This window comes from Faecalicoccus pleomorphus DSM 20574, from assembly GCF_000420345.1.
GTDB classification, from domain to species: Bacteria; Bacillota_I; Bacilli_A; order Erysipelotrichales; family Erysipelotrichaceae; genus Faecalicoccus; species Faecalicoccus pleomorphus.
In genome coordinates this window covers 1-57,671 of record NZ_ATUT01000009.1, presented here as the reverse complement: position 1 = coordinate 57,671, position 57,671 = coordinate 1, and the positions used below count along the sequence as shown (strand labels likewise).

Below are 57,671 nucleotides of genomic sequence, written 5' to 3'. Positions count from 1 at the left end.
ATGATTTGGATGAAGCGATTGACCGTGTAATGATGGGGCCGGCCAAAAAGAGCAAGAAATATACAGAAAAAGATAAGATGCTGGTATCGTATCATGAAGCCGGACATGCGGTAATCGGCTTGAAGCTGGAAGATGCCGATATGGTACAAAAAGTTACGATCATTCCACGTGGCGAAGCCGGTGGATATAACTTAATGACACCGCGTGAGGAAAAATACTTCCATCGTAAAAGTGAGTTTATCGCGCGTATTACCGGTCTTTTAGGTGGCCGTACAGCCGAAGAGCTAGTCTTTGGTGAAGTGAGCGCCGGTGCTGTGAACGATATTGAGCAGTTGACAAAGATTGCGAAAAACATGGTTCGTGTTTACGGTATGTCTTCTCTGGGGCCGATTCAGTATGCCGATCCACAGGGCAATGTTTTCTTAGGACGTGATTATACGCAGGGAAGCTCTTACTCGGATGGAGTTGCTGATGAAATCGATAAAGAAGTACGTGCCATCGTTGATGAGTGTCATACACAGTGTCGAAAGATCTTAACGGAAAATCGTGATCTTTTAGACCTGATCGCGAAAAACTTGTTTGAACATGAAACATTGACGAATGAAGAAATCAACAATTTGATGAATTATGGTACTCTGGATAATCCGGAAACAAAAACTGAAGCACCGGAAACACCAGAAGAAACAAGCGGGCAGGAAGTTCCGCCATTACCAAAACAGGGAGTCGAACAAAAAGATTTGGATGATGCCCTGAATGAATTGACAAAAAAGAAAAGTTAAGGCGTTTCAGACGTCTTTTCTTTTGGAGGAAAGAAAATGAAAGATACTTTATGTAAAGCTTTAGTTTGTCAGGACCATATTCGCCTTTATATGGTGAGAAGTACCGATTTGGTGCAGGAGGCAAGAGATCGTTTTGATTTGTATCCTTGTGCATGTGCTGCATTGGGAAGAGTTTTGTCTGTAGGTTCTTTAATGGGAAGCATGTTGAAGGATGAAAAAGAGATGTTGACAATTTCAATCAATGGACACGGCCCGATCGGCTCCTTGATTGTGGATGCTTATCATGACGGAAATGTACGTGGCTTTTGTTCCAACCCACATGTAGATACAGAATTCAAGGAAAGTGGAAAGCTGGATGTTGGAGCAGTTGTCGGAAAAGAAGGTACATTAACGGTAACAAAAGATTTAAGTATGCAGGAAAACTTTTCCGGGACCGTTGAACTTGTCAGCGGAGAAATCGGAGAAGACTTTGCGTATTACTTTACGAAAAGTGAACAGACACCTACGGCGGTCAGTGTTGGCGTTCTAGTGGATCCCAGCGGTAATGTTGTCAGTGCCGGTGCCTTGATTTTGCAGGTATTACCGGATGCGACAGATGCAGATATATCCATTTGTGAACATGTTTTAGAAGGCTTAAAACCAATGAGTACATTGATGAAGGAATATGATGATTCCTGTCTGGAGCAATTGGCAAAAGATATGTTTGAAGATGCCCGCGTTTTATCAGTACAGGAAGTTTCTTTTTCCTGCCCATGTTCCAAAGAACGCATGGAAAGAGCACTTTCCACACTGCATGAAAAAGATTTAAAAGCAATGATAGAAGAAGATCATGGAGCAAAAGTGACTTGTAATTTCTGTAATGAGCGTTATGAATTTACCGAACAGGAATTGCAGAGTATTTTGGATAAAAGACATGAAAAAAACGTTTGATATAGGAAAAGTTCACATTGAAAATCCGGTGGTGGTCGCTCCGCTTGCCGGTGTCAGCAATATTGCGTTTCGAAGAATATCAAAACGATTTGGAGCGGGACTTGTATGCAATGAAATGGTCAGTGATAAAGCTTTATACTATGCATCGAAAAAAACTTTTGAAATGTGTCGGTGCGATTCCCATGAACATCCTGTCAGCTTTCAGCTTTTTGGTCATGATATGGATACAGTGGTGTATGCAGCTAAATTTCTGGATACGCAAACCGATTGCGATATCATTGATTTTAATATGGGTTGTCCGGTCAATAAAGTGATCAAAGCTAAGGCCGGAAGTTATTTAATGAAAGATATTGAATACGCAAAAGAATTGATGGCACAAGTTGTACAGAGCGTATCAAAACCAGTGACCGTAAAGATGCGCATTGGTTTTGATAAAGATCATATCAATTGTGTAGAGCTGGCCAGGGCCATGGAGAAAGTCGGCGTTAAAGCCATTGCGGTACATGGTCGAACACGCTCTCAAATGTATGAAGGAAAAGCAGACTGGTCTTATATCAAAGCAGTAAAAGATGCGGTCTCGATTCCGGTCATCGGCAATGGAGATGTACGAAGTGTAGAAGATTTTCATCGCATGCTAAGCGAGACAGGGTGTGATGGTGTCATGATCGGACGAGGCATTATCGGAAATCCTTTCTTGATTCAGGAATGTGTAGATTCTTTAACCGGACAAAAACATGAATTCTCAATCGAAGATCGTATTCAAATTTGTCTGGATCATGCACAAGGACTGGTGGATGCCAAAGGAGAGTCCATTGCGATTCGTGAGATGCGTGGATTGGCCTCCTGGTATTTAAAAGGCTTGCCCAATGCCAGAGAGTTTAAAAACCTTTGTTCCGGTATGCAGGCAATGGAAGATCTCAAACAAATCTTAAATGAATATAAGACAAAAGTAACGGTGTAATGCCGTTATTTTTTGTCCTCTTTTATTCTAGATTTATCATAAATTAGTTAATCCTTACTGTTTCTAAAGGAATTTTTAATAGTTTTCTCTTTTTCATACGTATCTAATAGTGTAGAGAAAAGGAGGAAGCACAAATGGAAGACCAAAAAGAATGGAAAGAGATCATGCGGGAAGCAAAACGATTGTATGATGAACAGTGTAAAAAGATCCTGTCGTATAAACAGATCCTGGCCTATATTTTTAAGGAATGTCTGGAAGAATATAAAGATCTTTCCCTGGAAAAGATACAGGAGCTGCTGGATGAGGAACAAAGTCATGACAAGATGATCAGTAAAAATGTGGAGAATCAAAGTATCAGGGGAAGTATGATCCGCTATGATCTTCTCTATAAGATCAAAAATCCACAAAACAACAATTCTATGTGGATCGATATCGAACCACAGGGAATGGATCCCGGTACCAATGATCTGTTTCATCGAGGCTTTTATTACGCCACAAGAATGGTAGCCCGACAAAGAAACGATCCGGAAGGTTTTGAAGAAGATGACTTTGACAACCTTCAGAAGGTAATCACACTTTGGATCTGTTTGCACCATGCGAGGTATAAGAACAATACGATCAATACATACAGGATCGAAGAAAGAAACATTGTGGGCCATCTTAAACATGCAAAAGAGTTTTATGACCTGATGGAGATCATATTACTGTGTCCCCGGAAACGACAGCGATCATAAGAGCATGGAAGAGATCCTGAGCGATGAAAAAAGTATTATGGAGTATCTGGAGATCTTGTTTCTATCGCAAAGAAGCTATGAACAGAGGATAGAAATCCTAGAGAAGAAGTATGGTATAATGTTCAAAGAAGAAAGTGAGATGAGAAAGATGTGTACATTCAGCGATGCGATCTGGGAAAAAGGAATAGATGAAGGTATGGAAAGAGGTATAAAAGAAGGAAGTCTAATCACTTCGATAAATAATGTACAGAATTTAATCAAAAAACATGTTGTTTCCAATATAGAAGAAGCTATGGACTTATTAGAAGTAGAAGCTTCATTAAGACCGGCTATTTTAAAATCCATACAGATGCATTAAAAAGTTGAAAGCAACCAATTTAAAACAAAAAATGAGACCTCTGTATTTTTAGGCCTCATTTACTATGCTTGGTTTTTATGTTCAATTCGTGGTTATTTGATTTTCTGACAAAATTGAATATAGTTTCTGTGCTTGTCTCTTCATCGAATTCATAGCCACTTTCACGAAACTTTTTCACATCATCTAGTGATTCTATTTGATGTTCTGCCAGAAAACGTACCAATTGGCCTCGTGCCATTTTGACATAAACGCCTTTTTCTACTCTTTTATTGGGTAATTGTTCGTAAAAGTGTACATCGATCAAAGGTTTATAAGGGCGTATGCATTTGGCGTATTCTTCACTGGCTAGATTTAAGATCACATTGTCATCGATGGTATTAGCTAAATCATCTGTCCAATAGTCATATAAAGAATTTGGCAGTTTTGCCTGCATTTCCAAACGATATTTTACAATGCCGTCAAAAGGTTTAAGGATTCCATATAAACCGGACAGGATAAAAAGATGATTATGCAGATAAGAAAGTGATGCATCTTCTAAGATTTGAGGTGCCATGTACTGGTATTGAATTCCTTTATACGTTAATATAGCGGCAGAAGGGTTTTGATCAAATCGGAAGGTTTGATAGTTTTGATAGGCCTCTGCAGCAAGCTTATCGGAGCATTGCAGGATTTCTTTTAACTCTTCATAGCTTTTGGATTGAAGCTGATGTAGAAGATAGGCTGCTTTGTCTAAGAAACGAGGGGTCGAAAGAGGCAAGAGATCATCTTCGCAAATCTTCATTTGTTTGGCAGGGCTAATAATCATTTTCATGGAATAAGTGTATCAGTTTAAAGCAGATTTGTATAGTTTTTGAAAACAATGAAAATAGTATGAAAAAAGTTTCAAAATGTGTGTGAAATGAAAGAATTTTCTGTTATAATAGTCGATATTAGAAAAGAAAGGTGAGAACATGAAACTATCGGGAGCGCAGATCACGATTGAAACGTTGATTGAGCAGGGAACAAAATTTGTGTTTGGTTATCCTGGCGGTCAGGTCATCAATTTATATGATGCGATCTATGAAGCGGATGATCGAATACATCATGTCCTGACAGCTCATGAACAGGGAGCTTCTCATGCGGCGGATGGGTATGCCAGAAGCAGCGGTGGTGTTGGCGTCGTGATTGCGACAAGCGGGCCGGGTGCCACAAATCTTGTGACGGGGATTGCCACGGCCTATTTGGATTCTGTGCCGTTGGTGGCGATTACAGGAAATGTACCGAATTCATTGATTGGAAGAGACAGTTTTCAGGAAGTGGATATTACAGGCATTACGATTCCTGTGACAAAACATAACTTTTTTGTGAAACGAATTGAGGATTTAGCGGATACGATTCGACATGCTTTTCAAATTGCAAAGTCTGGAAGACCGGGACCGGTTTTAATCGATATTCCAAAAGATGTACAGATTGCCGAATATGAATATACGAAGATGCCGGTTGTAGAAAAAGAAGAGCAACGTAAACCTAAAACGCATAAGCTGGAAAAACTTTCCAAGATGATCAAGGAAAGCCAAAGACCATTTATTTATGTAGGTGGCGGTGCTTTAGTAGCTGATGCAACGCAGGAAATTGAGCAGCTTGCCAACGTTATGGATGCACCAATCGGTTCTACCTTGATGGGACTTTCTTCTGTATATCATAACAATCCTCGCTTTTTGGGAATGGTAGGAATGCATGGACATTACGCCAGCTCCAAGTCTTTGAGCGAAGCTGACCTATTGATTGTTATTGGTGCTCGTTTCTCGGATCGTGCTACCGGTGATGTCAATAAATATGGAAACCGAACAAAGATCGTACATATTGATATTGATCGTGCAGAAGTGGATAAAAACATTATTGTGGATTTAGGAATTGGCGGCGATGTCAAAGAAGCCTTACAGGAGCTTTTACCGATGTTGGAAACGAAGTCCAATGTAGAATGGCAGAAGCGAATCGAAGCGCTAAAACAGGAAGAATCCCAACAGTTTGAAAGGACAGTTTCTTTAGATACCTTAAATCCTTATACACTTATTACAGAAGTTCAAAAATATACGACACCGGATATGCCGATTGCGACAGATGTAGGACAACATCAAATGTGGGTCGCTCAGTATTACCAATTCAATAAACCTCGTACATTTATTACCAGCGGTGGTTTGGGTACCATGGGATTTGGTATGGGAGCTGCTATCGGTTCTGCTTTGGCAACGGGGAAGAAAACAGTTTTATTTACCGGAGATGGAAGCTTTGGTATGAATATGAATGAGCTTTCTACTTTGTCTAAATTGCAGGCGCCTGTCGTGATCATCATCATGAACAATGGTGTATTAGGTATGGTACGTCAATGGCAGAATCTGTTCTTTGACAAACATTTTTCCCAGACCAATCTTTCCGGTATGCCAGATTATCAAAAATTGGCGGATGCCTTTGGTATTCCATCGTATCATATTACCAATATGGATGAGCTTCATAAAAATATAGAAAAAGCAATGCATACAAATGGCCCGGTTTTGGTGGATTGTCTAATCGATAAAGATGAAATGGTATTGCCAATGCTGCCACCAGGGGGATCATTTGATGATATCATTACGGAAATGGAGGAGAACTGATGGAAAGTCGTTTTGTGATTGCCCTACTTGTTGATAACAAGTCCGGTGTATTGACACGTATCAGTTCTATGTTCACCCGCCGTGGATTCAATATTGATTCTTTGACGGTTGGACGAACCGAAGATCCTCGCTTTTCTCGTGTTACAATCTGTGCACAGGGTGATGATGCCACACGTAAACAGATCATGAAACAGGCCAGAAAGCTTTATAACGTACATGAAGTAAAGTTAATGCCGGAGGAAGACAGCGTTCGAAGAGAATTGGCGTTGATCAAATTAAGAAACAAGCAGGAGACAAGAAGTGATATTTTGTCGGCCGTGGATATTTTCAGAGGAAAGATCATTGATTTTTCTCCGAATACACTATGTGTAGAAATTACCGGAAACACATCGAAGATCGAAGCGTTTATCACCGTAGTTAAACCATTGGGAATTTTGGAGATGTGTCGGACCGGTATTACCTCTTTGGAAAGAGGTTGTAAGTATTTAAATTCAGAAACGCAAACATTTGAAGACAGTCAAAAATGTAAAGAGTAAAGAAAAGGAGTGTTTACAATGTCTAAAATTTATTATCAGCAGGATTGTGATATCCAGAAACTGGATGGAAAGAAAGTAGCCATTATCGGTTATGGTTCTCAGGGGCATGCGCATGCTCTAAACCTGAAAGATTCCGGTGTGGATGTAGTAGTCGGGTTGTACGAAGGAAGCCGTTCTATTGAAAAGGCGAAAAAACAGGGATTGGAAGTTATGAGCGTTGCGGATGCGACAAAAGTCAGTGATATCATCATGATCCTGATTCCGGATGAAAAACAAAAACAAGTTTATGAAAGTGAAATTGCTCCGAATTTAACGGCTGGAAAGACATTGGCGTTTGCCCATGGTTTCAATATTCATTTTGGATGTATCGTTCCACCTAAGGATGTCAATGTAATTATGATTGCACCAAAAGGGCCGGGACATACTGTACGTAGTGAATATGAAGCAGAAAAAGGGGTTCCTTGTCTGATTGCGGTAGAACAGGATGCCACAGGGGATGCCTGGGATCTTGGTTTAGCTTATGCGGCCGGAATTGGTGGAAGTCGTGCCGGTGTATTGGAAACGACATTTAAAACTGAAACTGAGACAGACTTATTTGGAGAACAGGCAGTTCTTTGCGGTGGTGTCTGTGCTTTGATGCAGGCTGGTTACGAAACGCTTTGTGAAGCCGGCTACGATCCAAAGAATGCTTACTTTGAATGTATTCATGAAATGAAGCTGATCGTTGATTTGATCTATCAGTCTGGTTTTGCGGGAATGCGTTATTCTATTTCCAATACAGCTGAATATGGTGATTACATCACCGGACCAAAGATCATTACTGAAGATACAAAGAAAGCTATGAAGAAGATTTTGACCGATATTCAAGATGGAACATTTGCCAAGGATTTCTTGTTGGAAATGTCACCATATGGAAACCGTGTACACTTCAATGCGCTGCGTAAAAAAGCAGCCGATCATGACTGTGAAAAAGTCGGAGAAGAAGTACGTTCTTTATACAGCTGGTCTGATGAAGACAAGCTGATCAATAACTAGTATTTTTCATTAGACAATCCTCTGGATTGTCTAATGCTTTAATAGGAGGAATTAAACGAGATGTCAAGTAAAGCTATGAAGGAAGGCTTTGATAAAGCCCCGCAGCGCTCTTTGTTGCATGCTCTGGGATTGACCAATGAAGAAATTGAGAAGCCCTTAGTAGGAATTGTCAGCTCATATAATGAAATCGTACCCGGACATATGAACCTGGATAAGATTACCGAAGCAGTAAAAATGGGAGTGGCTATGGCCGGAGGTACACCAATCGTTTTCCCGGCCATTGCGGTTTGTGATGGTATCGCCATGGGACATGCCGGTATGCGTTATTCTCTGGTGACACGTGATTTGATTGCGGATTCAACGGAAGCAATGGCTTTGGCGCATGCTTTTGATGCCCTGGTCATGATTCCTAACTGTGATAAAAACGTGCCTGGTCTTTTGATGGCTGCTGCTCGTATCAACGTACCGACGATCTTTGTTTCCGGTGGACCGATGTTAGCTGGACGAATCGATGGACATAAAACATCTTTATCCAGTATGTTTGAAGCGGTTGGAGCTTATCAGGCCGGAAAGATTGATGGCAAAAAGCTGAAAGAATATGAATTGAACACTTGCCCGACCTGCGGTTCTTGTTCCGGTATGTACACCGCCAATTCACATAACTGTTTAACCGAAGTCTTAGGAATGGGACTGGCCGGCAATGGTACGATTCCAGCGGTTTACTCCAAGCGTATTGAACTGGCAAAACATGCGGGTATGCAGGTGATGGAGTTGTATCGCCAAAACATTCGTCCAAGAGACATCATGACAAAAGAAGCTTTCCATAATGCAGTAACAGCGGATATGGCATTAGGATGTTCAACCAATTCGATGTTGCATCTGCCAGCTATCGCCAATGAATGTGGTATTGAGATTGATTTAAAGAAGGTCAACGAAATCAGTGCCAAGACACCAAATCTTTGTCATTTGGCACCGGCCGGTCCAACGTATATTGAGGAACTGGATGCTGCCGGTGGGGTTTATGCAGTCTTAAATGAGCTGGATAAAAAAGGGTTGCTTTATACGGATGTCATGACTTGTACCGGAAAGACGTTAAAGGAAAATCTGGTTGGTCACATCAACAAAAATCCAGAAGTCATTCGACCTATCGATAAGCCATATTCACAGACAGGCGGTATTGCGGTCTTATATGGAAATTTGGCACCAGATGGCTGTGTTGTCAAGCGCAGTGCAGTGGCTGAAGAAATGTTGGTGCATGAAGGTCCGGCCAAAGTCTATAACAGCGAAGAAGAGGCCATCAAAGGAATTTTTGGAAAAGAAGTTAAAGCCGGCGATGTCGTTGTGATTCGTTATGAGGGCCCAGCCGGTGGACCGGGCATGCGGGAAATGTTGTCACCAACAAGTGCAATTGCCGGTATGGGATTGGATAAAGAAGTGGCATTGATTACAGATGGGCGCTTCTCCGGAGCGACTAGAGGTGCCAGCATTGGTCATGTTTCGCCGGAAGCTGTTTCCGGGGGCACGATTGCCTATGTCAAAGATGGTGATTTAATTGCCATCGATATTCCAAATCATACAATTACCTTAAAGGTCAGCGAAGAAGAACTGGCAAAGCGTAGAGAAGAAATGCCGATTCTGAAAAAAGAAAATGTGACAGGTTACTTAAAACGCTATGCGAAGCTTGTCAGCAGTGCCGATAAAGGAGCTATAATCAACCGATGAGTTTAAAGATCATTAGTGATGTTCAGGCTTTTACCGTATTTAAAGAACTGGAAAAGGATAAAGTAATTCAAAACTTCTATCGTTTATTACGAAAAGAGGACTTGGAGAGTTATGCGACATTTGTGAGTTCTTTATATGAACAAAATACGGATAACTGGACAAGATATCTAGTTTCAAAAGTACTATCTTTAGAGAACTGTCTGGTTTCTATGGCATGTTCCCAAAAAAGTATCCCGTACTCTATTCGTGAAGCGGCTTCTTTTGAATTGGATATTCTGGAAGAAATGTCACGAATGGAACCGGAAGCTTTCAAAATGAAGGGATTTAAGGCCAACTGGAGCGTAGAATCTATTGATTTAAAGACCATTTATCTGGAGCGCTTAGAACATATTGACCAGTTTGGTTTTGGCGAATATGCGCGTTTTATGACATTCCGCTTAGAAGAAACAGAAGAAAAACCGGGCTTCTATTTAAAACCGGTTGCCTATCCGGATCCAATTACTTTTAAAGATTTGATCGGTTATGATCTGCAACGTCAGCAGGTTATCGCCAATACTGAGATTTTACTGCATGGAAATATGGCCAGCAATGTTCTTTTGTACGGTGATGCCGGTACAGGCAAGAGTGCTACGGTCAAAGCCATAGCCAATGAATATGCCTCTAAGGGACTTCGTTTGATCGAGTTAGGTAAAAAAGAACTGCATCTGCTGCCAAAACTATTGGATGTGTTAGCTTTAAATCCTTTAAAATTTATATTGTTTATTGATGATTTGTCATTTCAGGAAAACGATGATGATTTCAGTGCTTTAAAAGCTGTGTTGGAGGGAAGTGTATCGGTACGTTCCAACAATACGGTAATCTATGCGACAAGCAATCGTCGCCATATCGTTCGAGAAACGTTCCAGTCCCGACAGGGAGATGAGATCCACCGCAATGATACGATGCAGGAAACGATTTCTCTTTCAGAACGCTTTGGGATGAAAGTGTATTATGAAAAGCCAAAGAAGGATCTTTATTTGGATATCGTCTATGGCTTGGCAGATCAATATGGTCTTACGATGGATCGTGAAGTCTTGGCTTTAAAGGCAGAGCAGTTTGCTTTGCGAAAAGCCGGACGATCGGCCAGAGCGGCCAGACAGTTGGTGGAACAATTGTCAGCTTTAGAAGAAAAGGAGGATGTCACGTGCTAAGTCTTGATAAAATTTATCATGCCAGTTATGTGCTCAAGGGTGTAGCTCGAAAAACGGACGTTTTGCACGCTCCGAAAATCAATCCGGAAGCCAACGTATATTTAAAAACTGAAAATCTTCAAAATACCGGATCATTTAAGCTTCGTGGTGCTTATTATAAGATTTCACAGCTTTCGGAAGAAGAAAAGAAAAAAGGTGTGATTGCCTGTTCCGCCGGTAATCATGCGCAGGGGGTAGCGTTTGCGGCTACACAAAATGGTATTCCTTCAATTATTTGTCTGCCGGATGGAGCTCCGATTTCCAAAGTGGAAGCAACCAAGGGCTATGGTGCCAAGGTAGAGTTAGTCAAAGGCGTTTATGATGATGCATATAATCGTGCTTTAGAGTTAAGAGATCAGTGTGGTTATACCTTTATTCATCCTTTTGATGATGAAGATGTGATTGCCGGACAGGGAACAATTGGTCTGGAACTGCTGGAACAGCTGCCGAATCTGGATGCGGTTGTCGTACCGGTTGGCGGCGGTGGTCTGATCAGTGGCATTGCCTTTGCAATCAAAAGCTTGAATCCCAATGTGAAGGTGTATGGTGTGCAGGCTGAGGGTGCTGCCAGCATGGTGCAGTCCTTAAAAGAAGAGCAGATCATTCAACTGGAAAGTGTCAATACAATTGCGGATGGTATTCAAGTTAAAGAGCCGGGTACACACACGTTTGATCTTTGTCAGAAATATGTAGATGATATCGTAACTGTCAGTGATGATGAGGTGGCTGGTGCCATTCTTTCTCTAATTGAAAATCAAAAGCTGATCACAGAAGGGGCCGGTGCCGTTTCGGTGGCTGCTGTGATGTTTAATAAAGTGCCGGTCAAAGGAAAGAATGTGGTTTGTATTCTTTCCGGAGGAAATATTGATGTAACGATTCTTTCTAAAGTCATCGAACGAGGCTTGTTGAAATCGGGTCGTAGTGATACCTTAGTCATTCAGCTGGAAGATAAACCGGGTCAGCTGCAGGGCGTATCGGCTACAATTGCGCAATATGGCGCTAACGTCAACAGTGTTTATTATGAAAAAGCCAGCGAAGGCAGCAATATTACTGATTGTGTATTACGTATTAATCTGGAAACACGCAATTTTGAACATATCAAAGCGGTGCGTGAAGGTCTTACCAAAGCAGGCTTTAAGTTATTATAGGAGGATTTCATGAAGAAAATACATACGGAGAAAGCACCGGCTGCGATCGGTCCTTATTCACAGGCTGTCGTGCATAATGGTGTTCTATATACTTCCGGTCAGGTTCCTTTGGATCCTGTTACCGGTGAAATCGTTGGCAGTGATATTCAAAGTCAGGCTAATCAGGTCTTAAAAAATCTGGAACAGATTTTAAAAGAAGCAGGAACCAACTTTTCCAAGGTCATCAAGACAACGTGCTTTTTAGCGGATATGAAAGATTTTGCGGCTTTTAATGAAGCCTATGCATCGTATATCACTGAAAAACCGGCCCGCAGCTGTGTAGCTGTCAAAGAACTGCCTAAACAAGTTCTGGTGGAAGTAGAAGTCATTGCCGCTATTGAAGAATAGGATAAGAAAAAAACAGCCAAACGGCTGTTTTTGTGCTTTATTCAAGAATATGTTCTAACGCAACTTTTAAGACAGAATGTATGTGTTCATCATCTAAAGAATAATAGACGGTTTTTCCTTCTTTACGACTCTTGACCAGTTTATTGCTTTTGAGAGTTTTCAACTGATGGGAAACTGCACTGCGTGTCATCTGGGATACATTGGCTAAATCACTGGCACAAAACTCGCCGGTTTCCAATGCCATCAACAATTTTAAACGTGTCGTATCTCCCATGACCTTATAGAAGTCAGCCAATTGCTCGATTGAAGAGGCATCGGGCATTTTTTTCTGGGCTTCTTCAATGCGCAGGGGATCGCTTGTCTGATATAAATACTCTTTTTCCATGACTGAATTATAGTGGAATGTCTTTTAGATTGTCAAATGGAAAGAAATGCATATAATGAATAAAGTAAAGAAGGAACCAATATGAAATTAAGTGAAGGAAAGTGTAAAAAGGAATACAGGATCTTGCAGCTTCATGTGCCTGCTCAGACAAAAGATCGTCTGCAATCTTTGGGCATGACGGTTCATACTGCGATTACGATCATGCAGAAAAAACATAACGGCACCATGGTCATCGACCTTAGAGGCACAAGATTTGCCCTGGGTGATCAATTAACAAAAGAAATTGAGGTGGAACCATGTCAAAAGAAATAACAGTCGGTTTTATCGGAAATCCCAATTGTGGGAAGACTACTTTATTCAATGCCTATACAGGTGCCAATTTAAAAGTGGCCAACTGGCCGGGTGTTACCGTAGAACGGATGGAAGGCGCCATTCAGGATCATGACATGACGATTCATCTGGTGGATTTGCCGGGAACCTATTCATTGACATCTTATACGATGGAGGAACAAGTATCCAGACAGTTTATTTTAAGTGATCAGGTAGATGTGATTATTGATGTGGTCGATGCTTCCAGCCTGGAAAGAAGTCTATATTTGACGTTGCAGCTTTTGGAGTTGAATAAACCTATGGTTTTGTCTTTGAATATGATGGATATTGTGGCCAAACGTGGTATGGATATTGATTTACATCGTTTAAGTGAAATTCTGGGGGTTCCGGTTATTCCGGTCACGGCTCGAAAAAAACGAGGCATACAAGCCTTGATGCATGCCGCCTGTCATCAGCAGGAAGGGCAGAATACACAGGTCAATCATCGTCCGCAGTCCATACATGGAGAGCAGGTCAAACGTTATGCAATGGAATACGATGCGGATTTGGAGCGTAAGATCTCTTTGATTCAGGAACGATTAGTACGACAAGATCCGCATATTATCAATCCCAGATGGATTGCGATCAAGCTATTGGAAAATGATCTGGAAATTCAAAAGAAATATGCGATCGATCTTTCGGATATTGTAGATCATGAAGAAGACACCCAAATCATCAATCAAAAATACGATTATATCCAAGCAATCATACATGAAGTGTTATTAGGGAAGACATCAAAAGAAGAATTGACAGACAAGATCGATGCGGTTGTCACACATCCGTTATGGGGAATGTTGTTCTTTTTGGTTGTGATGTTGGCCGTTTTTGGATTAACATTTTTATTCGGAGACTTTTTAAAAGGTTATGTAGAAGGCTTTGTTGATTGGCTGATCTTGTTGTGTACGAATCTTTTTGAACAGCTGCATGTATCTAACTGGTTATTAGATCTGGTGACAAACGGAATCATCGGCGGTGTTGGTGGCATCATCACCTTTCTGCCCAATATTGCCATCTTATTTTTGGCACTTGCCTTTTTGGAAGACAGTGGTTATATGGCAAGAGTGGCCTATGTAATGAACGATATCATGGGACGTTTAGGCCTTTCGGGAAGAGCTTTTATTCCCATGGTCTTGGGCTTTGGATGTACGGTACCGGCTATTATGGCCAGCCGTGCTTTGGAATCTAAAAAAGACAGGCATCGAGTCATGCTTGTCACACCGTTTTTTTCCTGCAGTGCCAAACTGCCGGTCTATATCTTATTTAGTGGTATGTTTTTTGTCCGGTATGCAACATTGGCAGCCTACAGTATGTACTTGATTGGAATCATCGTTGCCTTATTTGTTGCCTGGGTATTGCATAAAAAAGATAAAGATTCGACCAAAAATCCATTGTTGATTGAGCTGCCGATCTATAAAATGCCAAGTGCTTATACCGTTTTTATTTATGTCTGGGACAAAGTCAAAGACTTTTTAAGCAAGGCCGGAACTACGATTTTTGTGGCCTCTATCATTGTTTGGATCTTGATGCACTTTGGCCTGCAGGGCTATACACAGGATATATCATTAAGCTTTGCGGCATTGATTGGAGATTTGTTGGTGCCTGTTATGACACCGGCCGGACTTGGATTCTGGCAAATCTGCGTTGCCCTTCTGGCAGGAATCAGCGCCAAAGAAGTGGTTGTTTCCAGTACTGCTGTTTTGTTTGGTATTTCTAATATCAACGGTTTATCCGGCATGCAGGCATTAAGCCTTCAGCTTTCCTCATTAGGCTTTACCGCTTTAAATGCATATTGTCTGATGTTGTTTTGTTTGTTGTATGTGCCCTGCGTTGCCAGTTTGGGAACAATCAAAAAAGAAAGTGGTTCGATTCTATACATGTTTCAGACGATGGTATTTCAAATTGCGGTGGCATGGATTGTCAGCTTTATCGTCTTTCAGGTAGGAAATTTGATTTTGTAAAAGAAAGAGTGTTTTCTTTGACAAAGCGGGCAAGTCATTCTATAATTTTGCCAACAATGATGATAAGGATATGAACGCAGAGCTTTGGATGTAGAGAGGAAAGTGGCTGGTGAAAACTTTCTGACAAAACTGTTGTTTACTCCCTTTGAATTGCCCTTGAAAAAGTGAGCCGTACTCTTGCGTTAAAAGAAAATGAGGTGCACATAGATTTCTATGTGAACAAAGGTGGTACCGCGTGCGACAGACGTCCTTTGGATGACTGTCGCTTTTTATATGGAAAAGGAGATTATGTATGGAATTAGTGAATGTACTGGAAGATGAATATCTTTCCAAATTGAATCACTCTTGTGCGCACATGATGGCACAAGCTGTGAAACGTCTGTATCCACAGGCTAAGTTCTGGGTAGGGCCTGTCATTCAGGATGGATTCTACTACGATATGGATTTAGGGGATGTCAGTTTAAATGATGCCGATCTGGAAAAGATCTCCAAAGAGATGAAAAAGATCGCCAAGGATGGAAAGCGTATTGTGCGTAAAGAAGTATCCAAAGCTGAAGCACAGGAAATGTTCAAAGACGATCCTTATAAAGAAGATTTGATTCAGGATCTAGAAGATGGAACGATTACGGTGTATTCGCAGGGAGAATTTACGGATCTTTGCCGTGGGCCCCATGTCGATAGTGTTAAAGAATGTAAGAACTTTAAGCTGTTGAAGCATTCTGGCGCGTATTGGAAAGGCGATGCCAAAAATAAACAGCTGCAGCGTGTGTATGGAATTTGTTTTCCAACAAAAGAAGAACTGGAAGCGCATTTGGAAGCGTTGGAAGAAGCGAAAAAACGAGATCATAAAAAGTTGGGAAAAGAAATGGGCTTGTTTATGGTATCGGAATATGCGCCAGGTATGCCGATCTTCCTGCCTAACGGTATGATTCTGCGAAATGTGTTGGAACAGTTCTGGTATGAAGAACATGCCAAAGAAAATTATAAATTTATTAAAACGCCGATCATCATGTCGCGTGAGTTGTGGGAAACTTCTGGTCACTGGGATCACTATAAAGACAATATGTACACGACAATGGTTGATGATCGTGAATTTGCAATCAAGCCGATGAACTGCCCGGGTGCTTTATTAGTCTATAACAATGATCTACATTCGTATAAAGATCTGCCGCTTCGTATGGGAGAATTAGGACAGGTACATCGTCATGAAGCCAGTGGGGCTTTGAATGGCTTGTTCCGTGTTCGTACATTTACACAGGATGATGCCCATATCTTTGTGATGCCTGATCAGATCGAAGAAGAAGTTAAAAACGTATTGATGTTGATTGATCGTATGTATGGCGTATTTGGACTTTCTTATGATATTGAGTTATCTACTCGTCCGGAAGAAGGTTATATCGGAAGCGAAAAAATTTGGGAACAGTCCGAAAAAGCGCTTGCCAATGCATGTCGTTATGCCGGTAAGGACTTCAAGGTGAATCCGGGCGATGGTGCATTCTACGGACCGAAGCTGGATATCCATATCAAGGATAGCTTAGGTCGAGTTTGGCAGTGTGGTACCGTACAGTTGGATATGAATCTGCCGGAACGTTTTGGCGCAACGTATGTGGATTCCGAAGGTAAAAAACAAACGCCGATCATGCTGCATCGAGTTGTCTATGGTTCTATCGAACGTTTTATTGGAATTTTGATCGAACACTTTGGCGGACATTTCCCATTGTGGTTGGCTCCACAGCAGTTTGTCGTAATTCCGGTTCATCAGGAAAAACATCTGGACTATGCCAAGAAAGTTGTAGAAGCTTTACAAGCACAGGGTATGCGTGTACAGTTAGATGATCGTAATGAAAAATTAGGCTATCGTGTACGTGAAGCCCAGATGAAAAAGGTGCCTTACCAGATCGTTGTCGGTGATGGAGAAATGGAAAACGAAACGGTAACGATCCGTAAGAGTGGTTCTAAAGAATCCACTACGGTTGCTTTACAGGAAGCATTGGAAAAATTCACTAAAGAGGTAGAAGATAAATGTTTATTCAACAAGTAAAAAAAGGAACTAAACTGGCATTGACCGCTGCACTGGCATTTGCGATGACAGCCTGCTCTTCGTCAACGCCAAAGGAAGAAACAGTAGAACCGGTTTCAATTTTATGTCCGACCGGTGCGCCGGCTTTAAGTATTCAGGGAGCGGCTGATCTGGAAGATGTAAGCATCGAATATGTGGATGGAAGCGATCTTCTGACATCAGAATTGGCAAAGGAAGATGGAGAATACGATATTATCGTAGCGCCAACGAATTTAGGTGCCAAGGTGTACAGTGAAAGTGAAAGCTATAATCTGGATGCGGTACTGACATGGGGAAATCTATATCTGGTAGGACCGGAAGGTATCGATTTAAAAACGGCTTCCATTGCGGCTTTTGGGCAAAATGCCGTACCGGGTCTTGTCTTTAATCAGGTGGAAGAAGAAGGCTTAAATGTTACATGGTATTCTTCGGCTGCCGAAGCACAACAGGCTTTATTGACTGGTCAGCAGCAGGTTGCCTTATTGGCACAGCCAGTTGCACAGGCAACCATTGCCAAAGCGAAAGAAAATGGTAAAGAGTTCAGTGTACTGCAAGATCTGCAGGCATTATGGCAGGAGAAAACAGGCAGTGAGGATGCAGGTTATCCACAGGCTTCCCTGTTTGTCAAAGCCGATGAACAAGAAAAAGTAAGTCGTGTTCTGGAAGGTATTGAAACCTTTATTGCGGATGCCGATGAAGATACATTGACCAGTGCCATCGACAAAGCTGGTGCGGATACTCTAGGTTTGCCAAACACACAAATTGCGGTCAAGACATGGAAACAACAAAACATTCGCTATGTCAAAGGCAAAGATGCCAAAGAAGATATCGAGAACTTCTTAAAGGTATTTAAAATGGAATTGCCAAAAGGCTTGATTGCTGAATAGGTACAGAAGAATTTGATAGTAAGAACTCCTGAGGAAACTTGGGAGTTTTTTTGTAAAAGTTTTTAAAATTCTTTAGCAAACCTATTGCACAAGTGCTAAAAGTGTGTATAATATATTTAGCACATAGATAAAGGGAGTGCTAAAGGAGGAATTAAGCATGTTGAAACCTTTACATGACTATGTATTACTGGAAAAAGAAAAAGTAGAAAAAACAACAAGTTCAGGAATTATCCTGACAAGTGGTAAAGAAAAATCAAAGTTGGCGGTTGTAAAAGCTATCGGTACTGGAGTAGAGAAACCGGAATATAAAGTCGGTGATCGTGTATTATATCGTGAATATGCTGGTACAAATATGAAAGTAGATGATGAAGAATTTATCGTGATCAAAGATGAAGATATCATCGCTTGTGAAGGATAGGAGGAAAGAACATGGCTAAAGAAGTACGTTTTTCTAAAGATGCCCGTGAGGCAATGTTAAAGGGTGTTAATACACTGGCGAATGCTGTTCGTGTTACATTAGGTCCAAAAGGTCGTAATGTAGTATTGGAAAAAGAATATGGTTCACCACTAATTACAAATGATGGTGTAAGTATTGCCAAAGAAATTGAATTGGAAGACAAATTTGAAAATATGGGTGCCAAACTGGTTTATGAAGTAGCTAATAAAACCAATGATACAGCTGGTGATGGTACAACAACAGCTACGATTCTGGCACAGAGCATGATTGAAAATGGTTTGAAATTAGTTGATCGTGGAGCTAATCCGGTTTTGATGCGTGAAGGTATTGAAAAAGCCGCAAAAGAAATTGCTGCTTACATCTTAGATCATGCCAAGAAAGTAGAAAGCACACATGATATTCAAAATGTAGCTGCGATTTCTTCAGGAAGTGAAGAAATTGGTAAGTTAATTGCCAACGCAATGGATAAAGTAGGACGTGACGGTGTGATTTCTACAGATGATTCCAATGGATTTGAAGATGAATTGGAAATCAGTGAAGGTATGCAGTATGACAAGGGATATGTTTCTCCATACATGGTTTCTGATCGTGAAAAGATGGAATGTACAATGGAAAATCCATATGTTATGGTAACCGATCAGAAAATCACAAATATTCAGGAAATCTTGCCGGTATTGGAACAGATCGTTCAAAGCAATCGTGCTTTATTGATCATTGCCGATGATTATGAAAATGAAGTTACTTCTACATTGGCATTGAATAAATTACGTGGAACTTTCAATGTTGTTGCGACAAAAGCACCTGGATTTGGTGATAACCAGAAAGAAATGCTGCAGGATATTGCGACATTGACAGGTGCTACATTCTACTCAAAAGATTTGCAGATGGAATTAAAAGAACTGCAGTTATCTGATTTAGGTACAGTAAAGAAATTGGTTGTGACAAAAGATAACACAACAATGATCGGTGGTGCCGGAGATAAAGATGCCGTAGAAGCTCGTGTACATGAAATTGAAGCACAGATTGAAAATACAAAGAGTGATTATGATAAGAAACGTTTACAGGAACGTTTAGGTAAATTGTCAAATGGTGTTGCCGTAATCAAAGTTGGTGCCATGACTGAAAGTGAATTGAAAGAAAAGAAACTTCGTATTGAAGATGCTTTGAACTCTACACGTGCTGCTGTTGAAGAAGGTATTGTTGTCGGTGGTGGAGCTGCCTTAGTTTCTGCCTACTCTGCTTTAAAGGATAAAGTAAAGAGTGATGTAGTCGATGTACAAAAAGGTATCAAGATCGTATTTGATGCATTGTTAGCTCCAATTGCTCAGATTGCCGATAATGCCGGATACAATGCTGAAGATATCGTTTCTGAACAATTAAAGGCAACCGAAAATCAGGGATTTGATGCCAAGAACGGCGAATGGGTTGATATGATTGAAGCTGGTATCATTGATCCATGTAAAGTAACACGTAATGCGTTATTGAATGCCGCCAGCATTTCCGCACTGTTTATTACAACAGAAGCCGGTGTTGCCAAAATTCCGGAACCCGAAAAAGAAATGCCAATGCCTCAGGGAATGTATTAATAGGTGATCAAGGATGGGAAACCATCCTTTTTTTGTTTATCCTAGAAAACAAATAGTTCTATCGTGAAATATAAGCAAGAGGTACTCGATGGACAATAAGAAAAAAACAAGCGATCTTATATATAATTTCATTTATACTGGGGTATATGATTTATCGCTATGTTTCTTTAAGCATGATCTATAGCTTGTACAATTAAGATTCAGTGGGAAAAGCTTTGGTGTTGTATCTGATCCATGTGGCAGTATTCCTTTATATTTTTAAAAGAATCATTCATATTTCTGTATATCGGCGGAAAAAATATTCTTTCTTTTTTTTATCTTGTTTTGCTCTTTATGGTTTACTTTGATCGTCCGGAGCTTCTCAATCGTAAAATAGAATGGACGCTACTGAATTTGTCAGAGGAAAGTTGGATGATCTATATTTTGAATATATAGATTTTCCTTCCTTTTTGTACTTTGACAAAGTGGACATTTCATCAAGGGAACTTGAAACAAATCACGATTTTCTTTATACTGTTTGCTTTGTTGATCGAGGGGATACAATGGATATCGTTGCGATGCATATGGGATGGATTCGATTTGATCCTCTATACGATTGTTTTTTTATTGGGGATGACTTTGAAAATTTACATTACTTAATGTAAAAAGTTACATTTTGGTGTTGAAATCTTTAAATACTCTTGATATACTTCAACTAAGTTAAAAAATGCGATGACAGGGAGCTGTCAAAAAATGATGTTTTTAAGAGAGCGATTGGCTGGTGAAAAATCGTAAATATCTTTTTGACACACTCACCCTTGAGCAGCTTTACTGAAACAAGTAAGTAAAGACGGAAACTCACCGTTATCAGGAGAAAACAATTCGCATTAGCTGATTGTAATGAGTGGTTACTAGTTTGTGACAATGAGAGTGGTACCGCGGGAAACTATGGTGTTATAGTCCTCGTCTCTCAAGGCATAAGTCCTTGGGGATGAGGACTTTTTATTGGTTAAAGGAGATTGAAAACATGATGGATGCAAGTAAGTATGCCCCAGGTTATTATCCGCCAAAGGAAAATGAATATCGCTGGGTCAAAAAGGATCACATTGAAAAGGCACCGGCCTGGTGTTCAGTTGATCTAAGAGATGGAAACCAGGCATTGATCGTACCGATGTCTTTGGAAGAAAAACTTGAGTTTTATCAGATGTTACTGGAAATCGGGTTTAAGGAAATCGAAGTAGGTTTTCCGGCTGCCAGTCAAACGGAGTATGAATTCTTGCGAACGATCATTGAAAGAAATATGATTCCGGAAGATGTAACAGTACAAGTATTGACACAGTGTCGTGATCATATTATTCGCAAGACATTTGAAGCAGTCAAAGGGGCACCTCGTGCTGTGATTCACTTCTATAATTCAACGAGTGTGGCACAAAGAGAACAAGTTTTCCAAAAATCAAAAGAAGAGATCAAACAAATTGCCGTGGAGGGTGCCAAGTTAGTAAAGAAGCTGTCCGAAGAATATGAAGGAAATTTCCTGTTTGAGTATTCTCCGGAATCTTTTACAGGCACTGAACCAGATTACGCTTTGGAAGTTTGTAACGCGGTTTTGGATGTGATGCAGCCAACAGTGGATCGACCGATGATTATCAATTTACCGGTAACAGTGGAGATGAGCTTGCCGCATGTGTATGCCAATCAGATCGAATATTGTTCAGATCGTTTGAAATATCGTGATGCGGTTATCTTATCGACACATCCGCATAATGATCGCGGAACCGGTGTAGCGGATACCGAACTGGCTTTGTTGGCCGGGGCGCAGCGTGTAGAATGTTGTTTATTTGGTAATGGGGAACGTACCGGAAATGTGGATGCGATCACATTGGCCATGAACATGTATTCGCATGGAGTCGATCCCAAACTGGATTTCTCCAATATGCCACATATTTGTGAAGTATATGAGCGCGTCACAAGAATGAAAGTCAACGATCGTCAGCCTTATGCCGGCAGTCTTGTATTTGCGGCTTTTTCTGGATCACATCAGGATGCCATTGCCAAAGGCATGCACTATCGTAAAGAACATCATCAACATCAATGGAACTGTCCGTATTTGCCAATCGATCCAACAGATGTAGGACGTACATATGATGCGGATGTGATTCGTGTAAATTCACAAAGTGGAAAAGGTGGGATCGGGTATATTCTGGAAGAAAGTCACGGATTCCATTTACCGCCTAAGATGCGTGAAGATTTCGGATATGTTGTCAAAGATATCAGTGATAAAAATCACAAGGAATTAAAGCCGGAGGAAATTTATCAAGTCTTTAATGAGACGTATTGTAACAAGATGATGCCGCTACACATCGTAGAAGCTCATTATATTCAACAAAAGGGCAATAACATTACCGCCATGTTGAGTATTGAAAAAGATGGGCAGATGCATGAATGTAGTGCCAAGGGAAATGGTCGTTTGGATGCCGTCAGCAATGCCATCAAACTGGAAATGGGTTACAGCTATGCCTTAGAAACATATACTGAGCATTCTTTGGAAGATATGGGCAGTGGTTCACAGGCTGTCAGCTATATCGGTTTGAAGTGGAAAAACGGTTCTACCAGCTGGGGTGCCGGGTTAGATACCGATATCATTCGTTCCGGTATCAAGGCATTAGTTTCGGCCATCAACAATAAGCCGCAGGAGGATTAAACTATGGCAATGACAATGACACAAAAGATTCTGGCAGCACATGCCGGATTAGAGGAAGTAACAGCCGGCCAGCTGATCATGGCTGATTTGGATGGTGTGTTGGGAAATGATATCACAACTCCGGTAGCCATTCAGGAATTTGAAAAGGCTGGATTTGATAGCGTATATAATAAAGAAAAGATCAATGTTGTATTGGATCACTTTGTTCCTAATAAAGACATCAAAGCGGCTAAGCAGTCAAAGACTTGTCGTGATTTCTGTCATAAACATTCCATCAAGAATTTCTTTGATGTGGGAAAGATGGGAATTGAACATGCTCTTTTACCGGAGCAGGGAATCGTAACGGCCGGGGATTGTATTATCGGTGCCGATTCTCATACATGTACGTATGGAGCTTTGGGTGCTTTTAGTACCGGTGTTGGCTCGACTGACATGGCAGCGGGCATGGCCACCGGAAAAGCCTGGTTTAAAGTACCGGAAGCCATCCAGGTCGTTTTAAAAGGAAAATTATCTCCGTTTGTTTCCGGAAAAGATGTGATCTTACATTTGATTGGCTTGATCGGTGTTGATGGCGCTTTGTATCGTTCTTTAGAATTCTGTGGGGAAGGCATTTCTTCTTTAAGCATGGATGATCGCTTGTGTATTTGTAATATGGCGATTGAAGCTGGTGCCAAAAACGGCATTTTCCCGGTAGATGATATCACGATTCAATATATGGAAGGGCGCTCGCAAAGACCATGGAAGGTGTATGAAGCGGATGATGATGCTTCGTACGTCAAAACGATTGAAATTGATCTTTCTTCTTTGGAACCGACTGTTTCCTATCCGCATTTACCGGAAAATACACATTTGGCTAAAGAAGGAAAGAATATTAAGATTGATCAGGTTGTAATTGGATCTTGTACCAATGGTCGTTTGGAAGATATGGAAGCGGCCTATCAGATCCTTCATGGAAAAAAGGTGGCACCGGATGTGCGTGTGATCATCATTCCGGCTACAATGGCTATTTATAAAGAATGTCTTCGCCGTGGTTATACGGAAAGTTTTATTGATGCCGGTTGTGTGGTTTCCACACCAACCTGTGGACCATGTTTAGGTGGACATATGGGTATTCTGGCTGAAAACGAACGTTGTGTATCCACGACCAATCGAAACTTTGTCGGACGTATGGGCGATATATCCAGTGAAGTTTATTTAGCCAGCCCATATACGGCTGCAGCCAGTGCGCTGACTGGAACGATTACAGATCCAAGGGAGGTATAATTGATGGAGAACGCAAAAGGAACCGTATTTAAATATAAGGATAATGTCGATACCGATGTCATCATACCGGCACGATATTTAAACACAGCCAACGCTAAAGAACTGGCCAGTCATTGTATGGAAGATATCGATACTTCTTTTGTGCAAAAGGTAAAAAGTGGCGATATCATGGTGGCCGGATGGAACTTTGGCTGTGGATCATCCAGAGAGCATGCACCACTTGCCATCAAGACGTGTGGTATCAGTGTGGTCATTGCCAAAAGCTTTGCCCGCATTTTCTATCGCAATGCCATCAATATCGGACTTCCGATTCTGGAGTGTGAAGAAGCAGCCGATCAGATTCAGGCTGGTGATGAAGTGACGGTGGATTTTAACACCGGGATCATCACGGATCTCACACAGAACAAAGAATGGCAGGCACAGCCGTTTCCGCCATTTATTCAAAACATCATTGATAAAGGTGGCTTGATGGCCAGTCTTAAGGAGAAATAAACGTATGGAAAAGAAAATTGGTGTAATTCGAGGCGATGGTTCTTCTCCGGAAATTGTGCTGGAAGCGTTGCGTGTGCTACAAAAAATTGAGTCGTTGTTCTCACATCACTTTACCTTTGAAGAAATCGCTATGGGTGGTGCTGCCATTGATAAATATGGAGAACCTTTGCCACAGCATGAGCTGGAGAAGTGTCTGGCGTGTGATTCAGTCTTGTTGGGGGCTATCGGTGGGCCTAAATGGGAAGGCTTACCAGGTGAAAAGCGACCGGAAAAAGGATTGCTGAAGCTAAGAGCTGGTATGAAGCTTTATTCAAATAATCGTCCGGCTACTTTGTGGCCACAATTGGCTGATGCATCCCCATTAAAAAAGGAAATCGCGGATAAGGGCATTGATTTTGTGGTTGTGCGCGAGTTGATCGGTGGCGTTTATTTTGGAGAACACAAAACATTTATAGAAGATCAGGAAGAAAAAGCTGTGGATACCATGCCATACAGCTGGCATGAGATCGAACGAATTGGACGCATTGGTTTTGAAATGGCACAAAAACGGCGTAAAAAACTTTGTCTGGTCGATAAGGCTAATGTCTTGGATACTTCTCGTTTATGGCGTAAAGTCTTACAGTCGATCAAAGAAGACTATCCGGATGTAGAATACAGTGAGATGTTTGTGGATAACTGTGCTATGCAGATTTGTAAAGATCCCAGTCAGTTTGATGTGATCGTCACAGAAAATATGTTTGGTGATATTTTAAGCGATGAAGCTAGTCAGATCACGGGTTCAATCGGTATGATCCCCAGCAGTTCTTTAGGGGATGGCACAAGAGGCTTATATGAACCGATCCATGGTTCGGCACCAGATATTGCCGGTATGGATATCGTAAATCCTATTGCCTGTATTTTAAGCGCGGCGATGATGCTTCGATACAGCTTTGACATGGAAAAGGAAGCTTTGTGCATCGAACAGGCGGTGCATCGTGTGTTGGATGCCGGATATCGTACGCAGGATATTTATACGGAAGGTATGAAAAAAGTGGGTACCAAAGCTATGGGAGATGCGATCTTGGAAGCAATGCACGTATAAAGAGTTCAAATTGATTTGAGCTCTTTTTTTGTCTATAATGCTTGTGGTGATGAAAATGAAAACAATATGGATTGCGACTTCCAATATGCATAAAGTAGAAGAGTTTCAAAACATGTTACAAGGAAGGGCCAATGTAAAATGCTTAAAAGATCTTGATAAGAAGATTGAAATTGTAGAAGATGGAAAGACATTTGAAGAAAATGCACTGATCAAGGCACGTTGCTTATACCAGGTTTTAAAGGAACCAGTAATTAGTGATGACAGTGGGATTGAAGTCGATGCGATGGATAAAAGACCGGGTGTGTATTCAGCGCGCTTTATGGGCGAGGATACCGATTATGCGATCAAAAATCAGGCAATCATCGATGCGGTTAAAGGAAAAGTGAAGACAGCTCGTTATGTATGTGTGATTGCCTATATCGATGAAAATGGGCAGGAAAAAACATATAGGGCAACTATTGAGGGTGAGATCAATGATCGACCAGTCGGCAAAAAAGGCTTTGGGTATGATCCAATTTTTTATTATCCGCCGTTTCAAACAACTTTAGCCAGTGTTTCTGAAGAAAAGAAAAACAGTGTTTCCCATCGCGGTAAAGCACTGCAGATGTTTTTAAAGGATTTGGAGGCAACCTTATGATTCATGTTGTATTGTATGAACCGGAAATTCCTCAGAATACCGGTAATATCATTCGTACCTGTATGGCGACAAACTCTGTATTGCATTTGATTGAGCCATTAGGCTTTAGTCTGGATGAAAAACATTTGCGCCGAAGCGGCATGGACTATATCAAAGATGCCGAAATTCACATTCATAAAAACTGGCAGGCATTTATCGAACAATATCCCAGCAAGCATTACTATTTTATGACGCGTTATGGACATAAGGCCCCCAGCCAGTTTGATTTCACAAAGGAAAAGGGCGATATCTTTCTGGTGTTGGGAAAAGAGAGTACCGGTGTAGATAAGCACATTTTAAAAGATCATTTAGATACGTGCATGCGCCTTCCCATGGTGGCTAATGCCAGAAGCTTAAATTTAAGCAATTGTACGGCTATCGTTGTATATGAAGTCTTACGACAGCTTGGATATCCGGGTTTGAGTACAAATGAAGAATTAAAAGGAGAAGATTTCCTTGAAACTTTATCGTTTGATTGATTCTTTATGGAACAGCTTTGAGAAAAGAAGAAGGATATTGAGTCTGTTTGTCTTCTTGTACTGGTTTCTACAATATGTACTACAGGCTTTGTTCTTTCTTTCGCTAGTGCAGGTTCATGACTATCATTCCTTGTTTGCGTTTATGAAGGATATGGATTCTTATACCGGATCGATCCTGATTCGTATCGCTTATCGGTTTATTACCATACCAACAGTTTCTATCACATCCTTTTTAAGCAGTCTATGGAATGCCATGAGTTTTTTTGATCTTTTTTTTATACTGTTAACGATTCTATGGTTTTTACAGGCCAATAAGAAAAAAGCCAGTCTTTTTACAGGTGGTAATGTCTTGATGCTTATTGTGCTGTTTATCGGATTGATGATTGGTATGCGTGCTGATTCTATACAAAGTCTGATTCAATGTCTTCATGTTCTTTCTTTATGGAGCTTGGTGGCACATATCGTATTTATCGTGATTTTGATGTTTAATCTTGTACAAAATTGCTTAAAATGGGTCAAAACAAAGTCATAAATTGTCTTTATATAGTGAACAAGTGTATTTTTCATAAAAATTTTAAAATTTTTTAAAAAATCACATAATATCCCATAAAATACAAAAATATGCTTTAAATAAAGCTTTATCGTATTTTTGTATCAAAAAATGCAACCCAAAAATGGGACGGAAATACAGTGATTTTTTTGAGATTGGTGTCGAATATGTTATTCTATGGTTGTTGTATGAGAGGTGACAGTAATGAATTTTATCGAGAAACACAGCAAAATCTTGGCCGTTGCCCTCTGTGCTTGTGCATGTGGTCCAGTGCTTTCTACGGTATATGCCTATGAAACACAGCCTGGATGGCATGGAGAGGGAAAGAATCGAAGCTATGTTTTAGAATCGACACGTCAAGAGGCAACAGGATTAACTGAGATCAACGATGAATTGTACTACTTTGACCAGGATGGAAAACTTCAGTTTGGATGGCAGACTGTCGGAAACGATGTTTACTACTTCACATCTGAAGGAACAGCCGCAACTGGAAAAACTTCTTTGCAGGGTACAACGTATAATTTCCAGGAAGATGGAATGCTTCTTCAAGGATGGCAGGATGACGGAACTTACTTTAATGATCAGGGTGAGCAAGTCAAAGCATCCTGGATGGAAATTGATGGCGTTAAGTACTATTTTGATGCAGAAGGATATTCCGTGACAGGTTGGCAGGACATCGAAGGTAAGAAATATTACTTTAACGAAGATGGTTCTATGGCAACAGGTCAGGTTACGGTAGATGGTACGACATACCATTTAACAGATGCCGGTGAATTGAAAACAGGATGGGTTACTGAAGGTGATAATTCATTCTACTACAATGAAAACGGTGAACAAGTCAAAGACCAGTCAATTGATATTGAAGGAAAGAAATATTTCTTTGATGCCAATGGTGTTATGTTGAAAGACACGACAAAAGATGGATATACAATTGCTTCTGATGGCGTAGCTACAGAAACAGTTGAAGAAAGTGCTCCGGTACAGGAAGAAACACAAACACAAGCACCTGCTCAATCACAAGAGCAGACACAGACTCCTGCACAGAGTACACCGCAGACTCCATCAAACAGTGGTTCTAACAATGGATCATCAAATAACAGTAGCGTACAGCAGCCACAAGCTCCATCAAACAGTGGTTCTGTAAGCTCCAGTGCAATTGCCAGTGCAGCTTTAGCACAGGTTGGTGTAAACCAGGATTGTACAATGTTAGTAACCAATGCATTAAAAGCAGTAGGAATCAACTTCCATGGTTGGCCAAGTGATTATGCTTCTTTAGGTAGCTGGACAAGCAATCCGGTACCAGGGGACATTATCATCTATAGTGGACATGTAGCCATTTATATTGGAAACGGTCAGGCCGTACATGGTGGATGGAACGGATATACAACAGTTGTATTCTCCGTTAACTGTTCCAATGCATTAGTTGGATATATCCACGTAGGATAGTCATCAAGTTCGAAAAGAAGGATTCGTTCCTTCTTTTTTTTGATCATGGAAGCTTTGTGCTTCCTTTTTCTTTTTGTAATGGATGAATAGAATGCAGAATCAATTGCGTCTAATGAATTTTATGGTAGAATACTTTTCATGAGGTTTATTAAAACAGATAAATTTGTTGACAATTCCATTTCGATTCGGATGTTTCTGCCATTTGAAAGAAAAACGATTACGGTTACAAATCTGGCATTACGAATGTTAAAGAGAAAGACGGAAGCCTTTCCTTCGTTACAGCAGGTTGCGTTAGCTTTAAATGAGGCATATAGCTTTCGTGTTTCCTTGCATATGACCGGTTTAGGAAACAGGTTAATGATCGAATACAGATTCCAATATCTTCAAAGCCAATACTGTCCGACAGGACTGGAGGATTCCGCCGTGTTAAAGATCATGGATCAGTTTTTGTTCCATCCATTGGTCGATGTGGCCAGTTTTGAAGAATGTAAAGCGCAATATGAGGACAAACTGCTTCGTCTGCAGGATGATCCGGATTATTTGAGCAGCTCACAATGTCTTTCTTTGTTGGATAAGGGACACACTAGCTCTATTTCGATTCAAGGCTATCAAAGTGATTTAGAAACACTTTCTTATCAAGATGTGCAAAAGAGGATTCACAAGATCATGTCTTTGAAAAAGCATGTTTATGTTTGTGGAAGGCCATCACAAGCCGTGTTGTCTTACCTGCAATCCATCGATGCTCCTTTAGAACCAGTGATGTCCATGCATCCATATCAGGGTACAGAATATAGAGAATCCTTTCTTCAAAAAGAGATTGCGCAGACTTCTTTGACAATGGCCTTTAAAACTAATATTACGATCAAGGAAAAGTTATCCTATCCATTAGTGCTTTTAAATTCTGTTTTAGGTCAATGTCCAAACAACCTTTTGTTTGATACGATTCGTGAAAAACATAGTTTGTGTTATGCGATTCATTCTTCACTGATTCGTTATGATGGTTTATTGTTGGTGCAGACAGGTTTATCCAAGGCAAATTTTGAACAGGTAAAGCTTTTGATACAGGATCAGATTCAAAGAATTCAATCGATGGATTATTCGGATGAACTTTTGGAAAATGCCAAAAAAGACTGGATCGATTCCATTCGAAGCATACAAGATCTGCCATTTTCGTGGATGGAACAAGTCTTTTCCGATGATTATTTACATCAAACAGCTTCCATTGCGCAAAGGATATCAAAGATTCAGCGGATCAAGAAAGAGGATATTGCTTTGGCAGCGCATAATTTATCGTTGTGTGCCTTAGCTTTGGTGGAGGAAAATGATGAAGAAGTATAATTTTGAATGGTTTTCAAAGACCTTGAAAAACGGGATGAAGGTGCTCCTTGTTCATAAGCCACAGTTTTCTCAGTCCTTTTTCTTGTTGGGGATAAAGGCCGGTGGTATGGATCTTTGTCAAAAGCGAGGGTTGGAACAATTGACATATCCCAGCGGATGCGCTCATTTTTTAGAACATCAGATGTTTCGTCTATATGGACAGGATGTGACAGATCAGTTTGCCGATCTGGGAGCCATGACCAATGCCTTTACCGGCTTGAGTGAGACGGCTTACTATTTTTCCACATCGTCCAATCCGGATAAACCATTATCTCTTTTAATGGATTTTGTGCAAAATCTGGATATTGATGAGGATAGTGTTGAAAAAGAAAAAGGCATTATTTTAAGTGAATACAATATGTATCAACAAAGTCCGGAAACAAGACTGATGAAGCTGGTATGGAATGCCTTATATCAAACGCATCCGATTCGGATTGATGTTTTAGGAAATCCGGAAGATATCGCATCCATGAAGGTTACAGATCTGGAAACGTTTTATAACGATCAGTATGATCCCCAAAATATGGTTCTGGTCGGGGTTACGGGAAAAGAGCCCTGTTTGTTGTTGAAAGAGATCGAGCAAAAACAGGAAAGCTATGATAAACACTTTTCACATCTAACAGAACGTGTTTTTTTAAAGGAACCGGATACGGTCGCCAAAGAGATCGTAGAAGATCGAATGGATATCAGTGTTCCTTATGTTGCTCTTGCCGTTAAGTTAAAACCGATCTTAGATCCTTTACAGGCAGCTTGTATAGATTTTGCGCTTCAAATGAGTTTAGATGCATGGTTTAGCTCTTTGAATCCGGACTTTCAATCATGGATGGATCAACGGATACTTACTACATCCTTTGGTGCAGAGTGTGAGATCACGTCGGACCATGCGTATTTGATGTTTTATGCGCAGACAAAGAAAACGGAAGAATTCTTTCAAATCGTAGAAGATGTTTTGTATAAGATGCAGACAAAAGCCATGGACGACTTAATTTTTAACAGTTTAAAGAATAAATCCTATGCACAGTCTTTACGCACCTTTGATCATTTTGAAAGTTTTGCGATCGACCTGTTTCAATCTGAGGTGCAGGGTGTCTCTTATTTTGAGCTTTTGGATACTATAGCTGCTGTAAAACGAGATGAGGTCTTTAAGATGGTTTCAAAGCTTGATCTATCTCATCAAAGCCGAGTTTATTTAAAAAACTATAATGAATGATAATTTGTATAAATCAATCCATATTACTTGTTTTTAGAGGACAATAGGTCTCTAATTTGACATAAAAACGAGCTGGTTAGAATAACTGGCTCGTTTGTTTTGTTTGATGAAAATGGCTATCCTATCCTCGAAGGCAGGTGATAAATATGGGAAGATACCCATACCGGATAGGGAGGTAAATGATGAATGTATTTTGTCTGGTAGGGCAGATCAAAGAGATGCCACAGCTTAGATCTATTCCTTCGGGAGAAAAGGTTTGTAATGTATTGTTGGAAGTAGAAAGACCGTATGCGAATGCTGATGGTGTGTATGAGTTGGATACATTTCAGATTGAGGTATGGCGAGGATTGGCAGAAACGCTTTGCAGTACGATGAAAACAGGCTCATGGATCACTGTAAAGGGAAGAATATCTTCACGCGCATATCACAAAGACGATAAAGTGTATTATAACAGTGTCTTTGTAGCTGAACATATTGGATTTATACATACTGCTTAAATAATTTTTACAATATAGGTCATAGGATTCACAGTTGTAATCTCCGTTTTTAAGTATTTAAAATTTGAAGATCAATAAAAAAATCTCTGCAGCAAGCAGAGATTTTTTATTAGCGGTTGTAGAACTCAACAACTAACAGTTCATTGATTGGCTGAGCTGTGAACAATTCGTTACGTTCAGGATAACGTGAATAAGTTCCTTTTTTAGCTTCTTTGTCAACATCAACGTAATCAACGATTGTAGTAGCGGCTTCTAATGCTTCGTTGATAGAAGCCATGTTTTTAGCACGTTCACGTACTTCGATCACCTGACCAGGTTTTACCTGGAAGCTAGGGATATCCACTTTCTTTCCATCTACAAAGATGTGTCCGTGGTTAACTAACTGACGGCTTCCGCGACGTGTACGGGCAAATCCCATACGGTAAACCAGGTTGTCCAAACGAGATTCCAACATGATCAAGAAGTTATGACCGGCAGAACCAGGTTTTTTACTTGCTTTCTTGTATGTGTTATAGAACTGTTTCTCGCTTAGCTGATACGTATGACGAATACGCTGTTTTTCCTGTAACTGAATACCATAGTTTGTTAATTTTACACGGCGACCTTTTCCGTGCTGACCTGGAGCATAAGGACGACGGTTCAGCTCTTCACCTGTTTCCAGGACGGAGAAGCCTAAACGACGAGACTTTTTCCAGATACTTCCTGTGTTTCTAGACATAATTTTCCTCCTATTGTTTTACTCTTCATAAAACAATAACAGTACAAATCACCACCAAGTGTGTTGTAACCGATCTTTTCCGCTATCAGCTATTAGCTTACTCACATCGCTATAAAGCTTACAACGCTGGCTTGACGGCTTTGTATGCTGCTATCAATTTATGCCTAGAAATCATACCAAATGTACCTTTATAAATCAAGAAAATTTGAAATGTTAATGCACAGAATATAAAGATTTGTTATAATATATGAGATTTATTTGGGAGGTACTGTCATGGATGCAGTTTTAGATATTTTTAATTCGTTCATTGATTTTATTAGTTCACATATATCAACGACCGTACTGGTATACATCGCCGTCGCTTTTTTGTTGTTGATCTTGATTTGGATCGTTTCCAGAATGATTCGTCGTCGTAAGGCAGAAAAACGTTTGACAGAGCTGGAAGTGGAAATCAATGAGATTCGCAATAACCAGTTGGCTTTTAAATTCAACAAAGCCAGTGCATTTGCCCGTGTCAATGATGATGTCATGGAACGTGTTAAGAATTTAACGACAAAATATAATACTTGCCAACAAAGTGTTTCTACAATTGAAGATTTATTTACGGATGCCGATCATCTGTTAGATTCTCGCCGTGCGAAAAAAGCCATGCGTAAAATGGATGAAATCGAATCTTTGATTGATGATACGAAAGAAAGAATTCGTATCGTGAACCAGAGCTTAGATCATATTTTGGAAAAGGAAAGCGAAGTTCGCGAGCTGGCCAGTGCTTTAAAAGAACGTTTCCGCAGTGTAAAAACTGTTTATCAGGATAATCGAAGCAGCTTCTATGGCGCTGCCGTTTTGATTGATGCCAAGTTGGAAGATATTGAGAATCAGTTTACAAATTTCGAAGAATGGATGTATGCTTCCGAGTTTAATAAGGCAAAAGATGAATGTGAAAAGATCAGTAAGCAGGTCGATACATTAAGCTCTGTGATCGCAGCCTATCCGGATCTGTATGAAAAGGCAAAGACCGTATTGCCTAGAGCCATTGAAGAAGTTGAACACAATGTTCAGACTATGGAGGCAAGCGGTTTAGATTTGAGCTATTTACAGCCAATGAATAAAGTAAGCGGATTTAAGGATCATGTGCAAAACGCATTGAGTTTATTAGATTCTGGTGAAGTAACCAAAGCTGATACATTGTTGAATGAAACAACCGATGCGGTTTTGGTATTACAGGATAACATTTCACAGGAACAGAGTGCTTATGAAGAAATTCATGGCGATTTAAATGCCAAGTTGGCCATCCTGGATCGTATTGAAGATGAATTATCTGAAATCAAAAGCTTGTATGCCAATATTAAAGATCGTTTTGGTCTCGAAGACTGGACGCAGCATTTCATGTTGGCGGATAAACAGTGTGCCACTTTAAAAGAGAAGAAACATTTGATTGAAACACAGTTGAATCAGGATGATAAAACAAGTGTGGATCTGATTCACAATTATCGTGCTTTTGTGCAGGAAGCTGATGAGTTTGAAAAACAGATTCAGTCCATGAAGAAAATGCTGGTAGGTGCCAGCAGTGATGAAAGTCGTGCGAAAAAGCAGTTGATCAAGCTACAGTTGATTTTAAATGAAGTTCGTTTGAATGCAGCGATTCGCCAGCTGCCAAGCATCTCCGGTCAATTTGATGATGATATCAAAGAAGGAGAACGCTTGATTCAAAGAGTGCGTGTAGTATTGGATCATAGTCCGTTAGATGTACAGACATTGAATGCAGATCTGCAGGATGCGATTGATTTTATCTATAAACTCTACAACAACGCTAATAACTTAACTGGTGTGGCAGTTATGGTGGAAAATGCGATCGTCTTTGGAAATCGTTTTAGAAGCAGCCATCCGGAAATGGATACAGAACTGACTAAGGCTGAATTGTATTTCCATAATGGTGAATATACAAAAGCCTTACGTATTGCGATTCAGGCCATTGAAAACATGCATCCGGGCATTTATGAAAAGCTGATTGCGAAAAAAGATCCGGCCGTGATGAATCAGGTGCAATAATATGATTTATTTTGATAATTCTTCGACAACCTCTGTACGTGCAGAGGTTTCTCGTATTTATGCCCAGTTGATACAGGAAGCGTATGCCAATCCGGATGCGATGCATACACCGGGGCGTGAGGTTTCAAAAATGATGGAAACATCTCGCAAAAAGATTGCCGAGATGTTGAAAGTTGCTTATGAAGAAGTGTTGTTTACTTCCAGCGCCAGTGAATCCAATTCATTGGCTATCATTGGTTACTGTTTGGCTAATTCACATCGAGGAAAGCACATTCTTTTATCCAATGCGGAACATGCCAGTGTGAGTCATTCTTTTGAATGGCTACAATCTATGGGCTTTGAAGTTGAATACTTGTCTATTGATGCCAGTGGCAAGGTTACACCGCAGGAGCTTAAAAACAAGATACGAAAAGATACGATTCTTGTATCTTGTATGCATGTCAACAATGAAATGGGAGCCATCAATCCAATCGATGAATTAGCCGATGTTGTTCATACGCATCCAACCTGCGTGTTTCATTGTGATTGTGTACAAAGCTTTTCTAAAATTGATATTCCTTTTGAAAAGCTAGATCTTGCGACATTTTCAATGCATAAGATCCACGGTTTAAAGGGAAGCGGTATCTTGATCAAAAAGAAGAAGGTTCAGCTTATGCCTTTGATTCAGGGGGGACAGCAGGAATTTGGCTTACGAGGCGGCACCAGCAATGCGCCTGTCAATATTTGTGCTGCCAAAACGATTCGTCTGGCTTTGCAGGAACAAAAAGCGTCTTATGATAAAGTTCAAAAGATCAATCAATATTTACGCAAAGAACTTGTAAAGATTCCCGGTGCGCACATCAATTCACCGGAAGATGCGATTCCTTATATCTTAAATGTGTCTTTTGATCAGATTACAAGCGAGGTTTTATTGAATGCCTTAAATCAGAAGGGTGTTTGTGTGAGCGCAAAAAGCACATGTTCTTCGCATTCAAAACATGCTAGTGCTATCTTGCTGCACATGGGATATGATGAAAAAATTGCGACACATATGATTCGTTTGTCTTTTGATAAGGACAACACGATAGAGCAGGCAAAAGAGTTTATAGAAATATGTAAGGAGATTTTAAAAAGTTATGGATTACAAATATGATCATATACTGATTCGATATGGGGAACTTTCTTTAAAGGGAAAGAACCGCAATACCTTTATAAAACAGCTTCATGAAAATATAAAAAAAGCAACGAAGGGTTTTCCGACATTGGAAATTGAACGCCAACATGATCGTATGTACATCTATTTACATGATGAGGATGCGAATCAAGTCAAAGATGTGATCGCAAAGGTGTTTGGTATTTCCTCGTTTAGTTTTGCGATCAAGACCAACAGCGATATGGATGAAATCATACAAGCATGTATGCAGACCCTGCCTTTGCAGGAAAAAAAGACTTTTAAAGTGGCGGCTCGTCGTTCGGATAAAAATTTCCCGATTATTTCGGATCAAATCAACCGTATGGTTGCAACATCGATCTTAAAAAACAGTGAATGGAAGGTCGATGTGCATAATCCTGATGTCAAGATTGTTATTGAGGTGCATGCGGATGCGACTTATATCATGACAGACAAGTATCCGGGGGCTGGTGGATATCCGGTTGGAGTGGGAGGAAAAGCCATGGTCCTTCTATCTGGTGGTATTGATTCGCCGGTCGCTTCGTATTTGATGATGAAACGTGGGGTTCGTATCGAATGCATTCATTATGCTTCACCACCTTATACCAGTGAGAATGCCAAAGAAAAAGTCATGGAACTCGCAAGACTGGTATCCGGCTATCAGGGCGATCTACTGGTGCATATTGTACCTTTTACTAACTTACAGCTTGCAATCTATCAAAATGCGGATGAAAGCTATGCCATTACATTGATGCGAAGGATGATGATGCGTATTGCGGCAGGTTTAGCACAAAACCGAAAAGCCCTGGCCATCTGTACCGGAGAGAGTGTAGGACAGGTTGCCAGTCAGACTTTGGAGAGCATGGTGGCCATCAATGAAGTTACAAACTTACCTATGATTCGTCCAGTCGTATGTATGGATAAAATTGAAATCATTGATCTGGCTAAAAAGATTGGTACATATGAAACCAGCATTTTACCTTATGAAGATTGTTGTACGATTTTCACACCGAAAAACCCTGTGACTAAACCAAGAGTGGATAAATGTAAACAATATGAAGCTCGTTTTGACTATGAAGCTTTAGTACAGGAATGTATTGAGAACGTGCAGTCGATCTGGGTACATCCTCAAAAAGAAGAGGGCGATTTATTTTAAGATTTCATCACAAGATGAAGTCTTTTTTCTTTTGTGGATTTGTTGTAAACTTTAGCTATGTTAATTTGTCCAAAATGTAAAGAGCCATTAGTTAAACAAGAAAAATGCTTTGTCTGTTCAAATCATCATGTCTATGATATCGCCAGGCAGAGCTATGTGAATTTATCAATGAAACAGAAAAAGCATTCCGGGGATAATGCGTTGATGGTTAAGGCGAGAAGCTCTTTTTTAGAAAGTGATGTTTATGATTTTATGCGTCAGTTTGTTTGTCAACAATTGTCAATATATGAAATCAAAACCTTACTGGATGCCGGCTGTGGGCAAGGTTATTATACAAAGGCATTTTCACAGATCGTACAAAGCTGTGTAGGTATCGATTTGAGTAAAGAAGCCATTCTATACGCTTCCAAACAAGATAAGAAGACACAATATATTGTCTCCAGCTTTTTTGATGCACCTTTTACCGATTCTTCTTTTGATGGTATCGTATCTATTTTTGTACCCCAGGCTGCTGATGAGTTTGCTCGTCTTCTACAAGAGAAAGGGATATGGATTGAAGTTGGGCCAGGTCCAAAACATTGTCTGGAATTAAAAGAAGTATTGTATCAAACGCCGTATCTCAATCCCATGTCGTCTAAAGAGCTTTCAAATTTTGAATTGGTAAAGGAAACTATTTTATCGCAGAAAAAATGGATAAAAGATTGTTGGAGCTTACTAGAGATGACACCGTATCGTTATAAAACACATCCTAAGGCTTTAGAAAAAGTAAAAGAACTACAAGGAATGGATGTGACTATAGAATTTTTAATTCGTATTTGGAGGAAAAAATGAAAACAACGATAAAAAAATGGGGAATCAATGCTGAAGGAATCGGTTATCTTCATCATAAACCGGTATTTATTAAAGGAGCACTTCCGGATGAAGTTGTTTCTTTTACGTTAGAAAAGGAAATGCCTCGATATAGTATCGGCCATCTGCAAAGCATTCTTAAAGAAAGTCCAAGGCGAAGAAAATCGCCATGTGCGTATGCCGACCAGTGTGATGGATGTGCCTTGATGCATGTAGATTATAAAGGCCAGTGTCTAATGAAGATGCAGATCTTAAAACAAACCTTAGCCAAGTATGCCGGTTATCGAGGAAAGATCAATCCTATAATCAAAAATGAGTCTGTATTAGGGTATCGAAACAGCTGTAAGATGCCAGTCAAACAAGTTGATGGAAAAATCAGATTGGGTATGTACAAAGCAGAATCTAATACTTTTGTTTCCATTCCACGATGTATTGTACATCAAAAAAGTTTGGAGCAAACCAGACAGATGCTGGAAAGTATTTTTAATACGTATTCGATGCAGGCGTATGATTTTCAAACAGAATCTGGATTACGCACCGTTGTCATCAAAGAATTTGAAGAAAAAATACAAGTTATTCTGGTAACGGGTCAAGATACTTTAGATGCAGAGATGTTAAAAGAAATCAGTCAACTTGAACAGGTTGTTTCTATATGGCAAAGTATTAAAACAGACAATAGTGTAGATATCTATGGGAAAGAAATGCGCTTATTGTATGGACAGAAAACAATGGAGTTGCATTTGGATGACTTGGTTCTGCAGCTTCTTCCACGTTCTTTTTTCCAGTTGAATACAAGACAAGCCTATCGTCTTTACCATTATGTCAAAGATTTGATACAGCCTTGTGATGTTTTAGTAGAAGCCTATAGCGGGATTGGAGCCATGAGCTTGATGCTTGCCAAAAAAGCTAAAAAGGTAATCGGTATTGAATATATTGAGGATGCCGTACAAAACGCAAATGAAAACGCACAGCGAAATCATTTGAAACATGTGTCTTTTGTTTGCGAGGACGCCGGAAAAGCTTTAAGGGACATGAAAGAAACTATAGATGCTTTGGTGGTAGATCCACCAAGAGCAGGACTAGATGCATTGATGAAGGAAGTCATCTTAAAAAAACAACCTAACCAGATTGTTTATGTTTCCTGTAATCCCAGTACATTGGCAAAAGATCTAAAGCAGCTACAAGAAGTCTATCAAATCAAATCTGTGCAGCCATTTGATATGTTCTCGCAGACTCAACATGTTGAGAGTGTTGTATTGATGGCGAAAAAAGAGGTTAAATAAATTACTGGTTTTGATTTGATAAAGAAATATTCAAGTAGGAGCAATCATTACAATAGGTTTACATTTTAATATGAAAAAAATTAAGATATATATAGGAAAAACGCTGATTTCTGCTTTAGAATCGATTTTTAGTTGAGGAGAATTACAGATGAAAGAGCTTAAAATTATAAAATAACGAAGTTTTAATGTATGGCTCAACTAAAAAAGTATTGTGCTTATCTAAAAGAATTCAAAGTGTGATGTAGCACTTATGATCGAATGTAAAAGAGGCAAAACATAGCTTCATTTTCTTTTCAGGCTAGCTTTTATGATCAATAATGTTAGAGTGAGATTAAAAATAGATACGAGGATAAAGTTTTGATATGATCTAGAATAAGAACGTGATGAAAGGAAAATGCATATGAAAACAATTTTGGTACATGGAACCGGTCATAGGGCTGATAGCTGGAATCAAACAGTTTGTTTAATGGATGAAAAGCTTGATATTGTTTGTCCGGATCTGAATACTTTATTACATCATCAAGAAACAAGCTACGCAAATTTGTATTCTGCCTTTTCCAGATATTGTCGAAGCTTTAATGATTCACTATGCATATGCGGGCTTTCTCTAGGTGGTGTATTGGCGTTAGATTTTGCACTGGAGTATCCGGATCAAGTAAAGAAGCTGGTTTTGATTGGTACACCGCATAAGGTTCCAAAATTCTTGTTTCATCTACAAAATCTGGTATTTCACTTTTTGCCAAGATCAATATTCAAAAACATGGCCTTTGATAAGAAAGAAACACTGTCTTTGACAAAATCTATGGTGGATATAAATTTTGAAAATCGTATTCATAATTTCTCGATACCTACAATACTTTTATGTGGAGATCAGGATAAAACAAACATTAAATCGGCACAATATTTTAATGATCATATGAAGAATGTTAGGCAAATTATCCTTTCAAATACCGGACATATCGTCAATGAAGAAAATCCACAGGAACTCGCAAAACTTTTAAATGATTTTTTTGTCAATTAAAAAGAAATGAATAAACGGATGACAAGTATTCGTTTTCTTGACAAGATGGATTTTTCTCCTAAAATTAGTAGTGGTAAAAGATAAGGAGAGAAAAGAATGATCAGTTCAAATGATTTGAAACCAGGACAGACAATTCAGGTCGATGGTGATATTTATGTGGTATTAGATGTTTCACAGAATAAAACAGCTCGTAGTGCGATGGTTGTAAAGGCAAAAGTTCGCAATCTGCGTACCGGAAGTAACGTAGAATTATCATGGGGTGGGGGCGAAAAAGTGGAACCAGCTCAAATTGAAAAACGTGAAATGCAGTATTTATATGATACTGATGATGCTTTGGTATTCATGGATAATGAGACATATGAACAGATTGAAATCCCTGCCGATCGTTTGGAATGGGAAAAGAAATTTATCAAGGCGAATGATAATGTATCCATTTCATCTTATGAAGGAGAAATTTTAGGTATTGTCTTACCAGATAAGGCTACGTTAAAGGTTATCGAATGTGAGCCGGCTGTAAAGGGAGATACCGCAACTTCAGCCAGTAAAAATGCGGTATTGGAGACGGGATTGGAAGTTAAAGTTCCTTTGTTTATCAACCAGGATGAAATGATCGTTGTAAATACAAGCGATGGTAAATATTCTGGTCGAGCTAAGTAATTGCTTAGCTCTTTTTTATTAATTTATGGGAATGCTCATTACAAAAGAGAGTTTATGCTTACAAAGATCAAAAAATAAGTCTTACAGCTTTTCATGCGATGGTCACATGTAGTAGGGATGGCCATACTATCAGGGATTATTACAGGTGTATTGGCACAAACTTCATTTTTAGCCGATACAATTTTTACCGACATTACAGTCACTTATGAATGGTGGAGTGATGGAAGTATCGTCCGATTTTGAATATAATAAGGATAAAGATATCATTCTATCTCAAAAACAGCACACCTTGATTACGGTTTCGGATCAAAATACGTATGATCAAATGGTACAGACGTTTCAAGCTTCCCAACAGGCGAATGATTATAAGGATATAAAAGGTGTTTCGTATTCATTTGAAAATAACGATGAAAACTTATCTATTGATGAAACCATTGATATTAATTTTAATACCATTTCCAGTGATGACTATCATGTTATGGTAAACGGACAAACAGATGTTAAGGGAACATCCAGTCCAATCATCAGTGCCACAAAGACAAAAGAGAATCTGGAGTCGATGGGATTTGTGTGCGATATGCAGTGATCGTTAGAGAAGTCGATTGACTTCTTTTTTTTGTTGAATATTTGTTGTATAATAAGTATCGTCTATTTCTGTATATAATTTATGCAGAACAAAAAGAAAGATAAGGAGAATCGGGAATGAAAGTACATGACTTTAATGAAGTAGTGAATCATATGAAAACCTCTGGTTTTGTCTATCAGGGATCAGAAATTTATGGCGGTCTTGCCAATACATGGGATTTTGGTCCTTTAGGTGTGGAATTGAAACAGAACATCAAAAATGCATGGTGGAAGCGTTTTATTCAGGAAGATCCAAACAACGTTGGAATCCAGAGTGCCATTTTAATGAACCCGAATGTATGGGTAGCTTCTGGTCATGTTGGAGGCTTTAGCGATCCGTTGATGGATTGTAAAGAGTGTAAATCCAGATTTCGCGCAGACCAGCTGATTGAAGAGGCAACACACAATGAAGTAAGTCCAAACGGCTGGAGCAATGAAGAGATGGAAAACTATATCCGTGAACATGAAATTGCCTGTCCAAAGTGCGGGGCCAAAAACTTTACGGATATTCGTCAGTTCAACTTGATGTTTAAAACCTTTCAGGGTGTTTTGGAAGATGCGAAAAGTACGATCTATCTGCGTCCGGAAACGGCTCAGGGTATCTTTGTCAACTTTAAAAATGTACAAAGAACGATGCGTAAAAAATTGCCGTTTGGTATCGGTCAGATAGGAAAAAGCTTCCGTAATGAAATTACACCGGGAAACTTTATTTTCCGTACTCGTGAATTTGAACAGATGGAGTTGGAATTCTTCTGTAAGCCGGGAACGGATTTGGAATGGTTTAAAACGTACTGTAATGCCTGTGTGCAGTTCTTAAAGGATTTGGGATTGGATGAACAAAACATTCGTCTTCGTGAACATGCCAAAGAGGAATTGGCGCATTATTCAAATGGAACCAGCGATATCGAGTATAACTTTGCCGATCCGATTGGATGGGGCGAGCTGTGGGGTATCGCCGACCGTACCGATTTTGACTTGAAGGCGCATCAGACAACAAGTAAGCAGAGCCTGGAATATTTTGATCCGGAAACCAATGAAAAATATATTCCTTATGTCATTGAACCAAGTGTTGGTGTCGAACGTCTGCTTCTGGCTTTAATGTGCGAAGCTTATACGGTTGAAGAATTAGAAAGAGATACGCGTGTGGTTCTGAAACTTCATCCTTATCTGGCCCCTTATAAAGTAGCAGTCTTACCGTTATCGAAAAAGTTGCAGGATAAGGCCGGTGAAGTGTTTAATATGTTATCTAAGCATTTTGCCTGTACATATGATGAAAACCAGAACATCGGTAAGCGCTATCGTCGTCAGGATGCAATCGGAACACCATATTGTGTAACGGTTGACTTTGATACGATGGAGGATGGATGTGTGACGGTTCGTGATCGTGATACAATGGAACAGGAGCGCATCAAAATTGAGGATCTAAAAGATTATATTGAAAAACGAATACAGTTTTAGTAGGTGATAATTTGAGCTGGATCAAAGAAGAAGATATGCGCGCTATCCGTCAGCAGGCGGATATCGTCGATGTCTTATCTCGTTATCTTTCATTAAATAAAAAAGGAAAGAATTATATGGCGGTCTGTCCTTTTCATGATGACCATGATCCCAGTCTATCAATTTCTACCGATAAGCAGATTTTTAAGTGCTTTGTTTGTGGAACGGGGGGCAATGTCTTTACATTTGTACAGAAGATTGAAAACATCTCTTTTCCGGAAGCAGTCGTCAAAGTAGCAGAGATGATTGGCTATCCACTACGAATCGAAGCACCGGTCAAGAAAGAACAAAGTGCAGAGCAGCCGTACTATGATTTGATGCAGTCGTATATTCAATTTTGTGCCTATGAGCTACAAAGCGAGGATGGCTTTTTATGCATGCAGTATCTGCAGAAACGACATATCCATGAAGATATTCGCAAACGTTTTGAAATTGGTTATGCACCTATGGACGAGCGATCTTTGCACTATTTTAAAGCGAAAAATTATGCCACAAAGGATTTGTTGGATACGGGTCTGGTGCATGAAGGCCAACAGGGAATGCGAGCTACGTTTTTTAACCGCCTGATGATTCCAATCCATGATGATCAGGGACATCCTGTCGGCTTTACGGCTCGTAAGCTTTCTGATATTGATCAAGGACCTAAGTATATCAATACAGCCCAAACCAAGATTTATGAAAAGGGAAATCTGATCTTTAACTATCATCGGGCCAAGAATTTTGCCCGTAAAAACGAGCGTGTGATCTTGGTGGAAGGCGCTATGGATGTACTGGCTTTTGAAAAGGCGGAAATTCATGAGAGTATCGCTTGTTTGGGGACAGCCTGTACCAAGGCGCAGGTTTTATTGATCAAAGCACTAAAGGTTCCTGTGATCGTATGTTATGACGGAGATCGTGCCGGTCGGGATGCCACATACAAATTTTCTGTATTGGCTCTAGAGAACAATGTTGCGATGCAGATTGTCAAGAATCCGACCGAGAAAGACCCGGATGAAATCTTTGAAAGCGGTGGAGCGTCGGCTCTCAAGAATTTGGTGCATAAAACTATTTCTTTAGCTGAGTTTTATCTGGATTATTTAAGTCGTAAATATGATCTGGAGAATTATGAGGATAAACGAAAATTTGTACAGATCATGGAAAACTGTATTCGTAAGACATGTACAGATTTTGAAAAGAGCACGTACTTTGCCCGTATTAAGGAGATGACAGGATTTGATCTTTCGCTGAACGAGCCTAAAAATACATTCCGGCCGGAAGTTAAATATCGAAAAGTACCAATGTTGTTGGAGCGTCCCAAGGATGGGCGTAAACAGGCTGAACAAAGCTGTCTGAACATGATCTTACTCAGTAAAGAAGCTGCTTTGCGCTTTAAGGAAGAGATAGGGTTCTTTAAAGATGAGCTTTGTAATCAGCTGTCTTATTATTGTTATGACATATATCGATATCAGAATCGAATTGATTTTGATGAACTGATATCAAAAATAGATGAAGAAGATGTGCGGAATTTTCTGCTTGCCCTCTTGTCAGATCCATTTCGTTTGACAAAATATGATGAAAAGTTTTTTCTGGATAGTGTGAACAAGATTCGGGAATGTACTTATCAAGAGCAGATTGATTTAATTAATCAAAAGATCATACGAAGTGTGGATAATCAGGAGAAGCTTGAACTGGCAAGGCAGAAAAGAGAATGGATCATCAAGAAAAATGGTCTGCGAAAGGAAGGGTAACTATGGTGGAAACATTAAAGACAAACGTAAAGAAAAAATTTAAAAGTCTTGAAGAGGCAAAAGAGTTTTTGATTGAAACCCGCGATAACGATACGGATATTTCTCAGAACCAGTTTATGGATGCGATTGCGGATCTGGGACTGGATGATGATGCGATGGATGATTTGTTTTCCTGGTGTGACGACAATGACATTACATTTATGGATGAGACAATGGATGATGAAGAGTTTGAACTGGATGATGAAACCGATGATCTGGATTCGAATATTGATGATGCCAGAGATGACGATGAAAGTTCGATCGAGGATGAAATTTCTCATCTGGAACAATCGTTTGCCAATGCATCTCATGCCAAGATCAATGATCCGGTTAAAATGTATCTAAAAGAGATCGGTCAGATTCCTTTGTTAGATCCAAAGGATGAGCCAATTATTGCCAAGCGAATCCAGGAAGGTGACGAAGAAGCCAAACAACAACTGATTTCCAGTAACTTGCGTCTGGTTGTTTCCATTGCGAAAAAATATGTCGGACGTGGTATGTTGTTTCTGGATTTGATCCAGGAAGGAAACTGTGGTTTGATCAAGGCTGTTGAAAAGTTTGACTATACCAAAGGATTTAAGTTTTCAACCTATGCGACATGGTGGATTCGCCAGTCCATCACACGTGCGATTGCCGATCAGGCTAGAACGATCCGTATTCCGGTACACATGGTTGAAACAATCAATAAATTAACGCGTATCCAGCGACAACTGGTACAAGATTTAGGCCGTGATCCTCTACCGGAGGAAATTGCCGAAAAGATGGAAAATATTACGGCTGAAAAGGTTCGCGAGATTCAAAAGATTGCTTTAGATCCGGTTAGTTTGGAAACACCGATCGGAGAAGAAGATGATTCGCATTTAGGTGACTTTATTGAAGATAAGGAAACTTTGTCACCCGATGATTATACAAACAATCAGTTGTTGAAGGATGAAATCAACAATGTACTGCAGGGATTGACAGAACGTGAAGAAAAAGTCCTTCGTCTTCGTTTTGGCTTGCAGGATGGAAGAACACGCACTTTGGAAGAAGTCGGTAAAGAATTTAATGTCACTAGAGAGCGGATTCGTCAGATCGAAGCAAAAGCACTGCGGAAGTTAAAACATCCAAATCGTTCTAAACGTCTAAAGGATTTTGTGAAGTCTTAATGGCTGTATCCAAACGTTTACAGGCGATTGTTTCCTTGATTGAAGGACATTGCTTAGCGGATATTGGCTGTGATCATGGTTATGTGATCATGGAAGCACTTCAGCAAAAGCGCATCCAAAAAGCTTATGCCTGTGATGTCGCACCGGGGCCTTTGGATAATGCCAAAAGGAATATTCATCTACATCATTTGGAAGAACAGGTTACCTGTCTTTTAATGGATGGAATAAAAGAACTTCCTTCGGATGTGGACTCTATCGTAATTGCGGGAATGGGTGCTTCTTTGATGATCAATATTTTAGAACAAGGAAAATCGCATATAAAAAAGGGTATGCACTTTTATTTCTGTCCGCATAAGGATGCTTCTTTGTTGCGGGAATATGTATCTAAACAAGGTTTTAGGATCGAACAAGAGTGTGTTGTGGAAGAAGATGGTCATTTTTATCCGATCATGAAGCTTGTCTATACCAATACACCGTATTCTTTAACGCAGAGTGAAATTCTTTATGGGGTTTCCTGCAGAAAAGATGCGACGTATTCTTCGTTTCTTCAAAAAGAGCAGGAAAAGTGGAAACAGATCGTAGCACATATGCCTAAGGATAAGCGTACCGAAGCCAATCAACGACTGCAAATTTTAGAAAACATGAGGAGGCAAAGCTGAGGCCTCCTTTTTGTTATAGAAGGGTGTTAAAAAAGCTGGCAATTTGATGTCAGCCTTATTGATGGATCAGTCGAGAATTTTATGTAAATCAATGTCTTCTTTTTGACATGGATATTGACAGAGATAGGAATAAATCTGTTCCATTAGATACGTTGGTGTACTTGCTCCGCTGGTGATGGCAATATGCTTGGATTTTTTTATGGATGTTGTATCAAGCTGCTGCAGATCCTGAACTTGTAGTACAGTTTGGATGCCGGCTGTTTTTCCAATGGCAGCCAGCTTTTGGGTGTTGTTGCTGGTGGGATCACCTACAACGATCAGCGTATCTACATCGGAATCCTTTAGATCCAATATCGCCTGTTGACGCACTCTTGTCGCATTACAAATCTCATCATGGATCTGGGCATTCGGATAGACTTTACGAATTGCCTGAAAAAGCGTATTGATTTCCAATACCGACATGGTAGTTTGGTTGGTGACAAAGATAGGAGTCTGGATGTTGATTGGTATATCGTTTTCCGTTTCAATCAGGATCACATTGTCGCTGGTTAAATAAATAGCTTCAGCCTCGGGATGTCCTTTTTTTCCAATATAGAAAACAGTATAACCTTGTTCCAGCTTATCCTTGACGATGCTTTGTGTCTGTAAGACAAATGGGCAGGAGGCATCTACAATTTGTAAGCCTTTTTCTTTTGCCTTTTGGACAACTTTTGAACTGACTCCATGAGCTGTAAAGATGACGATTCCTTCCAGTATCTGATCTAATAATTCCCATCTGGTTTTGGAAGGATCTTCGATAGTTTTAAGATCATAAAGCTGCAGCGCTTTCTTGACATAGCTGTTATGAACCAGATTTCCCAAGATCGTAATCGGCATATCCGGGTTTTGTTTTCGACATTCTTTTGCGGTTTGAATCGCTTTTAGGACTCCACCACAATATCCTTGTGGTTTTACTTTTGTGACTTTATATTTCATACTCTTTATTATAGCGTTTGATGTTTGTTTTGAAAAATGATTTATGGTATTATGAGTTGGCTTTGAGGTGATAAACATGGCAAATACAAATATCGTTAAGGAAATTATGGAGTTAGAACATTTTAAAATACTAACGCCAATTCAAAAACAAGTGATGGATCGCAAGAATAAGACAAGAGATCTTATCGGTATCTCCAGTACAGGTTCTGGAAAAAGTCATGCCTTTTTCATGGCTATTTTTGAGCAGGTTGATCCGGCTGTCGATGCGGTACAGGCGGTAATCTCTACACCGACAAGAGAACTTGCTTTTCAGCTGTACGAGCGTTGTAAGAAATTGGCAGCGCATTTTGGTGTACGTGTAAAGCTTGTGACCGGTGGGATGGATCGCAAGGTTTCTGATGTACAGCCACAGATTGTAATCGGTACACCCGGACGTATGAAGGATTTGTTTGTTCAGGAAAATACATTGCGTCTGGATACTGCCAAAATGGTCATTATCGATGAAGCTGATATGACACTGGAATTTGGCTTTTTAGAAGATATCGATGAAGTTCTTTCCAAAATGAATAAAAAAGTACAGCTGATGGTTTTTTCCGCTACTATACCGGAAGCTTTACAGCCATTTTTAAAGAAATACTTGTTTGATCCTTTTATGATCTCTATTGAAGATAGTGAAAATTTCCAAAGTGATGTTCGTCATGTCTTGGTGCCTTGTAAACATAAAACCTATGAAGAAAAGCTGTTGGATGTACTATCCCATATCAATCCATATGTCTGTTTGATCTTTGCCAATACCAATCAGGAAGCTGCCAAGATTGCCGCTTTTTTAAGAGAACATCAATATGATCTGGTAGAGCTTCATGGTGATTTGGAATCCAGAGAGCGAATGCAGGCCATCAAAGCGATTCAGTCACAGAAAAAAAGCTATATCGTTGCCAGTGATATTGCCAGCCGTGGTATTGACTTAGAGGGAATTACACATGTTATTTCCTGTGGCTTTCCAAAAGATCTAAAGTTTTACGTGCATCGTTCCGGACGTACCGGTCGTGCCAATCGTGACGGTGTATGTTACGCCTTATATCATGAAAAAGACGAGGTAGCCATTAAGGATCTGATGCATCAGGGAATCGTTTTTGAACATCAGGATATTCGTCATGGACAATGGGTCGATCTCAAACCATTCGGTCAAAAAAGAAAGCGTTCCAAAGATCCATTGCAGCAGGAAATTGAAAAAATCGTATCGAAAAAGGCAAAGAAGGTAAAACCAAATTATAAAAAGAAACAGCGTCAGGAAATTGAAAAGCTAAAACGAAAGAGAAAAAGAGAAATCATTCAAAAGGACATTCAACGTCAGAAAAAAGAAAGAGCCAAAGAAAAACAACGCCAGAAGAGGTTTGAATCATGATCTATTTAGGATCGCATGTATCCTTAAAGGCGCCGAAGTATTTTTTGGGAAGTATTGAAGAATCACTCTCATACGGAGCCAATGCCTGCATGATCTATACGGGTGCTCCCAGCAATACCCGACGCGTTTCATTAGATCAGTTTCGAATCGCAGAAGCTAAGGAATTGATGGCAAAGCATGACTTTTGTATGGATCGTGTAGTCGTACATGCGCCCTATCTGATCAATCTAGCCAATACCATCAAACCGGAAACCGCACAGTTTGGTGTCGAATTTTTATCGCAGGAATTAAAAAGAGTGGATGCGCTGGGGGCAAAAACATTAGTTTTGCATCCCGGAAGTCACTTAAAAGCTGGCGTGGATGTGGGAATCGCATCCATCCAGAAGGGCCTAAATGCAGTTTTAGATGCGGATCAAAGCGATGTTTGTATCGCTTTGGAGACAATGGCCGGAAAGGGCAGTGAGATCGGTCGTACTTTTGAAGAATTGTATCAAATTATTGATGGTGTTCATAAAAAAGAGCGTATCAGAATTTGTATGGATACTTGTCATATACATGATGCGGGGTATGATCTTTCGGATTTTGATGAAATATTAAATCAATTTGATTCCATCTTAGGTCTAGATCGACTGGCTGTTTTGCATATCAATGATTCTAAAAATGAAAAGGGTGCCCACAAGGATCGCCATGCCAATATTGATCAGGGACATATCGGTTATTTCTTACTGGCAAAGATCGTTCATCACCCTAAACTGGAATCTATTACGAAAATTCTGGAGACGCCGTATATTGATAGTAAACCACCTTATAAAGAAGAAATCGCTTGGCTCAAAGCCTATAAAAGTGAATAAGATGTAAAAAGCCGGAGTTTTCCGGCTTTTTGTGTTAGAAGGCTGCAATTTCCTGTTTTAAGCGTTGTACCATTTCCTGCTGTGGGATCTTTTCGATGATTTCTCCTTTTTTGATCAAAAGACCTTCATTTTTACCGCCGGCAATGGCAATATCCGCATGTTTTGCCTCGCCAGGCCCATTGACGGCACATCCCATGATGGCCACGGTAATATTTTTATGAACGGTCTGCAGGTATTGTTCAATTTCATTAACGACTGGTTCCATATCCCATTGTGTACGACCACATGTCGGACAGGCAATTAGATTCGGCACATTTTGAATTAAGTTGCACGATTTTAAAAGCTCTTTAACGATGGGAATTTCTTTTTGCGGGGCACCGTTTACGCTGATACGAATGGTATTGCCAATACCATCTAATAGAAGATTTCCTAAGGCTAATGTGCTTTTGATAGCGCTGGTCATCATGGTTCCGGCTTCAGTAACTCCTAAGTGTAAAGGGTAGTCAAACATTTCCGAGGCTTTTTTATAGGCTTCGATGCATAAGAGGGGATCACTGGATTTAAATGAAAGTACTGTATCATAGAAATGAAGATCTTCCAAGATCTGAACATGCCTTTGTGCACTTTCCATCATTCCCTGTGCTGTAGGTTTTCCATATTTTTGATGAATCTCTTTTTCCAAAGAACCGCTGTTGATACCAATTCGTATCGGAATATGTTTTTCTTTACATTTTTTGACCACAGCTTCAACGTTTGTCCGGGCACCGATATTTCCCGGATTTAAGCGAATTTTATTCGCTCCGGCATCGATACATGCTAAAGCCAGTCGGTAGTCAAAGTGAATATCGGCTACCAGTGGAATATGGATATTCGATACGATTTCTGCAATAGCTTTGGCATCGTTTAGATCCATACAGCTGACACGAATGATTTCGCAGCCCATCGTTTCCAGTTCTAAAATTTGTTCGATCACTTCTTTTGCATGTGAAGTCTTGATATTACACATGGATTGAATATATACATGATCGTTTCCACCTAAGACTAAATCTTTCACTTGTACAGAACGAGTCTGATTTCTTTTCATTTTGATCACTCCTACATGAAAGTATATAAGCTTCCCGCAAGAAGAACAAGTGACAAAACCTGACAAATGTGATTAAATGATACAAGATAGGGGGATTGCATGCGCCAGTTTTTTAAAAACATCAAGAAAAGGATCCTGCGTTTCTTTCATCAAGGGTTGGATGCGCCCTTAGATCAGGTCATATCCAGACGTATTATCGGTTTTGCCAGTCTGGTGACGGTTTTCTTTTTGATCATTTTTTTTAGGCTCGTTTATATACAAGTCTTTTCCAATGAACGCTATACGCAACTGACAAATGATTATACCAGTGTTACACAATATATCAGTGCGCCTAGAGGTCAGATATTCGATACGAATGGCAATGTCCTTGCGAAAACTACGGTTAGCCACAATATCGTCTATACATCGCCAAACAACATGACAACGGATGATTATTTATTGTATGCCGATCGAATTGTTTCGGTATTTGATATCAGAGCGGATGAATTTTCATCTTCGGATTTAAAGAATGCGTACATTGCCTATACCTCTTTATTGGACACGGATGATCCACATTATGGATGTCGGCATCTATTCAGTGAGTCGGAATGGAACAGTATTCAAAATGGGTCTATGACATCCTCCAAACAAACACAACTTTTGTATGAACGAATCACCGATGAAGATATCGATGAACTTTCGAATAAAGAAAAGGCAACCTATGTGATTTACAGTCGTATGACAACAGTGAATTCTTCCTCTTTACAGAATGTCATTCTGGAGGATATCAGTGATGATGATGTTGCCTATCTAGTTGAACATAAAACAGAATTCCCGGGCTTTGATGTCGATTTTGGTGGTTGGAAACGAGAGTATCCATATGGTGAAACATTATCCGATGTACTGGGAACGGTGACGACAAGCACGCAAGGTCTTCCCAGCGAAAATGTAGATTATTACCTGCAAAGGGGCTTTCAGTATAATTCACCGGTAGGTGCCTCCGGTTTAGAGCTTTACTACAATGACTATCTGTCCGGTGTCAGTGAAGAATCGGTTGTAACATATGACTCAAATGGATTGGCTCATAAGGAAGTTACTCGTTCTGCGCAAAAAGGCTTGGATCTGTATTTAACGATTGATATAGAACTGCAGGAAAAGCTCGATAATACGCTCAAAACGGTCTTACAGCGTGAAGGCGGAACGGAAGGCCGTGAGGAATTCAACAGCTTATTTACCTGTATGATGGATCCAACGACGGGTGGTGTTTTGGCCATGTCCGGCTATACGATGGATCTTGAAACCAAAGAAATGACATATTTTGCCTCCGGTAACTATGTTTCTTTAGTCAATCCAGGTTCCTGTATCAAAGGAGCGACTTTGTATATGGGGCAAAGTGAAGGTGTGGTAGAGCCTGGAGAAGTTATTAACGATGCGATCATGAATATCGGCGGTGAGGAATTTGGTTCGTATGAAAATCACGGCCCTGTCAACGATATACAGGCTTTGTCGGTTTCCAGTAACGTTTATATGTTTAACATCGCCATTCGTTTAGGTGGAGCAACCTATGAAGAAGGCCAGCCTTTAGTTATGGAAGATGTGGGTCAGACTTTAGATAAAATGCGCAGTTATTTTTCACGCTTTGGTTTAGGAAATGTGACCGGTGTGGATGCACCGGGTGAAGTCAGCGGCTATATGGGCTTTGGTAATTTGCCGGGGATGACATTAAACTATTCCATTGGCCAGTTGGATATGTACACGCCGCTGCAGCTGTTACAATATGTTTCGGTGATTGCGACATCCGGCAGCATGTATCAGATTCATCTGATGGATCGCATTACCGAAAGCAACACCCAAAATGTAGTCGAAGAGTATCCAGCCAAGCTTAAATCGACCTTGTCCAATACAGAATCGCTTTCACGGATTCAACAAGGCTTCAGAGCTTGTGTTACGGATGAAAACTGTGGAACCCAGATCAATGCGTTATCACAGGATGTTGCGGGAAAAACCGGTACGGCTGAAGTCGGAGATGCGACGACCGCTAACTTTGTCGGCTATGCACCATATGAGAATCCTAGTGTTGCGTTTGCCTGCTCGGCACCAACCAGTGCGGAAAACACTCAAAACCTCAAAAGCAACATCTGTGTTTATAATGTGATGCCGGAGGTTTTACAGACATATTTTGAATTGTATCCGCAGGATCAATAATCTTCTTGCACCAAAAAAATATATATGTTACAATTCATTCGCATATTTGTTAAGGAGGACAGTCCATGAGAGATCGTATTACATTTAAATGCTCTGTTTGTGGAGAAGAAAACTACATCGGAACTCGAAATAAAAAGAAACATCCTGAACGTATGACAATTAAAAAATATTGTCCAAAATGTAATCAAAAAACGGATCATAAGGAGAAGAAATAAAAAAGACCGGTATATCGGTCTTTTTTACTAGCAGATCATGATAGAAATTTATACATATCCATTAGGAATGGTGCAGGCAAACTGTTATGTGGTGGTCAAGGAAGATTCTTGTCTGGTAATCGATCCCGGCGATGTGTTGAATCTTCAGCCTTTTTTAGAACAGAATCATTTACATTTGGAAGCAGTATTACTGACACATGCTCATTTTGATCATATCAAAGGTGTTGATTCGATTACAGAAATGTATTCGGTACCGGTTTATGTTCATCAAAGTGAAGTTTCTTTTTTACAGGATCCGGCTTTGAATGCTTCTTTATCGTTTTATGAAACGATCGTTTGTCATTCCAAGGCAATCGGAATTCAGGAAGGCAAGCTTTCAATTGGAAAATTTGATATCGATGTTTATCATACTCCCGGACATACTTGCGGTTCTTGTTGTTTTCGTATAGAAGATCATTTGTTTTCCGGGGATACCCTGTTTCAAGGCTCTATTGGAAGAATGGATCTTCCAACGGGCAGCGTCATGCAGATGAAAGAGTCTTTGCGTAAACTGTCGGCTCTGGAAGATGATTTACCGGTATATCCGGGGCACGGCCCAGCTACAACTATCGGTTTTGAAAAACAGTGGAACTACGAAATGAAACATCTATGATCTTTAAAGAAAGTCCATGTCGAAGATACCCTGAGTATCATAATAAATTCGCATGTGGACTTTCTTTTCTTTTTTCTCATACATACAATCGATGAATGTATTTTCATCACGAAACGTCACGAATACATCGTTTATCACTTCACTCTTTTCCAGAATCAAATCCTTTGGGTCAAAATGACACTGACGAATTCTTTCATTATGTTGGATCATAGCTTTGGCATAGGAAATACAGGAAAGATCGATCGTACTTTGTTTGTTGGCTTCTATCAGATAGGCATGATCTAACAGATATAAACTGATCAGGCTTGTCACCTGCAACAGAATAAAGAAACAGACCAGAGCCCCTGAGCTGATATACCCGTTAATAGATCTGTACGTTGTATTCTCTCTCTGCTTTTGAATAGGATAAAAAAATTTCTTCTTCTTGTTGGTAAAACTCAACATTTTTAACTCCTTCCATAAGAATCTCATATCCCTCTTTTTTGACAAGTCGATCTTTATCCTGGCCGATCCAGATCGATTCATGCTTATAGTTCATCGTTAATTCATGACTTTGTACTTCGATGGCTTTGGAAAGAGAGAGGATTTCTCGAAGCTGGATCACTGCCATTTGTTCCTGTTGAAGCATATCCATGTTTAACATTTTGAGAGAAGTCTGCAAAAAGACGAGCATGCATAAAGTAACGATACTGAAAACAAGCAAAGATAAAAGGGCATCAATCATGGTAAAACCATTCTTTATTGATCTTTTCATCGATGATCCATCCTTTACTATTGAATACGATCTCTATGTTGTTCCATAATAGACTAATACACAGAAGCAAGATAAAGAGGGCAAACAATGCTTCTGTCATTAAAAATCCGTTTTTATTCAATGCGAACACGCCCACTTCCTAATTGATAGATCAATTGGATGGTACGAACTTTGTCTGTACAATGAATGGTATGTGCCTGAGAAATGTTGCCTTTGGCATTGTAGTGAAACGCAAATGGTGTACAAGAGATGGACGGTGGATATTGAAATTCGATATCCGCAAAATAAGCTCTGTCTTTTTCAATACGCACATCTTTGTTCTCTTTTGCGATAAACGCTTTTTCCTGAGTCAAAACAGAATAAGCTGCCATTTTTCGAGAGAAGTACTCCAGGTGAGAAATAGAAGGCTTTAAGCTGATCAGTGTCAACAAGCTTATGATCAGAAGTGTTAATAGAGCTTCCATCAAGGTAAAGGCATTATTGGCTGGTGGCTTGTCCATTGATGATCTCCACAGATTTTCCGTTAGGACATTTGGCTTGTTCTTCTTTCAGATAGCCATCATTGATCAAATCTTGAATGGAAGGGACTTCATCCTTTTCAATTTGATACAGTAAGATTTGTGAATCAATGACACTTAAAAGAGATTTACAGCCTTTTTCACGAATGATCGTTTCTTTTTGTGTAATATTTGGCAAGGTGATCAAAAGAATGATGGTGATGATCAATAATACGATCATCATTTCTAAAAGGGTAAACGCATTTTTTGTTTTCATAAAATTCCTTTCTACAGTGTGTTTAATACATTCATAGGCACTAATAAAATTTGATAAACCGTCAATACGACTATACCGACACTGATATAGCTGCCAATTTGAATATAAAGTGATAGCTTCTTTATTTTTTGTTCCAACTCTTTTTGTACTTTTTGTTGGTACAGATGTAAAAGTTCTTTGATGGATGAAGTGTGCAGTCCCATGGTAAAAAAGCGTATGAACTCTTCATCCATATGACATAGCTGCAAAGCCTGTATCATCGTATTTCCCTGATGAAGAGCTTTTTGTATTTGTATGGCCAAAGGATGATACAAGCTTTTTGGATGAATCTTACAAAGCATATCGATGCATTCCATTGTGGAAAGACCATAGCCTAAAAAAGCGGACATTAAAAGAGAAAAATGCAAAGAAATAACTTTACGAAAGAGCGTAAATCGACAGAAAATGTTGTATAAAAGTTCTGTTTTCTTTTGCGTATAAACGATCAAGAAAAATATTAAAAATACAAAGATCAAAAAGAGAAGCAGAGAAAACACAAATTGTAAGATCGATAAAAACAGGAAAGCTTGTTTTGATGTCAGTTGAGATATAGCCGGAAGGATTATTTCTTGAAAAAAGAGGATCATTCCAAAGCTGAATAAAAACAGAAAAGCCGGATAGATACTTGTCTTTATCAGTTCTTTGATCCAACCTTTGCCAACATCATCAATTTCATTGGTACAATGAATGGCTTCTTTAAAGGGCAGTCGATCCTTTAGAATTCTTAAGATCTGAAAGTAACTTTCTTTTCCGTTTGTCAGGATAGAAACTAGTTTTTCTCCTTCGTTTAATTTTGCCAGAATGTTTTTATGGCATCGAAAACAAATCTCGATCATAAATGTTGTATCCAATCCCTTATTTAATAAAAGACTGAATTGAGCAAGTTCTTCTTTAGAGATTTTGCAGGTCAAATCGTGCTTGTGGATCTTGAATTCTTTGGGTATCCAAAGCTTCCTGAATCTCGTTAGAGAGCGTTTTAAAGCCTTTAGGATAGGCTTTATGTTCCAGAGCGTATTGAAGATCTTGTCCGGATAAAATTTCATAGATACACTCCTTTCCCTTGGGGCTTTGATATAGTCTTTGTCCGATCAATGCCGTCAATGTTTTTTTTAAATCATAGGTGGATACAGATAGATCTTCTAAGCGTTGTATGGCCTCTAACGTATTGGATGCATGCAGTGTGGTAAAGGCAAGCGAGCCTGTTAGAGCACAGCGAACAACCATTTTGGCTGTATAACTGTTTCGGGTTTCTCCGATAAAGATCACATCCGGATCGTGACGAAGAAGCTCTTCAATTCCTTTTTCATATGTAAAGCCTAATTCTTCATTGATCTGTAACTGTAAATAAGATGGATCCTGAATTTCGATTGGGTCTTCCAACGATACGACCTTGTGCATGGAACGTTGTGCAATCGCATGTAAAATGGCATGTAACGTTGTGGTTTTACCAGAATTGGTCGGTCCACAGGCAATTACCAGTCCTCGTCTTGCGTGAATCAGGCCTTTCAAGAACGTTTGATGTTCCTTTTTTGAAGTCAGTCTTTCTATCGGAAGATGAATGCCTGTATGCAAAAGACGAATAACTCCGGTCTGCAGATGTTTATTGGGAATTAAGCTAAAGCGACAGTATAAAACCTGAGAACCAAGCTTCCAGCTGAATTGGCCGTTTTGGGGGATGTACGGATTTGTCAGATCAAGACCGGATTTAAACTTCACATACTCAAAAAGGGATTCATCCCAGAGATCTTGTACAAGCTCTACCATCTGTTCATAGATGCGTAACTGAATGGATAAAGTATGCCGATGGAGCGTTAAATGGATATCACTTGCTTTTTTTTGTGTGGCATACGTTAAAAGTTGTTCTAATCTTTCTTGCATGTTCATACTATTTAATACGTAAAAAAATCGAAAAACTATGAAAAAAATCGCTAAGTTCAACTAAAAAGTTGATGCAGAGAATTAAAAATGATGTTTTTAATTTTGATAGAGCGTAAGCACATTAATTGGCAACTCAAAAGAACATATGTCTTTTGTCACAAAGGAAACAGATCCTTTCATAGCCAACATATAAGCTTTTGTTTTTCTGGCTTCCGCCCTGATTTGGTATTTCATCTGTTTACGGAATACAAGCCAATCCAAATAGTGCTGAAGATGTCTTATGGAGACTCCATGATAATGCTTGATCATTTGTTTGAATTCCTGATGCAGCTGATTCACTTCGCCCAGACTGTTTCCATTCCGACTTGTATAGTTTTTTTGG

Annotated in this window: 58 protein-coding genes, 1 pseudogene and 1 other annotated feature (1 of these 60 running past the window's edge); of the genes and pseudogenes, 47 read left to right on the top strand and 12 right to left on the bottom strand. The window is 39.8% G+C overall.

What is annotated here, in order from left to right:
* From ftsH to G413_RS0105490, 5 genes are all read left to right on the top strand, one after another.
* Nucleotides 1–779, top strand: the 3' portion of a protein-coding gene (ftsH, locus tag G413_RS0105510; protein WP_022789928.1) for an ATP-dependent zinc metalloprotease FtsH. The gene continues 1,171 nt to the left of window position 1, outside the view; the window shows 779 of its 1,950 coding nt (coding positions 1,172–1,950); its start codon lies off the left edge, out of view; it ends in the stop codon at nucleotides 777–779.
* A gap of 36 nt (nucleotides 780–815) precedes the next feature.
* Nucleotides 816–1,709, top strand: a complete 894-nt coding sequence (gene hslO / locus G413_RS0105505; protein ID WP_022789927.1) for an Hsp33 family molecular chaperone HslO — start codon at nucleotides 816–818, stop codon at nucleotides 1,707–1,709.
* The gene (dusB, locus tag G413_RS0105500; RefSeq protein ID WP_022789926.1) at nucleotides 1,693–2,670 is read left to right on the top strand and encodes a tRNA dihydrouridine synthase DusB; all 978 of its coding nucleotides are present in this window, start codon (nucleotides 1,693–1,695) and stop codon (nucleotides 2,668–2,670) included. Before hslO ends, dusB begins: the two co-directional genes overlap by 17 nt.
* A gap of 134 nt (nucleotides 2,671–2,804) precedes the next feature.
* Nucleotides 2,805–3,404 carry a hypothetical protein gene (locus G413_RS0105495; protein ID WP_022789925.1) on the top strand — a complete coding sequence of 200 codons (600 nt, stop codon included), beginning with the start codon at nucleotides 2,805–2,807 and terminating at the stop codon, nucleotides 3,402–3,404.
* Between the two features lie 4 nt (nucleotides 3,405–3,408).
* Nucleotides 3,409–3,762 (top strand): hypothetical protein, encoded by a 354-nt coding sequence (locus G413_RS0105490; protein ID WP_022789924.1) that lies wholly within the window; start codon nucleotides 3,409–3,411, stop codon nucleotides 3,760–3,762.
* A gap of 55 nt (nucleotides 3,763–3,817) precedes the next feature.
* On the opposite strand, the gene yaaA is transcribed toward G413_RS0105490, so the two are convergent.
* Complete coding sequence (gene yaaA / locus G413_RS0105485; protein WP_022789923.1) at nucleotides 3,818–4,573, bottom strand: peroxide stress protein YaaA; 756 nt, start codon at nucleotides 4,571–4,573, stop codon at nucleotides 3,818–3,820.
* 139 nt (nucleotides 4,574–4,712) lie between these two features.
* Here yaaA and ilvB point away from each other — a divergent pair, with 139 nt between their 5' ends.
* Genes ilvB through G413_RS0105450 form a run of 7 tightly spaced genes read left to right on the top strand, consistent with a single transcriptional unit; the run spans nucleotide 4,713 to nucleotide 12,449 of the window.
* Nucleotides 4,713–6,392, top strand: coding sequence for a biosynthetic-type acetolactate synthase large subunit (gene ilvB / locus G413_RS0105480; protein WP_022789922.1), 1,680 nt, complete (start codon nucleotides 4,713–4,715; stop codon nucleotides 6,390–6,392).
* Nucleotides 6,392–6,928, top strand: a complete 537-nt coding sequence (gene ilvN, locus G413_RS0105475; RefSeq protein WP_022789921.1) for an acetolactate synthase small subunit — start codon at nucleotides 6,392–6,394, stop codon at nucleotides 6,926–6,928. The genes ilvB and ilvN overlap by 1 nt, the downstream gene beginning before the upstream one ends.
* Nucleotides 6,929–6,946: 18 nt before the next feature.
* The gene (gene ilvC / locus G413_RS0105470) at nucleotides 6,947–7,963 is read left to right on the top strand and encodes a ketol-acid reductoisomerase (protein ID WP_022789920.1); all 1,017 of its coding nucleotides are present in this window, start codon (nucleotides 6,947–6,949) and stop codon (nucleotides 7,961–7,963) included.
* A gap of 60 nt (nucleotides 7,964–8,023) precedes the next feature.
* Nucleotides 8,024–9,685 carry a dihydroxy-acid dehydratase gene (gene ilvD / locus G413_RS0105465; protein ID WP_022789919.1) on the top strand — a complete coding sequence of 554 codons (1,662 nt, stop codon included), beginning with the start codon at nucleotides 8,024–8,026 and terminating at the stop codon, nucleotides 9,683–9,685.
* Complete coding sequence (locus G413_RS0105460) at nucleotides 9,682–10,875, top strand: ATP-binding protein (RefSeq protein ID WP_022789918.1); 1,194 nt, start codon at nucleotides 9,682–9,684, stop codon at nucleotides 10,873–10,875. The genes ilvD and G413_RS0105460 overlap by 4 nt, the downstream gene beginning before the upstream one ends.
* Nucleotides 10,869–12,062 carry a threonine ammonia-lyase gene (ilvA, locus tag G413_RS0105455; protein ID WP_022789917.1) on the top strand — a complete coding sequence of 398 codons (1,194 nt, stop codon included), beginning with the start codon at nucleotides 10,869–10,871 and terminating at the stop codon, nucleotides 12,060–12,062. Before G413_RS0105460 ends, ilvA begins: the two co-directional genes overlap by 7 nt.
* A gap of 9 nt (nucleotides 12,063–12,071) precedes the next feature.
* Nucleotides 12,072–12,449, top strand: a complete 378-nt coding sequence (locus G413_RS0105450; RefSeq protein WP_022789916.1) for a RidA family protein — start codon at nucleotides 12,072–12,074, stop codon at nucleotides 12,447–12,449.
* A 37-nt stretch (nucleotides 12,450–12,486) separates the two neighbouring features.
* On the opposite strand, the gene G413_RS0105445 is transcribed toward G413_RS0105450, so the two are convergent.
* Nucleotides 12,487–12,834, bottom strand: coding sequence for an ArsR/SmtB family transcription factor (locus G413_RS0105445; protein WP_022789915.1), 348 nt, complete (start codon nucleotides 12,832–12,834; stop codon nucleotides 12,487–12,489).
* Nucleotides 12,835–12,915: 81 nt separating this feature from the next.
* Here G413_RS0105445 and G413_RS0105440 point away from each other — a divergent pair, with 81 nt between their 5' ends.
* The 18 genes from G413_RS0105440 to G413_RS11060 all read left to right on the top strand — a co-directional run bounded on the left by G413_RS0105440 (nucleotide 12,916) and on the right by G413_RS11060 (nucleotide 31,901).
* The gene (locus tag G413_RS0105440) at nucleotides 12,916–13,146 is read left to right on the top strand and encodes a FeoA family protein (protein WP_022789914.1); all 231 of its coding nucleotides are present in this window, start codon (nucleotides 12,916–12,918) and stop codon (nucleotides 13,144–13,146) included.
* Nucleotides 13,131–15,161: a ferrous iron transport protein B gene (gene feoB / locus G413_RS0105435; protein ID WP_022789913.1), complete on the top strand. Its 2,031-nt coding sequence runs from the start codon at nucleotides 13,131–13,133 to the stop codon at nucleotides 15,159–15,161. The genes G413_RS0105440 and feoB overlap by 16 nt, the downstream gene beginning before the upstream one ends.
* A 292-nt stretch (nucleotides 15,162–15,453) precedes the next feature.
* Complete coding sequence (thrS, locus tag G413_RS0105430) at nucleotides 15,454–17,202, top strand: threonine--tRNA ligase (RefSeq protein ID WP_022789912.1); 1,749 nt, start codon at nucleotides 15,454–15,456, stop codon at nucleotides 17,200–17,202.
* Complete coding sequence (locus tag G413_RS0105425) at nucleotides 17,184–18,107, top strand: hypothetical protein (RefSeq protein WP_022789911.1); 924 nt, start codon at nucleotides 17,184–17,186, stop codon at nucleotides 18,105–18,107. Before thrS ends, G413_RS0105425 begins: the two co-directional genes overlap by 19 nt.
* Before the next feature lie 157 nt (nucleotides 18,108–18,264).
* The gene (locus G413_RS0105420) at nucleotides 18,265–18,525 is read left to right on the top strand and encodes a co-chaperone GroES (protein WP_022789910.1); all 261 of its coding nucleotides are present in this window, start codon (nucleotides 18,265–18,267) and stop codon (nucleotides 18,523–18,525) included.
* Nucleotides 18,526–18,536: 11 nt separating this feature from the next.
* The gene (gene groL / locus G413_RS0105415; protein WP_022789909.1) at nucleotides 18,537–20,150 is read left to right on the top strand and encodes a chaperonin GroEL; all 1,614 of its coding nucleotides are present in this window, start codon (nucleotides 18,537–18,539) and stop codon (nucleotides 20,148–20,150) included.
* Nucleotides 20,151–20,527: 377 nt separating this feature from the next.
* Nucleotides 20,528–20,794, top strand: coding sequence for a hypothetical protein (locus tag G413_RS0105410; RefSeq protein WP_022789908.1), 267 nt, complete (start codon nucleotides 20,528–20,530; stop codon nucleotides 20,792–20,794).
* A gap of 58 nt (nucleotides 20,795–20,852) precedes the next feature.
* Nucleotides 20,853–21,103, top strand: a binding site (T-box leader).
* A gap of 53 nt (nucleotides 21,104–21,156) precedes the next feature.
* Nucleotides 21,157–22,830 (top strand): 2-isopropylmalate synthase, encoded by a 1,674-nt coding sequence (locus G413_RS0105405; RefSeq protein WP_022789907.1) that lies wholly within the window; start codon nucleotides 21,157–21,159, stop codon nucleotides 22,828–22,830.
* Between the two features lie 3 nt (nucleotides 22,831–22,833).
* A complete protein-coding gene (leuC, locus tag G413_RS0105400) occupies nucleotides 22,834–24,093 on the top strand; it encodes a 3-isopropylmalate dehydratase large subunit (protein ID WP_022789906.1) in 1,260 nt (419 codons plus the stop codon).
* A 3-nt stretch (nucleotides 24,094–24,096) separates the two neighbouring features.
* Nucleotides 24,097–24,585, top strand: a complete 489-nt coding sequence (gene leuD, locus G413_RS0105395) for a 3-isopropylmalate dehydratase small subunit (RefSeq protein WP_022789905.1) — start codon at nucleotides 24,097–24,099, stop codon at nucleotides 24,583–24,585.
* A 4-nt stretch (nucleotides 24,586–24,589) separates the two neighbouring features.
* Nucleotides 24,590–25,666 (top strand): 3-isopropylmalate dehydrogenase, encoded by a 1,077-nt coding sequence (gene leuB / locus G413_RS0105390; RefSeq protein ID WP_022789904.1) that lies wholly within the window; start codon nucleotides 24,590–24,592, stop codon nucleotides 25,664–25,666.
* 55 nt (nucleotides 25,667–25,721) lie between these two features.
* Nucleotides 25,722–26,303 (top strand): RdgB/HAM1 family non-canonical purine NTP pyrophosphatase, encoded by a 582-nt coding sequence (rdgB, locus tag G413_RS0105385; protein WP_022789903.1) that lies wholly within the window; start codon nucleotides 25,722–25,724, stop codon nucleotides 26,301–26,303.
* Entirely contained in the window at nucleotides 26,300–26,821 is a 522-nt protein-coding gene (locus G413_RS0105380; RefSeq protein WP_022789902.1) for a tRNA (cytidine(34)-2'-O)-methyltransferase, read from the top strand. The genes rdgB and G413_RS0105380 overlap by 4 nt, the downstream gene beginning before the upstream one ends.
* Entirely contained in the window at nucleotides 26,799–27,353 is a 555-nt protein-coding gene (locus tag G413_RS0105375; protein WP_022789901.1) for a hypothetical protein, read from the top strand. Before G413_RS0105380 ends, G413_RS0105375 begins: the two co-directional genes overlap by 23 nt.
* A gap of 222 nt (nucleotides 27,354–27,575) precedes the next feature.
* A complete protein-coding gene (locus tag G413_RS0105370) occupies nucleotides 27,576–28,817 on the top strand; it encodes an NlpC/P60 family protein (protein WP_022789900.1) in 1,242 nt (413 codons plus the stop codon).
* A 138-nt stretch (nucleotides 28,818–28,955) separates the two neighbouring features.
* Nucleotides 28,956–30,155, top strand: a complete 1,200-nt coding sequence (locus G413_RS0105365) for a M16 family metallopeptidase (RefSeq protein ID WP_022789899.1) — start codon at nucleotides 28,956–28,958, stop codon at nucleotides 30,153–30,155.
* Nucleotides 30,142–31,404: an EF-P 5-aminopentanol modification-associated protein YfmH gene (yfmH, locus tag G413_RS0105360; RefSeq protein ID WP_022789898.1), complete on the top strand. Its 1,263-nt coding sequence runs from the start codon at nucleotides 30,142–30,144 to the stop codon at nucleotides 31,402–31,404. The genes G413_RS0105365 and yfmH overlap by 14 nt, the downstream gene beginning before the upstream one ends.
* Nucleotides 31,405–31,586: 182 nt before the next feature.
* On the top strand, nucleotides 31,587–31,901 hold the full coding sequence (locus G413_RS11060; protein WP_051130165.1) for a single-stranded DNA-binding protein: 315 nt from the start codon (nucleotides 31,587–31,589) through the stop codon (nucleotides 31,899–31,901).
* 109 nt (nucleotides 31,902–32,010) lie between these two features.
* On the opposite strand, the gene rpsD is transcribed toward G413_RS11060, so the two are convergent.
* Nucleotides 32,011–32,619 (bottom strand): 30S ribosomal protein S4, encoded by a 609-nt coding sequence (gene rpsD, locus G413_RS0105350; RefSeq protein ID WP_022789896.1) that lies wholly within the window; start codon nucleotides 32,617–32,619, stop codon nucleotides 32,011–32,013.
* Nucleotides 32,620–32,892: 273 nt separating this feature from the next.
* On the opposite strand from rpsD, the gene G413_RS0105345 reads away from it, so the two are divergent.
* The 12 genes from G413_RS0105345 (at nucleotide 32,893) to G413_RS0105290 (ending at nucleotide 46,478) form a co-directional block, all read left to right on the top strand.
* Nucleotides 32,893–34,668 carry a septation ring formation regulator EzrA gene (locus G413_RS0105345; protein WP_022789895.1) on the top strand — a complete coding sequence of 592 codons (1,776 nt, stop codon included), beginning with the start codon at nucleotides 32,893–32,895 and terminating at the stop codon, nucleotides 34,666–34,668.
* Nucleotide 34,669: 1 nt separating this feature from the next.
* Nucleotides 34,670–35,800: a cysteine desulfurase family protein gene (locus tag G413_RS0105340; RefSeq protein ID WP_022789894.1), complete on the top strand. Its 1,131-nt coding sequence runs from the start codon at nucleotides 34,670–34,672 to the stop codon at nucleotides 35,798–35,800.
* The gene (gene thiI / locus G413_RS0105335) at nucleotides 35,784–36,974 is read left to right on the top strand and encodes a tRNA uracil 4-sulfurtransferase ThiI (protein ID WP_022789893.1); all 1,191 of its coding nucleotides are present in this window, start codon (nucleotides 35,784–35,786) and stop codon (nucleotides 36,972–36,974) included. The genes G413_RS0105340 and thiI overlap by 17 nt, the downstream gene beginning before the upstream one ends.
* Nucleotides 36,975–37,031: 57 nt before the next feature.
* A complete protein-coding gene (locus tag G413_RS11055) occupies nucleotides 37,032–37,805 on the top strand; it encodes a methyltransferase domain-containing protein (RefSeq protein WP_022789892.1) in 774 nt (257 codons plus the stop codon).
* Nucleotides 37,802–39,106 (top strand): 23S rRNA (uracil(1939)-C(5))-methyltransferase RlmD, encoded by a 1,305-nt coding sequence (rlmD, locus tag G413_RS0105325; RefSeq protein WP_022789891.1) that lies wholly within the window; start codon nucleotides 37,802–37,804, stop codon nucleotides 39,104–39,106. Before G413_RS11055 ends, rlmD begins: the two co-directional genes overlap by 4 nt.
* Before the next feature lie 400 nt (nucleotides 39,107–39,506).
* Nucleotides 39,507–40,127: an alpha/beta fold hydrolase gene (locus G413_RS0105320; RefSeq protein WP_022789890.1), complete on the top strand. Its 621-nt coding sequence runs from the start codon at nucleotides 39,507–39,509 to the stop codon at nucleotides 40,125–40,127.
* 96 nt (nucleotides 40,128–40,223) lie between these two features.
* Nucleotides 40,224–40,784: an elongation factor P gene (gene efp / locus G413_RS0105315; protein ID WP_022789889.1), complete on the top strand. Its 561-nt coding sequence runs from the start codon at nucleotides 40,224–40,226 to the stop codon at nucleotides 40,782–40,784.
* A gap of 220 nt (nucleotides 40,785–41,004) precedes the next feature.
* Nucleotides 41,005–41,370: a DUF1307 domain-containing protein gene (locus tag G413_RS0105310; protein ID WP_022789888.1), complete on the top strand. Its 366-nt coding sequence runs from the start codon at nucleotides 41,005–41,007 to the stop codon at nucleotides 41,368–41,370.
* 116 nt (nucleotides 41,371–41,486) lie between these two features.
* The gene (locus G413_RS0105305) at nucleotides 41,487–42,866 is read left to right on the top strand and encodes a glycine--tRNA ligase (RefSeq protein ID WP_022789887.1); all 1,380 of its coding nucleotides are present in this window, start codon (nucleotides 41,487–41,489) and stop codon (nucleotides 42,864–42,866) included.
* Between the two features lie 11 nt (nucleotides 42,867–42,877).
* Nucleotides 42,878–44,632, top strand: coding sequence for a DNA primase (gene dnaG / locus G413_RS0105300; RefSeq protein ID WP_022789886.1), 1,755 nt, complete (start codon nucleotides 42,878–42,880; stop codon nucleotides 44,630–44,632).
* 2 nt (nucleotides 44,633–44,634) lie between these two features.
* On the top strand, nucleotides 44,635–45,819 hold the full coding sequence (gene rpoD, locus G413_RS0105295) for an RNA polymerase sigma factor RpoD (RefSeq protein ID WP_022789885.1): 1,185 nt from the start codon (nucleotides 44,635–44,637) through the stop codon (nucleotides 45,817–45,819).
* On the top strand, nucleotides 45,819–46,478 hold the full coding sequence (locus G413_RS0105290; protein ID WP_022789884.1) for a tRNA (adenine(22)-N(1))-methyltransferase: 660 nt from the start codon (nucleotides 45,819–45,821) through the stop codon (nucleotides 46,476–46,478). The genes rpoD and G413_RS0105290 overlap by 1 nt, the downstream gene beginning before the upstream one ends.
* 66 nt (nucleotides 46,479–46,544) lie before the next feature.
* Here G413_RS0105290 and ispH read toward each other — a convergent pair whose 3' ends face one another.
* Nucleotides 46,545–47,453 carry a 4-hydroxy-3-methylbut-2-enyl diphosphate reductase gene (ispH, locus tag G413_RS0105285; protein WP_022789883.1) on the bottom strand — a complete coding sequence of 303 codons (909 nt, stop codon included), beginning with the start codon at nucleotides 47,451–47,453 and terminating at the stop codon, nucleotides 46,545–46,547.
* A 76-nt stretch (nucleotides 47,454–47,529) separates the two neighbouring features.
* Here ispH and G413_RS0105280 point away from each other — a divergent pair, with 76 nt between their 5' ends.
* Nucleotides 47,530–48,858 (top strand): DEAD/DEAH box helicase, encoded by a 1,329-nt coding sequence (locus G413_RS0105280; protein WP_022789882.1) that lies wholly within the window; start codon nucleotides 47,530–47,532, stop codon nucleotides 48,856–48,858.
* Nucleotides 48,855–49,709: a deoxyribonuclease IV gene (locus G413_RS0105275; protein WP_022789881.1), complete on the top strand. Its 855-nt coding sequence runs from the start codon at nucleotides 48,855–48,857 to the stop codon at nucleotides 49,707–49,709. Before G413_RS0105280 ends, G413_RS0105275 begins: the two co-directional genes overlap by 4 nt.
* A 34-nt stretch (nucleotides 49,710–49,743) precedes the next feature.
* On the opposite strand, the gene ispG is transcribed toward G413_RS0105275, so the two are convergent.
* Entirely contained in the window at nucleotides 49,744–50,793 is a 1,050-nt protein-coding gene (ispG, locus tag G413_RS0105270) for a flavodoxin-dependent (E)-4-hydroxy-3-methylbut-2-enyl-diphosphate synthase (RefSeq protein ID WP_022789880.1), read from the bottom strand.
* 99 nt (nucleotides 50,794–50,892) lie between these two features.
* On the opposite strand from ispG, the gene G413_RS0105265 reads away from it, so the two are divergent.
* From G413_RS0105265 to G413_RS0105255, 3 genes are all read left to right on the top strand, one after another.
* The gene (locus G413_RS0105265) at nucleotides 50,893–52,977 is read left to right on the top strand and encodes a peptidoglycan D,D-transpeptidase FtsI family protein (RefSeq protein ID WP_022789879.1); all 2,085 of its coding nucleotides are present in this window, start codon (nucleotides 50,893–50,895) and stop codon (nucleotides 52,975–52,977) included.
* A gap of 65 nt (nucleotides 52,978–53,042) precedes the next feature.
* Nucleotides 53,043–53,192, top strand: coding sequence for a 50S ribosomal protein L33 (gene rpmG, locus G413_RS0105260; protein WP_022355275.1), 150 nt, complete (start codon nucleotides 53,043–53,045; stop codon nucleotides 53,190–53,192).
* Nucleotides 53,193–53,229: 37 nt separating this feature from the next.
* Nucleotides 53,230–53,844 carry an MBL fold metallo-hydrolase gene (locus G413_RS0105255; protein WP_022789878.1) on the top strand — a complete coding sequence of 205 codons (615 nt, stop codon included), beginning with the start codon at nucleotides 53,230–53,232 and terminating at the stop codon, nucleotides 53,842–53,844.
* A 3-nt stretch (nucleotides 53,845–53,847) separates the two neighbouring features.
* On the opposite strand, the gene G413_RS0105250 is transcribed toward G413_RS0105255, so the two are convergent.
* The 7 genes and pseudogenes from G413_RS0105250 to G413_RS12155 all read right to left on the bottom strand — a co-directional run.
* Nucleotides 53,848–54,288 (bottom strand): hypothetical protein, encoded by a 441-nt coding sequence (locus G413_RS0105250; protein ID WP_147285011.1) that lies wholly within the window; start codon nucleotides 54,286–54,288, stop codon nucleotides 53,848–53,850.
* Complete coding sequence (locus G413_RS0105245; protein WP_022789876.1) at nucleotides 54,206–54,598, bottom strand: competence type IV pilus minor pilin ComGF; 393 nt, start codon at nucleotides 54,596–54,598, stop codon at nucleotides 54,206–54,208. Before G413_RS0105245 ends, G413_RS0105250 begins: the two co-directional genes overlap by 83 nt.
* A gap of 113 nt (nucleotides 54,599–54,711) precedes the next feature.
* Nucleotides 54,712–55,098 (bottom strand): hypothetical protein, encoded by a 387-nt coding sequence (locus G413_RS0105240; RefSeq protein ID WP_022789875.1) that lies wholly within the window; start codon nucleotides 55,096–55,098, stop codon nucleotides 54,712–54,714.
* Nucleotides 55,076–55,372, bottom strand: coding sequence for a competence type IV pilus major pilin ComGC (comGC, locus tag G413_RS0105235; RefSeq protein WP_022789874.1), 297 nt, complete (start codon nucleotides 55,370–55,372; stop codon nucleotides 55,076–55,078). The genes G413_RS0105240 and comGC overlap by 23 nt, the downstream gene beginning before the upstream one ends.
* A gap of 11 nt (nucleotides 55,373–55,383) precedes the next feature.
* On the bottom strand, nucleotides 55,384–56,322 hold the full coding sequence (locus G413_RS0105230) for a type II secretion system F family protein (RefSeq protein ID WP_162138397.1): 939 nt from the start codon (nucleotides 56,320–56,322) through the stop codon (nucleotides 55,384–55,386).
* Nucleotides 56,303–57,295 (bottom strand): ATPase, T2SS/T4P/T4SS family, encoded by a 993-nt coding sequence (locus G413_RS0105225; protein WP_081637626.1) that lies wholly within the window; start codon nucleotides 57,293–57,295, stop codon nucleotides 56,303–56,305. Before G413_RS0105225 ends, G413_RS0105230 begins: the two co-directional genes overlap by 20 nt.
* Nucleotides 57,296–57,385: 90 nt before the next feature.
* Nucleotides 57,386–57,671, bottom strand: a pseudogene (locus tag G413_RS12155) (hypothetical protein); the annotation flags it as partial.

Coding starts and splice junctions, on each gene's coding strand:
- thrS (WP_022789912.1), top strand. CDS start 15,454: ATGGAATTAGTGAATGTACTGGAAGATGAATATCTTTCCAAATTGAAT.
- ilvB (WP_022789922.1), top strand. CDS start 4,713: ATGAAACTATCGGGAGCGCAGATCACGATTGAAACGTTGATTGAGCAG.
- comGC (WP_022789874.1), bottom strand. CDS start 55,372: ATGAAAACAAAAAATGCGTTTACCCTTTTAGAAATGATGATCGTATTA.
- dusB (WP_022789926.1), top strand. CDS start 1,693: ATGAAAAAAACGTTTGATATAGGAAAAGTTCACATTGAAAATCCGGTG.
- ispH (WP_022789883.1), bottom strand. CDS start 47,453: ATGAAATATAAAGTCACAAAAGTAAAACCACAAGGATATTGTGGTGGA.
- leuC (WP_022789906.1), top strand. CDS start 22,834: ATGGCAATGACAATGACACAAAAGATTCTGGCAGCACATGCCGGATTA.
- G413_RS0105345 (WP_022789895.1), top strand. CDS start 32,893: ATGGATGCAGTTTTAGATATTTTTAATTCGTTCATTGATTTTATTAGT.
- G413_RS0105290 (WP_022789884.1), top strand. CDS start 45,819: ATGGCTGTATCCAAACGTTTACAGGCGATTGTTTCCTTGATTGAAGGA.
- G413_RS0105410 (WP_022789908.1), top strand. CDS start 20,528: ATGGACGCTACTGAATTTGTCAGAGGAAAGTTGGATGATCTATATTTT.
- ispG (WP_022789880.1), bottom strand. CDS start 50,793: ATGAAAAGAAATCAGACTCGTTCTGTACAAGTGAAAGATTTAGTCTTA.
- efp (WP_022789889.1), top strand. CDS start 40,224: ATGATCAGTTCAAATGATTTGAAACCAGGACAGACAATTCAGGTCGAT.
- G413_RS0105275 (WP_022789881.1), top strand. CDS start 48,855: ATGATCTATTTAGGATCGCATGTATCCTTAAAGGCGCCGAAGTATTTT.
- G413_RS0105250 (WP_147285011.1), bottom strand. CDS start 54,288: ATGTTGAGTTTTACCAACAAGAAGAAGAAATTTTTTTATCCTATTCAA.
- G413_RS0105440 (WP_022789914.1), top strand. CDS start 12,916: ATGAAATTAAGTGAAGGAAAGTGTAAAAAGGAATACAGGATCTTGCAG.
- G413_RS0105255 (WP_022789878.1), top strand. CDS start 53,230: ATGATAGAAATTTATACATATCCATTAGGAATGGTGCAGGCAAACTGT.
- leuB (WP_022789904.1), top strand. CDS start 24,590: ATGGAAAAGAAAATTGGTGTAATTCGAGGCGATGGTTCTTCTCCGGAA.
- feoB (WP_022789913.1), top strand. CDS start 13,131: ATGTCAAAAGAAATAACAGTCGGTTTTATCGGAAATCCCAATTGTGGG.
- G413_RS0105445 (WP_022789915.1), bottom strand. CDS start 12,834: ATGGAAAAAGAGTATTTATATCAGACAAGCGATCCCCTGCGCATTGAA.
- G413_RS0105370 (WP_022789900.1), top strand. CDS start 27,576: ATGAATTTTATCGAGAAACACAGCAAAATCTTGGCCGTTGCCCTCTGT.
- rpsD (WP_022789896.1), bottom strand. CDS start 32,619: ATGTCTAGAAACACAGGAAGTATCTGGAAAAAGTCTCGTCGTTTAGGC.
- G413_RS0105245 (WP_022789876.1), bottom strand. CDS start 54,598: ATGAAAAGATCAATAAAGAATGGTTTTACCATGATTGATGCCCTTTTA.
- leuD (WP_022789905.1), top strand. CDS start 24,097: ATGGAGAACGCAAAAGGAACCGTATTTAAATATAAGGATAATGTCGAT.
- ilvD (WP_022789919.1), top strand. CDS start 8,024: ATGTCAAGTAAAGCTATGAAGGAAGGCTTTGATAAAGCCCCGCAGCGC.
- G413_RS11060 (WP_051130165.1), top strand. CDS start 31,587: ATGAATGTATTTTGTCTGGTAGGGCAGATCAAAGAGATGCCACAGCTT.
- rpmG (WP_022355275.1), top strand. CDS start 53,043: ATGAGAGATCGTATTACATTTAAATGCTCTGTTTGTGGAGAAGAAAAC.
- G413_RS0105310 (WP_022789888.1), top strand. CDS start 41,005: ATGGAAGTATCGTCCGATTTTGAATATAATAAGGATAAAGATATCATT.
- rlmD (WP_022789891.1), top strand. CDS start 37,802: ATGAAAACAACGATAAAAAAATGGGGAATCAATGCTGAAGGAATCGGT.
- G413_RS0105225 (WP_081637626.1), bottom strand. CDS start 57,295: ATGAACATGCAAGAAAGATTAGAACAACTTTTAACGTATGCCACACAA.
- G413_RS0105280 (WP_022789882.1), top strand. CDS start 47,530: ATGGCAAATACAAATATCGTTAAGGAAATTATGGAGTTAGAACATTTT.
- G413_RS0105495 (WP_022789925.1), top strand. CDS start 2,805: ATGGAAGACCAAAAAGAATGGAAAGAGATCATGCGGGAAGCAAAACGA.
- G413_RS0105425 (WP_022789911.1), top strand. CDS start 17,184: ATGTTTATTCAACAAGTAAAAAAAGGAACTAAACTGGCATTGACCGCT.
- yaaA (WP_022789923.1), bottom strand. CDS start 4,573: ATGAAAATGATTATTAGCCCTGCCAAACAAATGAAGATTTGCGAAGAT.
- G413_RS0105380 (WP_022789902.1), top strand. CDS start 26,300: ATGATTCATGTTGTATTGTATGAACCGGAAATTCCTCAGAATACCGGT.
- groL (WP_022789909.1), top strand. CDS start 18,537: ATGGCTAAAGAAGTACGTTTTTCTAAAGATGCCCGTGAGGCAATGTTA.
- G413_RS0105405 (WP_022789907.1), top strand. CDS start 21,157: ATGATGGATGCAAGTAAGTATGCCCCAGGTTATTATCCGCCAAAGGAA.
- G413_RS0105265 (WP_022789879.1), top strand. CDS start 50,893: ATGCGCCAGTTTTTTAAAAACATCAAGAAAAGGATCCTGCGTTTCTTT.
- G413_RS0105450 (WP_022789916.1), top strand. CDS start 12,072: ATGAAGAAAATACATACGGAGAAAGCACCGGCTGCGATCGGTCCTTAT.
- G413_RS0105305 (WP_022789887.1), top strand. CDS start 41,487: ATGAAAGTACATGACTTTAATGAAGTAGTGAATCATATGAAAACCTCT.
- ilvC (WP_022789920.1), top strand. CDS start 6,947: ATGTCTAAAATTTATTATCAGCAGGATTGTGATATCCAGAAACTGGAT.
- G413_RS0105490 (WP_022789924.1), top strand. CDS start 3,409: ATGGAAGAGATCCTGAGCGATGAAAAAAGTATTATGGAGTATCTGGAG.
- G413_RS0105420 (WP_022789910.1), top strand. CDS start 18,265: ATGTTGAAACCTTTACATGACTATGTATTACTGGAAAAAGAAAAAGTA.
- G413_RS0105340 (WP_022789894.1), top strand. CDS start 34,670: ATGATTTATTTTGATAATTCTTCGACAACCTCTGTACGTGCAGAGGTT.
- rpoD (WP_022789885.1), top strand. CDS start 44,635: ATGGTGGAAACATTAAAGACAAACGTAAAGAAAAAATTTAAAAGTCTT.
- G413_RS0105460 (WP_022789918.1), top strand. CDS start 9,682: ATGAGTTTAAAGATCATTAGTGATGTTCAGGCTTTTACCGTATTTAAA.
- rdgB (WP_022789903.1), top strand. CDS start 25,722: ATGAAAACAATATGGATTGCGACTTCCAATATGCATAAAGTAGAAGAG.
- hslO (WP_022789927.1), top strand. CDS start 816: ATGAAAGATACTTTATGTAAAGCTTTAGTTTGTCAGGACCATATTCGC.
- G413_RS0105320 (WP_022789890.1), top strand. CDS start 39,507: ATGAAAACAATTTTGGTACATGGAACCGGTCATAGGGCTGATAGCTGG.
- G413_RS0105240 (WP_022789875.1), bottom strand. CDS start 55,098: ATGGACAAGCCACCAGCCAATAATGCCTTTACCTTGATGGAAGCTCTA.
- ilvN (WP_022789921.1), top strand. CDS start 6,392: ATGGAAAGTCGTTTTGTGATTGCCCTACTTGTTGATAACAAGTCCGGT.
- thiI (WP_022789893.1), top strand. CDS start 35,784: ATGGATTACAAATATGATCATATACTGATTCGATATGGGGAACTTTCT.
- G413_RS0105365 (WP_022789899.1), top strand. CDS start 28,956: ATGAGGTTTATTAAAACAGATAAATTTGTTGACAATTCCATTTCGATT.
- yfmH (WP_022789898.1), top strand. CDS start 30,142: ATGAAGAAGTATAATTTTGAATGGTTTTCAAAGACCTTGAAAAACGGG.
- G413_RS11055 (WP_022789892.1), top strand. CDS start 37,032: ATGTTAATTTGTCCAAAATGTAAAGAGCCATTAGTTAAACAAGAAAAA.